This is a genomic window from Sulfurovum zhangzhouensis (assembly GCF_030347965.1).
Classification (GTDB): Bacteria; Campylobacterota; Campylobacteria; order Campylobacterales; family Sulfurovaceae; genus Sulfurovum; species Sulfurovum zhangzhouensis.
Genome location: NZ_JAQIBD010000005.1, coordinates 57672 through 109267, shown reverse-complemented (window position 1 = coordinate 109267; position 51596 = coordinate 57672). Strand labels below are relative to the sequence as shown.

Here is a 51596-nt window from a genome sequence, read left to right as displayed (position 1 = left end):
AGAGAGTGAGAATTTAAGTTGAGCCAAATCTTTATAATCAATGAAGTCAATTTTTGCTTCACAGTATTTACAGTATCTTTTTTTGAATTTTCTTCTTTCTGCCATAGTTATGTTCTCCTAAAACGGTATTTCATCTTCACTGATGTCTATTTCTGGGATGGTATGATTTGACTGTTGCTGTGGTGCACTCTGTGGTTGAGAGGGTGCATTGTATGACGGCTCAGGTTGTGCATAGTTATCTGTAGGCATTGCATTTTGGTATGAACCTTCACTGCCTATTTCATCTTTGCTGCCAAGCATCTGCAAGTTCTCTACCGTGATAGAGTGTTTGCTTCTTTTGCTGCCGTCTTGTGCTGTCCACTGATCAAGTGTCAGTCTACCATCTACTAAAACTTTGCTTCCCTTACGTAAGTACTGGTTTGCTATCTCAGCAGTTCTTCCAAAGAAAGTAAGATCAATGAACATTACCTCTTCTTTTTGTTCACCTGTTTGAGATTTGAACCTTCTACTGGTTGCGATCGCAGTTTTTCCGATAGCACTTCCGCCTTGTGTATAACGGATCTCAATATCTCTAGCCAGGTTTCCTGCCAAAATAACTTTATTGTACATAGGGTTGCTCCTAGTTATGTGCGTGTGGCTTACGCTTCTTTAGCTACGCTTTTGTTCGCTGATTCAACAAGTTTGTTGAATTGTGCCATCTCTCTGTTGTTTGTATATTTTACTGTGAGGAACTTGATCACGTCTTCGTTGATTCTAAGGTTTCTCTCTAGCTCTGTGATAACAGAACCTTCAGCTTTAAAGTAAACAACAGTGTAGTAACCTCTGTCACTTTTCTGAACTTGGTAAGCAAGTTTTTTCATACCCATATCATCAGTTGCAAGAATCTCTGCACCTTCTTTAGTAAGTACATCTTTAATCTTAGCAACTTGTGCTGCTGTCTCTTCTTCTGTTAGCGTAGGTTTTACTACGAAGAGTGTTTCATAACAATTCATGTCTTTCCTTTTGGTTTAATAGCCCATATATTCAGATACGCTATTTTCACAATAGCTTGGTTATTAAAGTATCTGTCCAAAAAATGAGCAGGAATTTTGGAAGCGATATTTTACTATATATTATCTTAGAGGAATATTTATCAAAATGATGATGACTTACGGGAGAAAAGAGACTTTACAGGTATCCCTGTATCTTGATCAGCATACTGTAAAGCAGGACCTCTTTTTGTGTCGCAGGTGCTTTTTTCATCTCTATTTCACTTTCAAGCAAATGTTCAAAGATCTTGAGTAATGCAGCTGATTTGACACGTAAAGCCAAAGAAGCTTTTTGTTCTTCAATATTCTTAGGCAGTTTGTATCCAAGGATTGCAGCAGAGTCTACCTGCCCATGAAGTTTGATATACGCATGGAAGAGGAAGATCTGATTTACAAAGTACTGAGTTGCACGCAAGATAGATGCCTCATCCTCTCCAAGTTCCAGCAGCTTTGTAATCGTATCGGTGATCGGTTTTTTTTGGAACAGGTCGATAAGCAGTTGTTCGATCGCCAATGGTGCAGTGGAGTAAACCAGTCTATCGATATCTTTGCTGGTAATTTTACTGTCCAGAATGGCAAGCTTCTCAAGCTCATTGGCACAGAGTGCCAAATTATTGTTGAGAACAAGCATAAGGTGTTGCAGGGCATAGTGATCGATATCCAGTCCTACCTGCTGTGCTTTTTGCTGAAGTGTTGCAACTCCTTCTCGGATATTGGGCTCAAAAAAACGTACCCAGACTCCGCCGCTTTTATCAGTGAAAGATGCTTGCATACTTTTGGCATCACTTGCTGCCCCGCCATACCCATAGATAAAGTAGTTGTCATCATTCTTATTGGCAAGTTCTACCAGAATATCGAGCTCTTTTTTAGGGATCTTTTTATCTCTTTTTGTGACTACAAGGTTTGTACCTCCAAAGAGAGAACTTTGCGATAAAAATGCCTTTGCCTGATCAAAATCCCACTCATCATGATAGAGTAAAAGCATACTCTCTTTGGCATCAAGTTTTTTGATATAGTAGTTTATGTAGTAGTCAATAAGATAGTCATTTTCTCCGTAAAACAGTACGGCTTTCGGTAGCGAACTTTGCAGACGCTGATTGAAATCTTTTTGATACATTAAGCAAGCTCCATCTTATCACGACTGAGTTTTTCCACAAATTCACACTGGATAAAGGCTTGCGGGATGCTGACATCACTGATACGTACTTTAACGCGGTCAAAGAGCATGACTTGATCGGCTCTGAGATGTACAACAATTCCCTGAATATCAGCATGGAGTACAGCTTTGGCATCACCACTCTCTTCGATCTCGACTACTTCGGCTCCAAATACTTCACCCACCTTCGTAGCTGCCCATCTGGCAAATTTACGGTCTCTGAAGTCCCACTCTGATTTGACTTCTTTGCGTTCGAGTTCACTGACTCTCGCACAAAGCGATTCGATATTTCTTAGCAAATACTCCATCTCCTGCTCGTCATCTTGCAATTGGGCTTTGATCATACGGTGCAGGATGAGATCTGAGTAACGTCGTATCGGGGAGGTGAAGTGGCTATAGTACCTATATCCCAGACCGAAGTGTCCGACATTGTGCGCCGCATAGCTTGCCTGACGTAAAGATTTGATCAGCATGGCATCCACTTCGGCGCTCAGTCCCATTTTTTCAGCCTCTTTTTGGATCGCACGGATCAGTGAAGGGGAGTCTTCATACTCCTCTACATAAAGCCCCACAGATGCCAGTTGAACAAGCAGCTCTTCAAGTTTGGAGAGTTGAGGCGGTTCGTGGATACGGAAGATACCCAATTGATCCTCTTCATCTCCGGCAAATCTTTTTGCCGCAGCCTGGTTTGCAAGGAGCATACATTCTTCGATAAGAGAATGCGAAGGTGTACCTGTTTCTATCTGAGTATTTACTAAGAGATGTTCTGCATCGATTGAGAGCTTGATCTCTTCGCTTCTGAAGTCAAACCCTTCTTTGAGACGTGCATTGCGCAGTCTTAAGGTAATTTTTTGCAGAGGTAGAAGCCATGTAAGCAGTCTTTCCACAGTACCCTCTGCATTACGGCCGTCTGTAGCGATGATCTCATCGACCTGGTCGTAGTTAAAACGGTGTTTTGAGTGGATGATCGCTTCGAAGAATTCTTCGTTCAGGGGTTTTAGGCTATTTCTGTCAAGTTCGATCTTGGAGACAAAAGCCAGACGGTCTACTCTAGGTTTTAATGAACAGATATTTTCACTCAGTTCACGTGGGAGCATTGGAAAAGATTTATGCGGGAAGTAGGTTGTAAAACCACGCTTTTTAGCCTCTTTATCAATATGGGTGAAGTAAGGAACATAGTGGCTTACATCAGCGATCGCAACATAAAGTGTATAGTTTTTCAGATCAAAGTAGATCGCATCATCAAAATCTTTTGCAGTAACTGGGTCAATCGTACAGAAGTCAAGATGTGTAAGGTCTACACGGTCAGGGTGTTCACTTCTGGTCACTTCACTTTCTACTTCGATGGCTTCAGTCACACATGCTTCAGGAAATGCATCTTCACGTTCATAGAGTGCCAGTGAAATCTTCTCATCGACTTTAGGATCATCTAAAGTACCAAAGATCTCCATTACATTATCCGTATCTATATCGACCTTCAGTACCGTACCTAGTTTGAAGGCTTTGAGATCCATACCTTCCATTTTTGCATAGGTTGGCTCATTGGTACGGATATCCAGGATCATAAAGTTGCCTGATTCATCTCTATGCGTATAAGCAATGGTAAAGAGGTGGGCTTTATCAATGACCATCAATACTTTGCCGCTCGGACGGCCGCGTCTGGCAATAATACGTTTGACCACAACGGTATCACCGTGTCTTGCGTCACCTAGAAAATCAGGTTCAACAAGCAAATCACGTTGTTCTTTGAACTCTGCTTCAACATATCCGCGCCCATCTTTCCCCATATAAAGGCGTCCGGCACGGTAAAGCGAGCCCAGTTTCCACAGGCCGTTTACCTCTTCGATAGCTCCGGCTTTCTGTAGAGCTTGAAAGGTATTTTGGTTCTCCTGCTCGATATCTGAAGCAAGACAACCGTTCATAAGTTGTATGGCAAATGGTGAGGACAAAGAAACCCCTTCTTTTTTAACTAATTATAGCACCTTAGTACTTCAATTGCTCCAGTCTATCGATTCTGTCCTGGGTAGTCGGGTGGGTACGGAAAAGATTTTGTAATGAGAAATCCTTACCTGTAAACGGGTTGATGATAAACATATGCGCTGTCTGCGGATCAGCGTCATGCATCGCAATACCTCTGGCATAGTTATCCAGTTTTGCCAGACCGCTTTGGAGCCATTCCGGATGTCCTGTCATGCGTGCAGCACCTTCATCCGCCATAAATTCTCTGCTTCTACTCACTGTCATTTGTATGATGGTCGCGGCAAGAGGCATGATGATCATCAATGCGATCATAACGATAGGGTTGGCAGGTCTGTCGCGGTCACCGCCTCCAAAGAACATTCCGAAGTTTGCCAGCATGCTGATGGCACCGGCAATGGTTGCTGCTACTGTACCGATAAGCATATCATAGTGTTTGATATGGCTAAGCTCATGAGCGATCACCGCTTCTACTTCGTTCTCATCAAGTAAATTGAGCAGTCCCTCTGTCACTGCTACCGCAGCATTTTCATAGTTACGACCCGTAGCAAAAGCATTGGGCTGCTGATCAGGGATGATGTAGAGTGCCGGCATTGGAAGTCCTGCACGGTTCGTCAGTCTTGTGACGATCTTATAGAGTCCCGGTGCGTTGTTGTGATCTACCGGGATTGCATGATAGTGTTTTAGTACCTGTTTGTCACTGTAGTAATACGCATAGAAGTTCATCCCCGCAGCGATCAAAAAAGCAATGATCATCCCACCGCGTCCTCCGATCATCCCTCCAAACCAGATAAATAGCAGGGTAAGCCCTACCATTAAGGCATAGGTTTTAAATTGTTCCATTAATAGTTTATTCCTTCTATTGAAAGTTTATAGTTTTTATAATTATAATATAAGATGAGAGTAAATCGAAAGTAAATACTTTTGTAATCCAATACATTGTCTTGGATTAATCAAATATTTTAGATGTCGTATATCTTGTCCTTCGAAAAACAGTTTTTTTATTATCAGTACATCTTAATTTAGTATAGTGTGATATTATTTCCTTGAATAAATAAAAATATATTAAGCAATATTAATAATTTTTATAATATTTATACATAAAAGTATAAAAAATTAAAATAGGAAAGCGAATAGTATGAAAAAATATGACAAAACAGTACTTATTGTAATGTTTTTTCTTTTATTGATATTGTTGTCTTCAAGTCTTTTCTTTTTTAACCGTTCAGAAGATGACAGGATCGCAGAACTAAGTGACAACATCATCAATGAATTTCGCTCGGCACTTTCAAATGAAATGGCAGAGCTATTGTCTTTCTCTCTAGCCTTGGCAGAGAATGGAGACTTGAAAGAAGCATTGAAAAAAGATGATGAAACAGAAGGATATCAAATACTTCGTGATATCACTGAACGTTTTAAAAAACATACCCACATGAAGTCTCTTCGCGTACAGGTTCTTACACCTGAATTTTATATTTTTGCGAGGAGCTGGAGTGAGGGATTTGAAGGGATGCCTATCTGGTGGTTCAGAGAAGATCTTGAAACACTCAAGAACAATAAACAGCCTAAAGTGGGGATGGAAACGGGACGTCTACTTACATTTAAATCCACTATACCTATTCGGAGCCAAAAAACACTGTTGGGATATTTGGAAGTTATCCGGTTTGTAGACGAGTTTTCTGTAAAACTACATACCAAAGGTATTGAACTGTTCGCCTTGATGGATGAGGTCTATCTGGAACAGGCATCACTCATGAGAAATTTTCCAAGACTATTTGGTAGAGTCATTGCAAACCAAAACTATAATAGTTCATTGAGACGTCATTTGGAAAATATTGACACACACAAGCTTTTTGAGAAACAGTTTTTAATGGACAATGACAGACTTTTATTGTGGGAGCCGATGTACAATGGGGAAGGTGATGAGATAGGAGGGTATTTGCTTGTTCTTTCTGATGAGTCATTGAAAAACTATGAAACTGACTCACATGATTTTTTATTTTTCAGGCAGTTTTCCCAGGAAGATATCAATCGTGCCTTTGAGCTTAAAGGACAAAACTTTGGCAGTTTTAAAAGCGGTTATGACCGTGACCTTGTAGGTTTACTTCCTAAACTGCATGAAGAAGATAAACGTGAATTGGAGCAAGAAGCAAGAGAGATTCTAAACCTTTATGATAAAAATGAGTTGATAGATATCATACTTGAAAACAAGTATAAGGAAAAGAAAACAGGAGTGATAGAATGAGAATATTGATCTTGGAAGATGAAAAAGTGCTGGCTATGAGCATTAAAGAGTTTTTGGAGGATTCAGGCTATGAAGTCGCGTGCTACTCTAGCTCTGAAGATGCTTATGACGCTGTATTTGAAAAACCGTTTGACCTTCTTTTGCTGGATGTAAAAGTACTTGGAGACAAAAACGGCTTTGAGATGCTTCAGGAACTACGTAAAGAAGGTTTTAAGATACCGGCTATTTTTATCACCTCTTTAACAGACGTTGAGGATCTGACATATGGGTACAAATGCGGTGCCTGTGATTATATACGTAAGCCTTTCGATCTCATCGAACTGAAACTCCGTATTGAACAGGTGATTAGGGCACATTGCTTTATCTCAGAAGAAGATAAGATCACACTTCCTTATGGATATAGTTATGATGTCAAAAAAATGAAGTTGGAACGGGAGGGGAAAACGATTCAACTTGCAAAGACAGAAGCAAAGATCATGGAACTTCTAGTCAAATATCGTGGAAGTGTGGTAACTTATCAGATGTTTTGGGAAGAGATATGGGGTGAATGGATTGATCCTTCCAATATCCGTGTTCAGGTAGGAAATCTGAGAAAAAGACTTGATCATGATTTGATCAAAAACATCCGTGGCGTAGGATACAGCATTGATCTTTGATGTCAGAAAGTTTTCTCGGAGATATGCGATTATTTATACGGCGATGATCGCTGCGGTACTTATCATTCCACTGATTACTTATATTGTTTTTCTTTTACAGATTGATGAAGCAAAAGCAGAACTTTCTTTGGAAAAGCAGGCTAAAAAGATCATTATCTCCATGCAGCACTATAAGAATAGCGATCAGATCTATCATTTTCCGCGTTATCAGGAATACACTGCTGCACTCTATGATGAGAACTTCAAGAGTATATTCAGCACATTGCAGTTTGAACCCCGTACTTTTACGGAAGGATTTCATCATCAAAAAACGAATTACTATTATATCTATGAATTTGCCGATGATTATTACTTCGGTGCAACCTACCTCCTTGTATCAAAGAAACATACACATAATAAAATCTACTTTTTTGCATTCAGTGTGATGGCAGCGGTTATCGTTGTACTCTTTATATTTTCATTGTTATTACTGAAAAATTTCTCTGCTCCGTTTGAAACGATGAATACCCATCTGGATAACTTTATCAAGGATTCGATGCATGAGATCAATACGCCACTCAGTATTATCAATCTCAATGCCGATCTGTTTGGAGCGAAATACGGTGAAAATAAATATTTATGGAGAATCAAAGCTGCTTCCAAAACACTCGCTACGATATACAGTGATATGGACTACCTGGTAAAACAGGGGCGGGTGCAACATAAAATCAAAGAGATAGATTTCGGTGAATTCGTTCAAAACAGGGTCGACTATTTCCAGGTAGTTGCGAACATGAAGAATATTAAACTCAAAACAGATATCACTCCCGGCATTATCTATCACTTCTCAACAACGAAACTGCAACGTATCGTAGATAACACTATTTCCAATGCTATCAAATACAGCCATGATAATGATGAGGTAGAGATCATTGTCAAAGAAAGTGATGAATCCATTGAATTTACCGTCAAAGATCATGGTGTAGGAATAGCAAATACTGATAAGATATTCTCCCGTTACTATAGGGAAAATGATGCAAAAGGCGGATTTGGTATCGGACTCAATATCGTAAAACAGATCATTGATGAGGAGGGAGTTACACTTCAGGTCTCATCAAAGATCAATAATGGCGCTATTTTCTCTTATAAATTCTACAAACAGAAATAATTTTTCATAATTTATAAATATTTATATTTTTTTTACACTTCTTTGTTAAGATGCTTCCTGAACTAAATAATTAAAGGAGTGTCAATGCAAAGAAAAGTCAAATATTTAACATGCTCAGCACTGTTAATGACAGCATTAACTACTGTGTATGCAGCGGATTTGACAAAGTCGTATGAGATGCCTGATGCAGCAAAGATCATTGAAAAAGATCTTTTGAAAGCAGCTACAACTTATACGTTGCCTAAATCATGCAATCTTAATGATCAAGAGTCGATTGCTAGAGGGAAATACATATTTCATAACCTAAATGGAGAGAAAGCCAAAGCCACACCTCCTAAAGGACTTGTAAAGTTTACAGAAAAGAATGGTAAAAAAGAGCCAAAACAGTTCGGTAACTGTGTTGCTTGTCACAATATTGAAGGTGCAGTAGGCGGCGGGAATATCGGACCTGATCTTTCAAACTATAAAACACTATTTGTCGATACACAGATCAGAGATACTGCATTTGTTTACCAGAAGATCGCTGATCCTAGAATCGATAATCCAACTACCCATATGACAGTGAATCTTACTACTGGTCTTTTCAATGAACAAGAGATCTGTGATCTTACCGCATATGTTATGTCTAAAAAATAGAAGAAAAAAGGAATTATAAAAATGAAAAGAAGAAGTTTTCTAAAAGGTTTGTGTGCGGTATCTGCCGTAACAGCGACGATGACACCTTCACTCTTGAGTGCAGAAGAAAAGAAGAAAATTCAAAGTCCAAATGCTATGGATTACAAAACGGCAGTTGATACGATCACTGGAGGAAAAGGTGCTACTGAAAGTCCAAAAGTCTCTTTAACAGTTCCGGAGATTGCAGAGAACGGTGCTGTTGTACCGGTAAAAGTTGATGTAGACCATCCGATGGAAGAAAACAACTATGTGAAAGCGATCCATGTACTTGCTAAAGAGAATAGCAATTCAAGAACAGCGGACGTTATGCTTACACCTCTAAATGGAAAGGGATTTTTTGCAACACGTGTAAAATTGGCAAAGACACAAGAAGTGGTAGCACTTGTAGAGTTAAGTGACGGTAGTTTCATTAGTGCTGCTAAGAGCGTTAAAGTAACGATCGGTGGATGTGGTTGATCCAATAAGATAGACGAAAGATAATAGAAAAATATAAAAGGATAAAAAATGGCAGAAGAAAAAAGACGATCAATGATCAAAATAAAACCAAAAAAGTATAGCGTCGGTGACATTATTAATGTCGATTTTATCATCATTCACCCAATGGATACGGGAATGCAAAAAGATAAGAAAACAGGAAATATCATTCCTGCAAAATATATCGACAATATCACTTTCTTTTTGGATGGAAAACCTTTCACTTCAATGAAAGTATGGGAAACTGTATCAACAAATCCTTATTTTTCAGTGAATCTGAAAGTACCGGGAGAAGGAAAGATCACAGTAGAGTATACAGACAATACAGGTGAAAAAGGCAGTCAGAGTAAAAAACTTCAACCGAAAGGATAAGAGATGAAAAGAGTAGTATTATCTGTGGCTCTTGCATTGACAATGGCAACTGCTGGTGAGCAGTTTGCTATGAGTGATGCTGATAGAGCTATGTATGAGGAGATGCTTGAAAATAATCCGGCAGACATCTTTGTAGCAGAAGGCGGAGAGATCTTTGAAGAAAAATTAGGCGGTGAAGCAGCACTGGCAAAGTTCCTTGAAATAAAAGAGAATGAATTACCAAAATATATCGCAACTTTTCCAAGATATATAGAAAAGCTTGGAAATGTTGTTGGTGTTGACCAAGTGCTTCAAGCTATGATGGCAGAGCAGGGAAAAGAACAGATCAAACTTAAAGATCCAAAAATGTTTTCTATGCTTGCTTATGTGAAGTCATTGGCGAATGAAGAGCAGTTCAATATCGATATCAATGCAAATGAGCATATGAAAGCTTCTTATGCGCTTGGTGAGAAGACATTTATGACTCCTAGAGGCGGAAGAGGATTATCTTGTAACAGCTGCCATAGCAAAGATATCGTAGGTATGGTACTTAGAACACAGCCGCTTCCTGATCTTGGTGAAGCAGGTGCAGGTGCGACATGGCCGGCATACCGTATGACGAAATCAAGCTTAAGAACATTGCAAAGAAGATTCCAAGGATGTATGGAGAATGCACTTCTGGCTGTTATCCCAATGGGTTCAAAAGAGATGGTTGGATTGGAACTTTATGTATCAAAATTGGCTCAGGATAAGCAAAAAGCGATTGCTATCCCAGGGTTAAAAAGATAAAGGAAATTTTATGGATATTAATAGACGAGACTTTCTTCAAATTGCTGCGGCATTAGGACTTCTGGGGGTAACCGGGGGGACTAATCTGTTTGCAGGTGAAGCTGGGAAAGAGCGTATTAAAAATATGACCTTTTCAGATATCGTCTCTTTTGAAGCTAAAGGAAAGGCAACGTTGCTGCACATTTGTGATTTGCATGCCCACCTAAAGCCACTATACTGGAGAGAACCTTCTACACTGATCTCTGCAGATAATCTAGTGGGAACACCTGGTTTCATTTGTGGTGAGACGTTTGAGAAGTATTACGGTATTGAGCCGGGTACGCTTGATCAGTACTTTGATACGCATAGTAATTTTGAAGAGTTAGCTAAAAAGTTTGGAAAAATGGGCGGTATCGCTCATATGAAAACCGTGGTAGACCATGTGAGAAAAGAAAGAGGCAAAGAGAATGTGCTTCTACTTGACAGTGGTGATACATGGCAGGGAACGGCAGTAGCATTAAAAACAAATGGTGAAGCAATCGTAGATGCGCAGAATTACCTTGGTGTAGACGTGATGGTCGGTCACTGGGAATTTACTTACGGTAAAGAGCGTGTAGCTGAGCTGATTGAGATGCTTAATGCGGAATTCATCTCTCAAAACGTGATCGACAATGATCCTTTCTCTGAGAATTTTGAAGAGCTGATCTTCCCTCCATATACGATCAAAGAGATCGGTGGAGCAAAGATAGGTATCATTGGACAGTCATTCCCGTTCACTTCAACTGCAAACCCGAAACGTTTCACGGAAGGTTGGAGTTTTGCTCTGCGCCATGAGACGCTTCAAGAGTATGTAAATGAACTAAGAAATGAGAAAAATGTAGATGCTGTAGTGGTATTGAGCCATGATGGATTCTCTGTAGACCAGGAACTTGCTAAAAAGGTGAACGGAGTTGACTTTATCCTGAGTGGACATACACATGATCCTAGCCCGGAACCTATCATTATCAATAACACTGTGATCCTCATTGCGGGTAGTCACGGAAAATATGTAGGACGTCTTGATATAGAGGTAAAAGATAAAAAAGTAGTAGATTACAACTTCAAGTTGATCCCGGTTGCTTCAAACATTATCCCGGCGGATAAGGAAGGTGAAGCGTTGGTTGAAAAGTGGTACAAACCGTACAACGATGAACTCAATGAAGTATTGGGTACGACGAAAGGGATTCTCTATAAGAGAGATACATTCTATTCGACTTTTGATGCTTTGATCGGTCAAGCGATCCAGGAGAAGATGAAAAGTGATATCGTCTTTACTCCGGGATACCGATGGGGAACTACTTTGCTTCCAGGTGACAAGATCCTTAAAGACAATGTCTATGAGATGACAGCGATCACTTATCCGGAAGTGTATACCTTTGATCTGAAAGGTTCTGCGATCGCAAAACTGATGGAGGATATTGCAGATAATGTTTTCAACGCAAATCCACTTCTTCAGCAAGGTGGGGATATGAGCCGTTTGACAGGTGCAAGCTACTCTATCAAGATCTCTGCAGAGTCAGGTAAAAGGGTTTCTGATTTTATGATCGGCGGCAAACCGCTTGATCCGAATAAAACATACCGTGTTTCTTCATGGGGTGGAAACCTTCAAAATGCAGGAGAAAATCTAGCGAAAGAGACACCGGCAGTATATGAGGTGGTGAGTGACTATATCAGAAAGCAAAAAGTGGTTGATATCAGTATGGAATCTAACGTAAAAATATTGGATTATTCATGTGGATGTCCGAAAAAAGGTGCCAAGTGTTAATTTGACATCAAACCCCGTGCCTCGTCTCTATCCATGTTGTCTCTTCTGTCCAAAAAAAGCACTGAAGAGCCGGGGCACCATTGAGGTGTAATCTTTTGATTACAAATCGTAGTATAGCAGATAATTGAACAAGCTATCACATAAAGAACGAGGAGTAGTGAATGAAAAAAATAGGGATGAGTATTTTAGCGGCAACAGCATTGGCATCTACAGCAGTAATGGCTGGAGGTGATCTAGAACCGGCAAAAGCTGAAGTATCAGCTAAGAAAGGTGAGGTTGTAAAAAGAAAGCTGAAAGGAAATATGGTTGTCGAGTACAATGTATTGCCAGGTAGTACAGACAGTCTAACAGGTATGTTCCAAGACGGTATCTTCTATGGGCGTCTAAGATCTAATAGCTTCTACTGGGATTGGGATCATGAGACTTGGGATGATGTCACAAAAAAAGGAAACCTTGATAACAAAAACATGGGTGTAGGTGGAAGTTTGATCTTCAAATCAGCTGCATTGAACGGTTTTAGTTTCACTGCGGGATACTATGGATCGTTGAACCCGGGTTTCTGGAGAATGGATGTTGATGAGATCGGAGGAGCAAAAGCCGGTAAAGATACTTTTAGTAGATATGACGTTTTAAAAGGCGGAAGCTACGATGGCGGTATGCATGTTCTAGGTGAAGCTTATTTAGAATATAACAACAATACGTTTGATGTTAAAGCAGGGCGTCAGCTATTTGAGTCTGTCTTTACAGCTTCAAATGATACGAAAATGATCCCTAATACATTTGACGGGGTAAGTGTTGAAGCAAAAGTTGCTAAGAAAACTACGGCTAGAGTTGCTTATTTTGCACAGCAAAAGTTAAGAGACCATACTGGTGCTCATGATGTTGTAACATTCAAAGATGAAAATGGCGAAAGCTGGAATAATAACGATGATGCAGCAGTACATAAGGGACTCAGTTATGCTAACTTCGTAGCAGCAGGTGAAGATCCGGATCATGAACTTATAGTTGCAGATATCAACACTAAAGCTATCCCTAACTTGAATGCTACACTTTCTTTCTTAAGTGTACCGGGTGTAGTTAATGATATCGTGGCAGAAGCGCACTATACAGTAGGGTTGGATAATGGATGGTCAATTGTACCTGGATTCAGATATTTCCACCAAATGGATAATGGTGGTGGTGATGTTGCAGGTTATACCAACCTTTCAGGTAAAGCTGCTACAGGTTATGATGCAGGTGTAGCTGATTCATTGGATAGTAGTCTTTTTGCTGCAAGAATCGATGTGAATATGCCGGATAAAAAAGGACTATTTAGATTCGGTTACTCTGACGTGGCTGATAAAGCAGATATCGTAGCACCGTGGAGAGGTTTCCCTACAGGTGGATTTACAAGAGCAATGGCACAGTATAACTGGTTTGCAAATACCAGATCATATATGGCGAGAGCAGCTTATAAGTTCACTCCGCAATTTGAAGCAAGTTTGAGATATGCTATTCAAGACTTTGATGATGCAAAAACGAATGTGCAAGCAGACAGCAATGTATGGCACTTGGATACAGTGTATAAATTTACTAAAAACTTCTATATGAAAACGCGTGTAGGTTTGGTAGATTGTGACACTGGTAGTTCAGGTAAAGCTGATACATCGTACAATGAGTATCGTTTAGAGTTTAACTACCTATTCTAGGAGAGAAATATGAGAGGATTAGGACTGCTTTTTTTGACTTTGGTATCGCTTGAGGCATTTGATTATCAATTGTCTCCTGTAAAAGTAACGGAGGATATCTATTGCTTTTGGGGGAAACCTGAGATGATTACCAAAGAAAATGGTGGGAACATGGTCAATTCCTGTTTTGTAAAAACAGAAGATAGCTATGTTGTTATCGATAGCGGTCCAACTTACTCTTATGCCAAGCAGGCATATGAAGCGATGCAAAAAGTCGCTTCACTGCCTGTAAACTATGTGATCACTACACATGCACATGATGATCATTGGTTAGGAAACAGTTTTTATAAACAACAAGGTGCTTTACTCATAGGCCCAAGGGAGTATGAGCAGAGTATCGCTGGAAAAACGTACAGCATCAAGCCCGAAGAGACACGTATTTCGCAGATCGTTTCTAAAGATGCTTATGAAGGTACACAGATTGTCGCCCTTGATAAGGTAGTGGATCAAAATTTATCCCGATTTAAAGTGGGTGACATTGATTTTGTGTTAAAGCAGCTGGTACCTAAAGCCCATACAATAAGTGACTTGATCGTTTATTTACCGCAAAAAAAAGCAATCTTTACCGGTGATTTGGTCTTCAATGACAGGCTGACATCAATGCGGGATGGTTCAATAATCGGTAACTTAAAAGCCATAGAGATCATTGATGAATTTGATGCAGATACGATCATTACTGGACACGGTACACGGACCGATAAACATGCAACTGAGTACCAGAAGGCTTATCAAAGTCAAATGAAAGAAAAAATCCTTGAAGCAATCGATGAAGGGGTAGGCCTGGAAAATATCACTAAAGTCGTTCCTATGGAAAAGTATAAAAATGACGCGATGTATGAAGAACTCCATAAAAGAAATGTACTTGATGCTTACTCAGAGCTTGAAATGTATGAGGGCGAGGAAGAGTAGTATGCTAAAAGTGTTGGGTTCTTTTCTACTCATATCGTCGCTGATGTATGGAGTGGAGGGTAAGAGTGTTTATGATAGGAAATGTGCTTCTTGTCATGAACTCTATATCCCTTTTAGTACATTGGAAAAAAACTTTAATGAGTTTGATAACAAGATGCTTCATCTTAAAGCTCCGACGATCAATCAAATAGTCTATAGGCTTAAAGCCCGTATAGGAGACCCTAGCGGGGATGAGGATATGCACCGGATGGAGATAGAGAGTTTTTTAGAGGATTATTTAAATAATCCCGATAAAGACAAAAGTGTATGTCTTCCTGAGATCTTAAAATATTTCGAAACGATGCCTAGTATGAAAGGGCAGTTAAATGAAGAAGAGTTTGAATCGATCGTATCTTTTTTGTATGATTATGATCCGAAAAACTATCAGAGTACATTCCTGAAATATTATACGTTCGAAGAAGCTTCGATAGAGGCTTTGGCACAGAATAAGTTGATCATGATCTTTTACACGGCAGAGCATTGCCGCTACTGTAAAAAGATGGAGAGAGAGGTGTTAAGTGATTCTGATGTTATTGCTGCGCTTCAGAAAGAGTTTGTCTCTGTAAAGATAGATGTGGATAAAGATAAAAATCCTATAGATTTCAATCCTACAATGACACCCACTTTCCTCTTTTTATCTCCGACACAGGAACAGGTCTACCGTGTGCCTGGATCATGGATCAAAGAGGACTATTTGGAGATACTCAGGGAAGCTAAAGAAAAATATAACCAATATCAAAAAAAAGGAGCACAGTAATGAAAAAGATATGGATAATACTGTTATTTTCTATCAGCTTTTTGATCTCTGACACAGAGTTTGCAGATCCCAAACCGAGTCTCGAAAATCCAAGACAGTTTGTTTTCCCTATTACCAGTGATGATGAGTATGAGATATCACATGTACTTTCATCAGCAAGCAATGTCATGAAATTTTACGGTCCGGAGAAATGTGAAGTAGCAATTGTTTGCTACTCAAAAGGGATCAAGGCAGTCATGAAGGATGCGAACTTTTTTGACAAGACGCTTCAGCCACGGCTGAAATCTCTTATGACCTATGATGTTGAGTTCATAGCATGTGGTAATACGATGAAAACGTACAATATCGATAAAAAAGAGTTGCTTGATGGTGTAGATGTGGTTACAGCAGGTATTGTTGAACTGATAGAACGTCAAGTAGGCGGCTGGATATATATCCGTCCATAACAATTATTTAAAGACAAAGGAAAAATATGAAAAATTTACTAAAAAAATTACTGGCCCTGGTGGTGGTAGGAACAATGGGGTTTGCTCAGGATATTCAGGTATTCACAGCAGATAACAGCGACGGAAAAATTACACCTAAGACGATAGAAGAGGCATTCTTGAAAGTCGGCTTTTTTGTAGCAGAAAACAGGGACATGAACATCCCGTTTAAAAAACAGTTTAATGAGAGCTCATTTGATGTCTATAATCTTTTTACATTCTATAGTAAACCAGATACATTGACTTTGGTTAAAGAACATTCTGAGATCGGTCTTTTTGCACCGCTTAGTATGTCGATCTATACTAAAAAAGGTGAAAAAACCATCTCTGTTTCTACACTTACTACTGAATCATTAGCAACGATCCTTGGTATCCCTAAAGATGATAAAACGCTTCTTAAGATAGGTAATATGGTAAAAGAAGCATTAAAAACTGCGATGCCAAACGGTCAGTTTGTGAAGCTACCGTATGAAACGAAGGCAATTGTAGGTGAGCGTGTTACACGTTTTGAGATGGATATGGAAGCTGACAGCTGGGAAGATACAAAAGATGAGTTTCAAATGTCATTTGAGGGTGAACTCTCTCCAAACGGATTTGTTATGGCAGGATTCAGTGATCTAAACTATGACTTTGAAGAGAATAACTATGAAGGATATAACTTTTACGATGTTTATTCGATCTGTAAACTGCCTGTGATCTATACCGTGGCAAAAGTGAGACCAGAAGCAGGAGCATTCGCACCTTGTTCACTTTATCTCTATAAGAAAAAAGATGAAAACAAAATGCATGTGGCTTTCCCTTCTGTTTACAACTGGATCAGTGCAATGGCAATTGATGATAAAGCATCTTTGGAAGTGCTTGATGATGCACAGAAAAGGATGGAAAAGATCCTTTCAGGACTGATGGAATAGTATGATGAAACATCTATTGAGAAGTTTTCTTCTGCTACTTGTTTTTCCTTTTCTTCTTTTGGGAGCAGAGGAAAATGCAGTTGAAAAAAAGATTGTGTATGACTTAAAGTCAGGAGATATCAGTGTTATAGAGACTAACCTGATCTCGGCTATTGCAAATAATTCAATCTATTATGAAAATCACTTTGAAGAACTGAAAGTCAAGGTAGTAATACATGGCGACAGCTATAAATTTTTTGTACAGAACAGTGATGATCTAAAAATGAAAGAGATCGGTAAAAGATTAAAAGCATTATATGATAACTATGATGTAACATTTGAAATGTGCAGCGTAGGCATGAAAAAAAGAAATATATCTGAAAAGAGTTTGTATCCATTCGTGAAGGTTGTTCCTAACTCAACTATCGCCTTGATCGATGCACAAAATGACGGATATGCGTATCTCCCGCTACACTAAGCTGTAGTTACTTTAGAGGTTATAGTTTAGGCTTTAACCTCTGCATTTATATGACCCCATTTGATAAATTATTCATTTTTTATAAACACAGAAGCTTTACCGTTTTGGCTATAATAAAGTATGCAAAAGATCATTTTATTTTTGACCATTTTAAGTATAAGCGTATCGGCTGACTATCAAGCAAATATCTCAAAAATCACACCCGAAGTAAAACAGCGCATGATCAATGGAAACTCTTATAAAGAGGGTTGCCCTGTAGGTATTGCCGATCTTCGTTATCTGCGTATGAAGTATAAGAACTTTAGTGGTCAGGAGCAGTGGGGAGAACTCATTGTTCATAAAGATGTGGCAGATGAGGTTGTGAAAATATTTAAAGTGCTGTACGAACTTGACTATCCTATCTATCAAATGAGACTGGTGAGTGATTACAAGGGGAGTGACTGGCAGTCTATCGAAGCAGATAACACTTCTGCATTTAACTGCCGCAAAGCCACTGGAAGCAAGAGCTGGTCGAAACACAGCTACGGCAAAGCAATCGATATTAATCCAATAGAAAACCCTTATATTTCCCGAAGCGGGCATATAAGTCACAAAGCGTCATTAGTGTATAAAAAAAGAGTACATAAAAATGATACGGCAGCAGATAAAACTGTATTGCTATCCAAGGATAAAGCTGTGATGCTATTTAAAAAACATGGCTGGCAGTGGGGCGGTGATTGGATCGGGGTGAAGGATTATCAGCATTTTTCTAAGTGAACTTGTCCCTATGATAAAACTCTTCTCAAAGTGGTATATTCTACATTATTGATAGAAGTTTTAATCTTCAACTTCAGAAGTAGAGAGAAGCCAATTATCCATGATTTGCTATTATTAACCTTTTCAGCTATAATGGTTATATTCAAAGATGATTTAGAGTTTCATCTTAGGCTCGACTTTTATTGCTTACACTTAGTTTACAGTATTATCCTTCCAAAGAACACTCCACATTATATTTTGAGCATTTTAGTAATAAAATGTATAAACAACAAAAGGAATTGCAATGGCAACTCAAGTAAATGGAACTGTAAAATGGTTCAACAGTGAAAAAGGTTTCGGTTTTATCGAACAAGAAAATGGTGGGGATGATGTATTTGTACACTACCGTCAAATCAATAGTAGCGGTTACGGTCGTGTTTCTCTTAATGAAGGTCAAAAAGTAACTTTTGAGATCGGTAAAGGTGAAAAAGGCTTACAAGCTGAAAACGTTACTGCTCTTTAAGAGCATTTATGGGCAGAGTAATCTGTCCGTATTTTAAACAGTTATATAAAGAGACTAATGGGTCTTTTTACAAATTGCTTAAAGGATACGTATGAAAAGTAGAGAAGCTGTTCTTGAAGCGTTACGTGAAGGTAAAAATCTCATCAGTAGTATCACAGGGTTACAATACACTCTTATTAATAACGTATTACATCTGCGTAATAGTGAAGGAGGGGATTGGAAGCAAAGTGAACTTGGTTTTCATAATCCCCCATCTTGGCTCAATCTCAAAATAATAGAAGAGAATCCATAAATTTATAGGATTCTTCTGAATCATTTTTTAAAAACTTTACCTTGTCCCCACCTTCTCATTAATAGGAACGAAGTGAATGAAACTTTATTTCTTAAACACATTCCCCAGCATCCCTTTAATAGCTCCCTGAAGATCGGCTGGATAGATCACGAACTTGGCATTCTCACTCTTGCTCATCTCATGGAGCGTATTGATATATCGGTCTCCAAGCAGGAACATGGCCGGAAGTTCGTTATCCTTGATATTTTGGGTGATGATGTTGATCGCTTCACCTGAGGCATTGGCCAGAGCGATCTGTGCCTGGGCCTCTCTTTTGGCTGCTTCGAGTTTCCCGTCTGCTTCAAGGATGGCAGCATTTTTTTTACCTTCTGCAGTCGTTTCTATCGCTCTTCTTTCACGTTCAGCTGCTGCTTGTCTCTCCATGGAAGCCTGCATAGAAGTACTTGGATTGATATCCTGTATCTCTACAGACTTGACTGTGACACCCCAGTCTGCTACATCATCAATGATGGAGTCTTTGAGTTTTGTCTTGATCTGTTCACGATTGGAGAGTGCATCATCCAGGTTCATCTCACCCAGTATAGAACGCAGGGTGGTCATCACAAGCTGTTGAATCGCTATCCTAAAATCCTCGATACCGTATATCGCATCACGTGGGTTGGTGACACGTGCAAAGGTAACGGCATTGGTGTGGATGACGGCATTGTCTTTAGTGATGACCTCCTGTTCAGGGATATCAAGGATGAGGTCCCGGGTGGAGACACGTTCACGGATCGATTCAATATAAGGGATGATGATATTGAGTCCAGGAGTGAGGGTACGGCTGAACTTTCCCAGTCTCTCCACAACCCATTCTTCACCCTGTGGTACGATATTGATACCTTTATAGAGTGTAACGATAACTAAAACAGCGAGGATAATCAGTATATTGAGTGCTTCCATATTCTTCTCCTTTAAAGACTTTAAACAGGTTCAACTTCTATAAGCTGTCCATTGATCTGTACGATCTTGACACGTATATCTTTGGCGATCTTGACTTTGGCTGTAGCATGCCATGTGGTATTGCCGAGTACGGGTGAATCAAATTTGACTTTGCCTCTACTATGAGGTTCTATCTCTTCAAGTACGCTTCCCAAGGTGTCAAGCCGGTAATTGGACTGACCACTATCAGTTTGGGGCGGTTCTCGAAACCACTTGAACCATGCAGCAATAGAAAGTAAAGAAAGGATGATCCAGATAAGTAGTTCTGTATTGAAACTAGTACCAAAGAGTAAATCTATTACACCTACGAGTATTGCGGCAACGCCAAGTCCCAGTATGAAGAATGTTCCCAAATTCATTTCGATGATCAAGAGAATAATTCCAAGTATGATCCAGTGCCACCAGAGCATGGAGTCGTTTAAAAATGCGATCATTATCCACTCCTTTAAGCATCAATTATAGCATAATAGCATTAGCCGGAGAGAGATGATTTTTTCAAAAATATTATTGATAAGGGGATGCTCATAGGCTAGAAAAATATTGGTGTTTGAGTCACATAGCATATGAGTATATAGAGTGATAATAGAGTAATTCTGCTCTTTAAAATATCAATTGATTAAAAAATAATCTATTTATTGAATTATGAGCTGGACATTTGAGTCTATAATGATAAAAAATTACAATGAAATAAAAATATTTTATGACAAGGGGATATCTTGTGAATGCGAAAGAAAAAAGTTTGAATAGACTCTATAAAGCAAGAGTTGCTCACCTGAAGTGGGTCAATACCATTAAACTGCTTGTCTCAGGTTTGAACGTGGATAAGAGTCATTTAACTCTTCCTATCATCCAAGATTCAGAAGTTGGTAAATGGTACTACAATGAGGCAATTCAGTTTTCACAGTTTAGAAGTCAGAGTGTTCTTTCGGAGATGGAGATACTTTTGGAGTCAATGTTCAATATCTATGCAAAAATTTATGAGATATATTTTACGCAGAAGCAGAGTACGTTAAAAAGTATTTTGGGAATGAAAAACAACACACTCAATAGACATGAAATAGAACTGGCTGGACGATACTATGAAGATATCGTAAAAATTTCTGATGAGTTTAAAAGCAAACTTCACACATTAGAGAGACAGATGATGGCAATGCAAGAGAATGAGCATGCCTTGGTGAGCCATTTTGAGGAAGAAGAAGAGATAGTGACAGTAGTATCGAAAAAAAAGGTTCAAGTTGCCGAAGAGGAGAGTAACTACTCCTATGGACCTCGTTCACGATAGGATGTAAATTACTTTAGTGTGTCAATAACTTTTTGAAGCTCATCGGCTAACGGAGCTTTAAATGTATAAGTTTTACCATTAAGCGTAAATGAAACTAAATTTGCATGTAAAAAGAGTCTCGTAGAGTGGTGATGTTTCGCAAAATACCGGTTTTGTTTCTCATCTCCATAGCGATCATCACCGATGATCGGATGGTCAATATAAGCAAGCTGTGTTCGTATCTGATGCATGCGGCCAGTGAGTATCTGTACATTCATAAGGGTGGCATCTTTATAATGTCTGAGGGGAGTGAAAATACTTGTTGATTCTTTACCCTCTTCACTGACCTGGACCTTTTTACTTCTATCTTGTTGTCTTTCCAGTTTATGTGTAATTTTCTTTTGTCCGCCTTGCCATACTCCAGCAACCAGTGCAGTGTAGTGTTTTTCGATCTGGTGGGCTTCTCTGAGCATGGTATGGAGTTCCTGAAGCATTTTTCTGCTTTTTGCGACTAGCAGCACTCCGCTTGTTTCCATATCGAGTCTATGAGCCAGTTCGAGGTAAGTTAGATCGGAACGTAACTGCCGAAGTATCTCTATGAGACCGAGTTCTGAATGACTTCCTCCATGTACGGCAAGCCCTGAGGGTTTGTTAAGTAAGATGAGCTCTTCATCTTCAAAATAGATTGCTTTTTCAATAAGTTTTAGCAGATGATCCGGTACTTTTGAAAGCGGCTTTTTTTCTTCTAGTGTGACAGGCGGAATACGTACGATATCATTTAGCTGCAGCTTGTACTCAGTCTTGATGCGCTTTTTGTTTACCCTTACTTCACCTTTGCGTATGATACGGTATATACGTGATTTGGGGATGCCTTTGAGGTGTCGCAGCAGGAAGTTGTCGATACGTTGTCCTGCTTCATTTTCGGTGATGGTATGGAGGGTTACTTTAGTATGTTGCATAAAGCAAATTATAGCTAAACTGGGGTTATAAGCTACATTTAGATATAATCGCGAAAATTTTTTAGCTAAATTAATGAAGGATTTAACAATGGCAGAACAATTAAATGTTTACTATGACAAAGATTGTGATCTTAGTATCATCAAGTCTAAAACTGTTGCAATGATCGGTTTCGGATCTCAAGGACACGCACATGCTGAGAACCTAAGAGACTCTGGTGTAGAAGTAGTAATCGGTCTTAGAAAAGGCGGAAGCTCTTGGGATAAAGCTGCTGCAAAAGGTTTTGAAGTACTTACAGTAGAAGAGGCATCTGCTAAAGGTGATGTTGTTATGATCCTTCTTCCGGATGAAAACCAAAAAGAGATCTATGAAGCACAGATCGAGCCAAACCTAAAAGAAGGTGCGACTATTGCATTCGGTCACGGGTTTGCGATCCATTACGGACGTATCCAGCCAAGAGCTGACATCAACGTAATGATGGTTGCTCCAAAAGCACCTGGACACACTGTAAGAAGCGAGTTTGTAAGAGGTGGTGGTATTCCTGACCTTATCGCTATCGGTCAGAACCCAAGCGGTAACACAAAAGATGTAGCACTTTCATATGCTTCAGCGATCGGTGGTGGTAGAACAGGTATCATCGAAACTACATTCAAAGATGAGACTGAGACTGACCTTTTCGGTGAGCAAGCAGTTCTTTGTGGTGGTGTATCTGCACTTATCCAAGCTGGTTTTGAAACACTTACAGAAGCTGGTTATCCAGCAGAAATGGCATATTTTGAGTGTCTACACGAGATGAAACTTATCGTTGATTTGATCTTCGAAGGTGGTATCGCAGACATGAGATATTCTATCTCTAACACAGCTGAGTACGGTGATATGGTATCTGGACCAAGAATCATCAACGAAGAGTCTAAAAAAGCAATGAGACAAGTGCTTAAAGAGATCCAAAACGGACAATTTGCTAAAGACTTCGTGCTTGAAGGGCAAGCAGGTTACCCAAGAATGAATGCTGAGAGAAACAACCTTAAAGCACACCCTGTAGAAGTAACAGGTGCAAGACTTCGTGCAATGATGCCTTGGATTAAGGCGAACAAGATCGTAGATCAAGAGACTAACTAATTTTTTTAGTTATCTTTCTGCGTCTTTGAAGGAGCGGTTCAGTCACGTACTGAATGCACGCTCCTTTACCACAACCTTTAAATCTACAGCAATCTAACTAAAAACCCTGAGTATGTCTGTATCTATACTATTATTTCAATAATCTACAAAAGTTTTTCATTTCTACCCAATTTTCATAATTTGCTTTGTATTTGTCCCCAGATATCGGCAATTAGTTCTTTTTCGATAAAATAATCAAAAATAGATACAATTGGAAAAATATGGCCAAAGAGAGAAAGCGTAGATCAGCAACTGTAAAATCTACGACAAAAAAAGCACCAACCAAACGTAGTAAATCCAGCCGGAAAAAAGGTACGTTAAAAAAGGATTTTACGATCTTTACGACAGTGATAGTAATGATCGCTATGGTAGTACTCGGATATTATATCGGGAGAGGTGAAGCTGGTGTTCAACCCAATCCCAACAGTATACTGCTAAAGAGCAGTTCAGATAACAAAGCACTTTTTGAAAGTTTGGAAAAAGTAAAAAATGAGAGAGCGCTCAGAGAGCAAAAAAGACAAGATGAGCTTGAGTTAAAACTACAAATACAAAGAGAAGCAGAGCAGAAAAAGGCTGCTTTGGAAGCTCAAAAGGAAGAAGAAAAACAAAAACTTCTTGAAAAGAGTAAAAGTGTTCCTTATCCTGGTGATATGGTGCATTATAATGAAATGATGGCTTCATCAAAAAGTGAGAAGCCTAAACTTGTGATCATTATCGATGATGTTTCTTCCAGGTCACAACTCGAGCATATCCAAGCAGTGAATTTGAAGCTTACACCCTCTATATTCCCGCCATATAAACTTTCCCCATCAAATAATAAATTGGCCGAAGGCTTAAAGCATTATATGATCCATTTACCTATGCAGTCAGGAAAAGCATATGACAAACAGGAAAAAACACTGATGGTCACAGATACACCGGAGATGATAGAATCCAGGGTTAAAGAACTGAGGAGACTTTTCCCTACGGCAAGATTTGTGAACAATCATACAGGCTCAGTGTTTACCAGTAACTATCTTGCGATGGACAGACTTTATCAGGCACTTTATCAGGAAGGATTTGTATTTATTGACAGTCGTACGATTTCTGCTACTAAAGTACCCCAGATCAGTAGAAAACATTCGCAACTCTATATGGCACGTGATGTATTTATAGATAATAAACAGACTGTCGATTCTATCCATAAACAGTTAAAACTTGCAGTGAATATAGCAAAAAAGAGAGGATATACGATCGTTATAGGACATCCACATAAAGTGACACTGGAAGCACTTTCAAGTGCAACAGAGATGTTGAAGGATGTAGAAACAGTATATATTGATGAACTTTATCAACTAAAGGTGAAAAGATGAGAGGTATTATCATAGCCGTATTGATAGGCTTGGTATCTTTCGGTCTCTCTTCATGGATATTTACATTTCAGCATAGTCTTCTGATCGCACTGATCGCATTTTTGGTGACACTTTGGACGAATGAAGCCTTACCGCTTGGGGCCGTATCCTTATTGCCGATCATCTTATTCCCTGTATTTGGTATCCTTGATGTAAATGAAGTAACGCCCAACTACTCCAAATCCATTATATTCCTTTTTTTAGGCGGATTTTTGCTGGCTATTGCGCTGGAGAAAATCAACCTGCACAAATATTTCTCTGCAAAGCTTTTAAGTTTTTTTCCTAAAACCCCAAGAGGTATTATCTATGCATTGTCGATCACTTCAGCAATGCTCAGCGGTATACTCTCCAATACAACCGTTACACTCATGTTGATGCCTATTGCATTTTTTTTGAGTGAGAATATCAAATTGAAAGTTCGTTTTTTGCTGGCTACGGCATATGGTGCAAGTATAGGGGGAATCATTACGCCTATTGGTACAGCACCCAACTTGATCCTTCTTGGCTTCTTGGAAGGACATAATTTACCTATTTTGGCTTTTGGAGAGTGGATGTTTATGATGATCCCGGTTGTTGCAACTATGCTACTGATCATCCCTTGGATACTTGCATTTGGAGTTGTACATGAATCAGTAACACACATGAAGCATGATATTCCTCCACTCAATAGAGAACAAAGAAGACTTTACTGGATCCTGGGAATCCTTGCCTTTATTCTGATTGCAAATACTTTTCTGAAAGAGATAGTAGGTTTTGCACTGGATGAGAAGCTTTTGTTACTGGGATTTGGTCTTTTGATGTTCGTACCGCGTATCGGATTTTTGGAATGGAAGGATACGCGTTCTTTACCCTATGAGATCATTTTTTTGTTTGGTGCCGGTTTTTCAATCGCTACAGCATTTTCAAACACCGGGTTGGCTGCAGAGATCGCAAACAAACTGGAGTTCATCTCATCAATCCCTCTATTTTGGATGTTTTTGATTGTTGCATTTGTAGTCACATTTTCGACAGAGGTGACAAGCAATACTGCACTTGCTTCCATTGCTATCCCGATCTTTTATGAATTTGCTAAAGTTATGCCACAAAATGAGGGAACACTGCTTTTGATGGTGGCAACAATTGCAGCAAGTTTTGCATTTATGCTTCCTATTGCTACGCCTCCAAATGCGATTGTAATGAGTTGTCGAGTGATTCATATCAAACAGATGGCTACCATCGGAGTTAAACTCAATTTGATTGGGATCACGGTACTTTCAGTGATCGCCTATACGATTTGGAGAGTGATACTTTAGTATGATAGGTATGAAACTTTCGGATATTGCTTTTAAAATATGACATTATGAAAGATTTTTTCAGTAAGATGTTTTTGCTTTGTTATCATCCGTAAAAAAGGGTTGGTATGAGCCAGAGAATTACAGAGCATCTTCCAGAATTAGAAGCGATGAAAAAGTATCCTGATTCATTGTTTTTCAAAGGAAACTTATCACTTTTGCTTCGGCCGAAAGTCTCTATCGTCGGTACAAGAAATCCTTCTGTGTATACCAAAAATTTTACCTATACACTAGCCAAAACATTAGCAAAAAGAGGTATATGTGTCGTAAGCGGTGCAGCGATGGGTGTCGATACGATAGCACATAAAGGAGCAGGTGAGGAAAATACGATTGCAGTGGCAGCCAACGGACTTGATATCCATTATCCTGCCATAAATAGAGAACTTATCCAGAAGATTGAGTCAAAGGGCTTGGTACTCAGTCAGTTCAATGACGGGTTTAAAGCAACAGCATGGAGCTTTGTGGTACGTAATGAACTGGTTGTTGCATTAGGAGATATACTGATCGTTACTGAAGCTGATTTGGATAGCGGTTCTATGCGCTCTGTTGAGTATGCCCTTAAGATGGGTAAAGAGATCTATGTATCTCCTCATAGACTTGATGAAAGTCCGGGTACAAATACCCTGCTGGCAGAAGGTAAGGCCAAACCGATCTATGATATAGAGGCTTTTGCTTCACGATTTGGAATGAAAGCAAGCGAAGAAGTACCTAAAGATGATTTTTTCTATTTTTGTCAAACCTTACCGACGTTCGATGCTACTTTAGAACGATTTGGGGATAAGGTATATGAAGCAGAGCTGGAAGGAATTATCACGATACAAAATGGTATCGTGATGTTGGAGTAATCTATGAGATTACTTTGAGAGTTGTGCAATAAGGTTTTCAAGATAATCCTGAGGGATCATCCCTACCTGTACGAATTGTACATCACCTTTTGTGTCCATAGCTACCATAAAAGGTATACTTCCGCTCCATTCAGCACGTGCCGCAATGTAGTTGACCAATATTCTTGCATTTTGTTCTGTAGTGACAGTATAGTTGATCCCTTTTTCGAATACAAAGTCTTTCAGTGCCTCTTCGTTCATTCCTTGTACTTCAACCGATACGATCGCTAGTTTATCTTTATACTTTGTTTGAAGGTCAATAAGGTGAGGGATAGATTTGAGACATGGAGGACATCTGTGTCCAAAAAACTCAAGAAAAACCACCTTTCCTTTCAGTGATGGGATATCCAATCCCAGTTCAGAACCTTTGATCTGTATGGTTGTACCATTGATATCTTTGAAAGAGAGATCAGGTTGTTCTTCAGCATATAAATATGCTCCTAGCGAAACAATAATAAAAAACAGAGTGAGTATTTTTTTCATCTATGATACCTTTGTGATAAATTAATGCGCACATTATACTGAAAGTATATGTAATAAATGTGAAGCGGTGAATTATCTAAAGTATATATTGGGGGAAATCTATCAATAAAGAGCAACTATGGAAGGGATTGTTATTTTAAGGGAAAAGTTTGAAATGTTTATAAGGAGGTATGAAATCTACAAGGGAGTTAAGATTTATACAGCCCATAATTGCTCTTGTAATCAAATGATACACAGTTAAGGTAAACCGAACACTAATCATAGAAGGAGTAAGATAATAAAATAAATCATACAAAAAGGAGATAGAATGGATCCGGTAGAAAAAGATATCCAAGCAAGAAAAAATGAGATCATTTCAGAGGTAAAAGCAGTTTTTAAAACAAATATGAAGTTCACCGATTGGGATGTACCTGAAGCAGATGACAGACTTGCAGCTGAGCTGATCATCCAGGTTATGCAAGAAGCACTCGATATGCTGAAAGGTGAAGTAGAGGAAGGTACATACGACACTTATTGACCCTTTACCAGTAGTGATAATAGTACGGAATGAAGCCCAGTTGTACTATAATGGGCTTTTCAAGTGAAGGAAGGGTTCGTATGGTTAAAAAAGTTTGGGTTGTGTTCATTATTTTACTAGCATGGATTGGAAGTTCAGCAGATGAAATAAAAGAAAAAAAGCTTTCCGGAATGGTCGGACAGATGTTAATGGTAGGGTTTCACGGTACGTCTGCCCCTAAAGACTCACAGATATGCCAAGATATCAGAAGGTACAATCTGGGTGGGGTGATTCTCTTTGATTTTAATCCTGTAGATAAGAACAAACCAAAAAATATCGCAAACAGGAAACAACTAGCTAAACTTACAAAAGAGCTTCAAGCCTGCTCCAATGACGGTAAACTATTGATCGCTGTAGATCAAGAGGGAGGACGTGTACAGCGTTTGAAGAGTATATATGGATTTTACGGTCAATACCCCAAAGCTGCAGATGTCAGTAAAATGGACAAATCACAAGTCGAAAGTACCTATAGAAAGATGGCACATGAGCTTAAAAGTGTGGGGATAAATTTTGATCTTGCTCCTGTAGCTGACCTTTCAATCAATCCTCAAAATCATGTGATCTACGGTTTGGGAAGAAGTTTTGGTAAAGATCCCAAAAAGGTTGCGGCATTCTCTTCAACTTTCATCGATGCGATGCATCAGTACGGTGTTTTGACCTCATTAAAGCACTTTCCGGGTCATGGTTCTTCGCTTGGAGATACGCATAAAGGATTTGTAGATGTGACCAATCTATGGCGGCCTGAAGAAATGGAGCCGTATAGACTTCTGGCAGATAAAGCGGATACAGTGATGGTCGCACATGTATTTAATAAAAAACTGGATAGTCAGTACCCTGCAAGTCTCTCCTTTGAAACAGTGACTAAAAAGCTTCGATGGCATTTGGGATATCACGGTGTCGTGATCACTGATGATCTCCAGATGGGAGCGATCTCAAAAAAATACGGGTTGAAAAATACTTTGAAGCTAGCGATCAATGCCGGCAATGATATCTTGCTTTTTGGTAACCAGCTTGATCCTGTAAAGACGGTGAGCACAAGAGAACTGGTCGATACTGTGATGGCTCTTGTAAAGAGTGGAGAGATCAAAGAAGATAGTCTTATCAAAGCCTATGCGAGGATACAAAAACTCAAAGAGAGATTATAACCTAACATACCGGCCAGTAAGTGAACATTGGTATAAAATGCGATACGTTGAAAATGGAGCATAGAGATGAAAAGCATCGATAAGAATGTGGTAATGCTTGGATGGGTGAGCTATTTTACTGATATGGCAACAGCGATGATACAGCCTATTCTTCCGCTTTTTATCGTGTTGATACTGCATGAAGGTATGGATAAACTTGGGTTTATTGTCGCAGTTGCAACATTTGTCTCTTATGCAATGCGACTGATTTCAGGCTATCTTAGTGACCGTTATGGGATCGTCAAACCTTTTGTTGTAGCAGGGTATGGACTCTCTACATTGACCAAACCGTTAATAGGATTTACCACAAACTATCAGCAGATTACGGTACTTCAATCATTGGAACGCCTAGGAAAGGGACTAAGATCAGCACCTAAAGACCTGATGATCGCAGCTTATAGCAAAAAAAATGCTTCTGGCAAGACCTTTGGATTTCACAAGATGCTTGATATCGCCGGGGAACTTAGTGGAACATTGATTCTTTTTGCTTTGCTTGCTTTATTTGGTCAAAGCGAGAGCGTGATGAGAAATATTTTTTATGCCACACTTATCCCTGGGATGATAGGTCTGGTACTTATGATCTTTTTTGTACGTGATACTCCTAAACCCTCTCAACATGTGAGTTTGAAGTTTACTTTCAGTGAGAAAGATAAGCAGACAATTAAAGCACTATTCGTCTATTTCTTTTTTGTATTTTTCATGTTCTCAAATGCTTTTTTTACCGTTCAGGCAAAGGAGATCGGCATTGCAACGGCACTTATACCCCTTCTTTTTGTTGTTTCTACAGGGATACAGACGGCTACAAGCTATATCATAGGGAGCTGGATTGACAAGGTCGGTGTAAAACGTATCATGATGTTTGCTTATCTTAGCGGTGTGATCTCGCAAATTTTATTGTATCTTCAAAATCCGCTTTCAACCTGGTTTGCCTTTGCATTTATGGGGCTCTTTACTGTTGCCTCACTCAATGCCAACCGTGCTTATATTGCCGATACGGCTCAGAACAAAGGTTCAGTCTATGGGGTATTTTATGCCGGTGTGGCACTCTTTGGAGCTGTTGGTGCATATATAGGTGGAGTGATCTGGGAGTACTTTGGGATGCATACTGCTTTAGGATATTCTCTTACAGGAACGTTAGTGATGTTGGTGCTTTTTGGATTAGCTGTTAGGAATGGTAAATAGACAATAAAAGAAAAAAGTTAAATCTTATATTTCTCTTTGCGTTCATCTGTATATGACCACCATACTTTCGGTTCGCCGCCATTCATAAAATCAATGATAGACATAAAGGTATCAAGTACACAAGGGTCTTGCCTCTTGCCCGTCATTTCACAGAGCTTTTGATATAGCTTGTGCGGGTCTTTCCCTTCGAGTTTTTCAGGGATGTCTATACCTATAAGCTTCAGATCATTTGCTAATGATCTGCCGATATTGGGAAGATCAGTGAGTTCTCTGGTTGTCTCTCTTACAACTTTTTTGGGATTCACTGAACATCTCTTTTAGATACTATCTGTATGCCGGCTGCTGCAAGTACCAATCCGCCTAGAATCATTCCTGTAACCACAAAAAAATGTTGTACTCCAAAGTAATCCACTGCAGGATGAAAGACGATAGGTGAGAAGAACTGTCCCATAAAAAGAGAGCTTGTCAGGTAGCCTGAAGACTTGACACGCTTGCTTTCATGGGCAAGATGTAGCATCCAAGCCGTGATATTGGTCATCAACAATCCCCCGCCAAATCCAAGAATAGGTGAAGTGAAAAAGAATAGATAGACGTTATGTACATTACCGATGAGAAGAAAACCTACAGCAACGATAGTCATACCGATCATATAGATACGTTTAAAATCATAAGACTTCTTAAAACGTGAGAAACTGATCGCTCCGAGTGCATTGAAGATAAATGCCATCGCGATGATCATCCCTGTGAGTTTCCCGTCTGCTCCAAAATGATTCATCATCAAAAACGGCATTTGTGTCGGGAGGATATAAAAAATAAGCATCAATATAAAAGCAAGCAGGTAGATCTTAAAGAGTTTTGGATGAACACTCTGCTCATCTCCTAAAACATGGTAATGGGACGGTTCTTTGATATACAAAAAAACTAGCGGTAAAAAGAGTACTCCCACCAGGTATATGCCAAAAGTATAGCGCCAGTCGATATCACTGAGTATACCACCTGCAAGTAAAAAAAGAAGTCCCCCTACCGAAGTAAATGCACTTTGAAGACCCATGTAACGGTGTCGCTCTTCGGCTTGGAAATAATCCCCTACCAGAGAGGTAGTAAGGATCATCAGCACGGCAATCGCAATCCCAAGTGAGAAACGTGACAAAAGCAAAGAATAGATATCAGGGAGATAGAGCCCCGCACTTCCTGCTAGAGAAAAGAAGAGCAAAGCTGCCATTAGCGCATGTGTACGTTTGAAGCGATGCAGCAGATGTCCCAAAAAAGGAGCCAGGATTGCGATCGCCAATGAAGGCAAAGTGAGCATCATTCTGGAAAGAAATTCAATCTGCGCGATATCAGGAAAATGGTCTTTGAGATGAGGCAGTGAGGTAACGATGGCAACGTTGGACATCATGGTTGTCATAGAGAGCAGTAACAGAGTGAATTTTGTACTGTTTGCAATAGACACAAAGACTCCTTAGGTGGTATATTTCTTGGATTGACATTATAACGAAGCTCTGTTAGAATAATGTAAACAGTGCCGTATATAGTGACACAGATATCCACAAGGTTGCCGAATGGAAGAGATGCAAAAGATCATTAACTATCAAAAAAATACGCTTAAATGGCGCTTATGGACGATATTTTTCATTGGTGTGATACTCATAGCCGTTTATCTCTTTTTTACACGAGGTTCACAGGGGATGGAGTATCGTTATGTCACAGAAACATTGAAAAAAAGTGATCTTTCTCTTACCGTGTCAGCCAGCGGGTATATACAGCCACTGGAAAGTGTAGATGTGGGTACCGAGGTTTCGGGAACTATTGAAAAGGTATATGTAGATTATAATGACGAGGTAAAAAAAGGACAACTGTTGGCAAGTCTGGATACGACCAAGTATCAAAGTGCCTACGATAAAGCCAAAGCCGCACTTCAAATATCCAAGGCGGCTTTGGAGAGTGCCCAGGCACAATACTATGAATCTGACACAACGGTAGAGCGATATAAAAAACTTAAAATATCTTCCAATGGGACTTTACCTACTCAGAGTGACTGGGACAGAGAGTGGGCAAATTATCTTTTGACTAAAGCACAAATCGCTAATGCCCAAGCACAGATAGAACAAGCTACCCACGCTTTGAAAGCTGCACAGTATGATCTGGAACGCACGAAAATCTATTCGCCTATTGATGGAACTATTTTGGTAAGAAATGTCGATCCGGGACAAACCGTGGCAGCGACATTTCAAACCCCCGTACTGTTTAGTATCGCAAAAGATCTAAGAAAGATGGAACTACAGATCAGTATCGATGAAGCTGATATCGGGAAGATCAAAGCCGGGCAAAAAGCCAGTTTCAGTGTGGATGCATATCCTGATATCAACTTTAGCGCAACGATCCGCCAGGTAAGAATCAATTCAGAAGTGCTTGAAAGTGTCGTTACCTATAAAGCAATTATGGAAGTGGACAATAAGGATCTATTGCTTAAACCGGGAATGAGTGTGGATGCAGATATCGTAACCAAAACGCTCAAAGATGCTTTTGTGGTCAAACGGGCTGCTTTGCTTTTTATTCCTGTCAAGCCGCAATCAAGATCCTTTTTCGGTGGTGAAAGAGATGAAAAGATAGTGGTTGATCCAACGCCCCATGTCTGGATACTTGAGGGCAGTATGCCTAAAAAAGTCTATGTCAAAGTAATGGGGAATAACGGTCCTTTAAGTGCAATAGAGACAAATGAACTTCAAGAAGGGCAGAAGATCATCATCAACCAGGAAAAAGCAAAATGATCTCACTGAGAAATATCAGTAAAGTCTACGGAAGCGGTGATGCTGCAACAACCGTACTGCATGATATCAATTTAGAGATAGAGGAGGGTGAATTTGTCGCTATAATGGGGCCTAGCGGAAGCGGGAAATCAACACTCCTAAACATTCTGGGTACTTTGGATGTCCCAAGCAGCGGAGAGTATATTTTCTTAGATACCCAGATCGGTTCATTAAGCTCTGATCAGCGGGCACTCTTTAGAAGATATATTTTGGGATTTATATTTCAGGGATACAATCTTCTAAAAAAAACAAATTCGCTTGAGAATGTAGAAATGCCCTTGATCTACCAGGGGATCGACAGTAAAGAACGCAAGCGTATGGCAGCGGAAGCACTGAAGGATGTAGGACTGGAAGACAGGCTCTATTATGACCCCGGTCAGCTTTCCGGAGGACAGCAGCAGCGTGTTGCAATCGCCAGGGCTATGGTAACTCGTCCCAAGATACTGATCGCTGATGAGCCTACGGGTAATCTGGATACTAAACGCGGTCATGAGATCATGGAGTTGATCAGAACTTTTAACCAACAGGGTATCACTGTGATCATGGTGACACATGAAGATGATATTGCAGCCTATGCTTCAAGGACGATCTATCTGAGAGACGGTGTGATCGAAAAAGAGGTTAAGCATGTTTCGTAATGCATTTTTACAGGCATTGCGTGAGATCAGACGAAATCTTATGCGTTCTTTGCTTACTGCGGTGGGTATCGTTATCGGCATTGCTTCGGTAATAGCGATGGTCAATATAGGTAAAGGTGCCAGTCAATCAATCACCCAGAGCGTAGAACAGTTAGGTAGCAATACACTCTATATCATGCCCGGACAGCGTAGAGGTCCTGGGAGCAGAGGTGCAGTAGAAAAACCTTTTAAAAAGAAGGACCTTGAAACACTTCGATCATCTATCTATGCACTCAATGCCATTTCACCTGTAGAGTCGGGTTCCATGACAGTGGTCTATAAAGAACAAAATTACCGTACCAACATCAGGGGTGTGGAAAATGAGTATTTTCAGATTCAAAACTGGAAGATGCAGGCAGGAAGGGAATTTGAACAAAATGAACTTAGAAGAGGTCAGAATGTATGTATCTTGGGACAGACTGTCATAGATAATCTCTCTGCAACCCCCAAATCTATGATAGGTCAAAAAATACGTTTGAAAAACTTTTCATGTAGCGTGATAGGCGTCCTTGAGATTAAAGGTGCAAATACATTTGGACACGATCAAGATGATGTGGTATTAGTACCCTTTACTTTGTTCCAACGGCGTATAGGGGGAAGTGACAATATACACCTTATGATGGCAGAAGTAAAGGAAAACGTTCCTTTGGAGGAAGCAAGAGTACAGATCGAAAGGGTGTTAAGGGAACGTAGGCACATTGAAAAGAATGAAGAGGATGATTTTCAGGTTCGAAGTATGACGGCCCTTCTCGATACGATTTCTCAGGTTACAACGGTACTGACTGTGATGTTGGGAGCAGTAGCTGCGATTTCTCTAGTTGTCGGGGGGATAGGGATCATGAACATTATGTTGGTTTCTGTGACAGAACGTACGCGTGAGATCGGTATCCGTATGGCTGTGGGAGCTATGGCAAAAGATATTTTGATACAGTTTCTTATCGAGTCTATCGTACTTTCCGGTCTGGGAGGTGTTGTGGGGATACTCTCAGGTATGCTGATCACTTTCGGTGTGGCAAAATGGCTTGATATTGTACTTGTCATCGATCCGTCCATTACGGTGATCGCATTGATCTTTTCGATGTTGATCGGAATTATTTTTGGGATCATTCCTGCCCGAAAAGCAGCCCAGATGAATCCTATTGATGCATTGCGTTATGAATGATCGAGGTTATACTCCCAGGTATCTCTCTAAAATAATCTTTGCTGCCATTGAATCAAGACGACCGTCTCTTTTATGCCTGAAGTCACCTTTCGTCATCTCTTTGGCTTCAAAGCTGGATCCCTGTTCATCCTGGTAATCTATCTGGATATTCAGATCAAGCAAAGAGACAAAGTGTTTGATCCGGCGTTCCATCTCTTCTTCTGCTGAACCGCCTTTTGGAAGGCCCACGATCAGTTTTTCTATCTCCCACTCTTCTAAAAAGTGTTTGATATCCTTTGCAGCTTGGTTACGGTTTTTTCTTAGGATCGCCTCTTGCGGCAAAACGATCTTACCATCCAGGCAGATCGCTACACCGATACGTTTAAGTCCTACATCTATACTGGCTAATTTCATAGGAGAAATTATACCCAAAGCTTTTATGAAACTGTGTCACCTGTATGGCATGGGATCAAAACCGTAATAACGATAGTTTGCAGGCATATAGAATTGTTGGCCGAAAATTCCTTTGCCTTTAACACGGTCATAGTAACTATACCATCGGTCATAACGGTAAAACTCGCCTTCAAAATAAAATCCGTGACGGTTAAAGTATCCATAGTGATAACCAAATCTATCATAAAAGGATGCTCTATCATACAGGTATGCAAGTTCCCATCCGCGTTTGCTATAAGGGTACCCGCGTTGTTTGAATGTATATGAAGAAAAAGGTAGTATGGCTCTATGTTTATGTTGTTCTTGATAACGCTGCCGATATAAAAATTCTTTTTGATTTCTAAAATCTTTTTTAATGGTCTGATGTTTCCCCATTTTTCTATCCAGACTTTGTATGCGATGTTGGTCCATAGGTGCTTCATTATCGATATTTGCCGTATGACCAAACTCTTTTGCCTGTAAAACTGTACTGATTGTCAGTGTTGCGATAAGCATAAACCATATAAAGCGGTACTTTTTCATAAATAGTCCTTTCTAAGTAAGATGAGTACATCATAAGATAAGTTTGTGGAAATATTGTGTTATAGAATAAATATTGGTTTAAAGATATGGCTATATAAATCTGCTTATGATAGAATACCTGAAAGGAGTTTTAAATGGGAAGATTTATTTGGTTACTCGGTAGTGTAGCAATATCATTCCTGGAAGCAGCAGAGAAAGATAACAGCTTTGAAACAGTGAGTATTTGGACAGTGATTTTAATCGTAGCACTTGTAGCGACGGGAATACTTTTTTTTGCTTCTAGACAAATAGCAAAGCTTCGCAAGTTCCATGAGAATATGTTAGCCAAACAGCTTGAAATGGAAGAGAAACAAAATCAGATTCTTACGAATATGAGTGAAAACATTCATGACGCTGCGCAACAAGCGCTGAAAAAAAGTCAAGCAATCATTGAAAACAATATCAGCTCATCTCTGGAAAAAGAGCAGTTGATGGGTGATATAGAAGATCAACTCTTAGGGGTTACTAACGATTTGATCTATTTTTTACGCCTCAAGTCCAAAAAAATTGAGATTAATAATAAACCTTTCAATTTTAACAATGTTCTGAATGAGGTATCTGGATTGCTTGGTACGAAGCATGCAGGTAAGGAAATAGAACTGATATTTGATGTGAATAACAATGTTCCACGTCATTTGATAGGTGACTCTTTGTATATTGGCCGTATTTTAACCAATCTGTTTGAGTATATGTTCTCTAATCTCACTGATGAAGAGCTGAAACTTGAAGTCTCCATGTTCAACAACTATGAGGATATGATAGATCTTCAGTTCAGATTGAGAGATACCGGACCGGGTATCCCTGCAGGTGAATCAGAGTCCCTCTTTGTTCCATATTATAATGAAGAAGAGGGGACATATGTAAGACTGGGGCTTTTTATCGCCAAATCACTAGCTGAACTTATGGGCGGTTCTCTTCATGTGGAGAGCTTGGCAGGTAAGGGGACGACATTTATCCTTGATCTTCCAATGAAGCTTGTAGACCCGGAAAATAGAAGAAGATACCGTTTGCCGGATAAATCACTGATTGAAAAGAAAGTCTTAATTGTTGATTCCAACTTTAACTCCGCACTGGCAATCAAAAAAATGTTTGCTTACTTTAGACATGATGTAAGAGTGATCAAAAAAGAGGATTTTGAATACGCTATGCCAAAGATGAATGATTATGATATTATCATACTCAAAGAGTCGCTCTTTAGTGGCAACGTTCTTAGGCATCTGCAAGAGATCAAAGAAGACAACAACGAGGTAAAAATCATTGCCCTTAATAATCTCTTAAATATTAAAGAGAGTGTTTACCATGATGGATTGATCGATGCACATCTCTTTAAACCGGTTAACCAGGAGAGGGTATTTGAACTGATCATCAGCCTTTATGATATGGGGGTATCCAAGGTACTTCTTGAAGATCATATCGGTGAAGAGGAAGGTGAACATTTACCAAAAGCAAAAGTATACAAATCTGATATAGTAGAAGCTAAAGGGATTACCCAGGAGAGCTTTGCTGAGTTTGCGGGTAAACAAGTTTTGATTGTAGATGACAACCTTATCAACCAGAAGGTTCTTACAAATCTATTCTCTAATTCTGGCATCAAAATTTCACTTGCATGTGACGGTCAGCAGGCTGTCGAGATAGTTAAGTCAGGAAAAGTGAAATTTGATTTTATCTTGATGGATATCAATATGCCTGTGATGGATGGATTTAGTGCTACACAGGTGATACGTGCAGAGAGAAAATTTGATGCCGTTCCGATCGTAGCCTTCACAGCATTGATCCTGGAGAGTGAAAAGCAGAAAATGTTTAGCTGCGGGGTCAATGCATTTTTAGCTAAACCACTGAATGTAGGTAAACTCTATCAGGCAATGTCTATGTTTATTTCTAACAAGGCGATAGAAGAGGCTAAAGACGAAGAGAAAAAAGAAAGAGAAGCAGTCTTTGAGGGATTGAATATAGAAAAAGGTATCACACATACAAATAGTAATGAAGCGCTTTATATAGAACTTATCAGAGAATTCGTCGAAGCGTATGGGGAGAGTGATAAAACATTTGAGAAGCTGGTGCATGAGAAACGTTATGAACAGATTAAAATGCTCTGTGTTGATATGCGCGGTCTTTCAGGTACAATTGGTGCAGCAGGTCTTCATGATCTTGTCAATGAGGTTTACAAGTATATTCTTTTCAACAAACAGGATCTGCTTCCAGGTTATGTTGAAAAGTATGCCAAAGAGCTTTCAAAAGTAAAACGTGCAATTGAAGCATATCTCTTTACAAAAGACATGATGGAGTGATCAGGAGATCAGTCCATCCACGTATAACCATCTTCCTTCACGCTTTAGAAAACGGCTTTTCTCTATCAGTGGTCCGCTGGAGAGAGAAGCTTCAAAAGCAACATAGGCCTCTTCTTCTCCATCGACAAACTCTATGATTTTTAATCCCAGGAACTCTGTATGTTTACTAAAAAGGTCAATATCATTTTTCCATGATTTACGATCTAAAGTATAGTCAGGATTTTCCGGATGAGTAGTTTTGATGATATAGTCAGCATCACCTGTGGCAAAAGCACTATAGCGTGATTTCATCAAACTCAAAGCATCTTGCGCAAGTGCTCCTTTATGATAGATTGCACAACACTTTTTATATTTTTTCTGACTTCCGCACGGGCAAGGAATATTGGGTGAAACTTTTGCCATTTTAATACTTAATGGGGAACGGCTTTTTTAGGAAGTTTCATCCCTGTTTTCCATGGTGTGGTGTAGCGTGTACTTGTCACTTGCATTTTTTCAAGCGGTGCATCACAGGTCATATAGAGTTTTGTCTCATCTTCACTAAGATAACGTTTACATAACTTCATACGCTTTAGGTACCTCGGTTCTTCACTAAATTGTGTAACAGTGACTTTACGATCTTTACTGCTTGCATGTGCAAACCAGCCATCCCCCAGATAGATACCTACATGTGAAATGTATTTACTTCGTTTATTGGTTGAACCAAAGAAGATAAGGTCGCCTTCTTGCAGATCTTTGAACGGTATGGTTTTCCCTACTTTTGCCTGTTCTCTTGCGACACGCGGGATTTCAACTCCCATTTGACCATAGATATTGTAGGTAAGACCTGAACAATCAAATGCATCAGGTCCTTCTTCAGCCCATACATACGGTTTATCAAGATAGAATCCTAACAGGGTCTGGATATTGTAACGATTTGGTTTACAAGTGACTTCAGGTTTGATGATATCGTAGTTGGGGTATGTGTAGGGTTTTTTCTGCGCACATCCAGCCAACAAGAGCATTGTAAAAAGTAGTGTTGAAAACTGTTTCATTTTACACCTCTATAAAATTAACATTGCATCCCCATATGAGAAAAATCTATATTTCTTCTCTACTGCCTCTTTATACAATTGTAACGTTTTTTCTCTTCCAATAAAAGATGAAACAAGCATAATGAGTGTACTTTTAGGTAAATGGAAGTTTGTAAGCAGATGTGTAACACGTTGCGGTGGGTTGTGGGGGTTTAGGAAAAGATCACATTCTCCTTCTTTTTTACCGGTGCGTACATAATACTCCACCGTACGTGTTACTGTGGTACCTATTGCCAGAATAGGTCTATCGCTATCTAGTACTTTGGCTGCTTCATCACTGATATAAAAGAACTCTGAGTGCATTGGATGATCGAGGATATTATCACTCTCAACAGGTTTAAATGTGCCTGCACCTACATGCAGTGTGATTTTATGTGTTTTATGCCTAATTCGCATCTTTTCAAAGAGTTCAGGGGTAAAGTGTAGAGATGCCGTAGGGGCTGCAACTGCACCGGCATGCTGTGCAAAGAGGGTCTGATAATCTCTCTCATCATCTTTGTTGTCTTCACGTTGCATGTAAGGTGGTAGAGGCAGGTGTCCGATTTTATCAAGAAGCATGACAAGCTCTTCAAAACGAAGAGGGGACTGATCTTGTGTAAACGTGACCGTACGGCTTCCATCGTCGTGGAGCTCCTCAACCGTTGCAACCAATCCTTCTTCAAAGTACAGTTTCATCCCTATCGTTATTTTTCCGCGGATCAATACTAAAGACCGGTAAGCATCGAGTGATTTGTTGAAGAGGAGTTCTACTTTACCTCCACCCTGTCCACCTATCTTCTCCTTATGCCCAAAAATACGTGCTTTGATTACACGGGTATCATTCAAAAACACATCGCACTCGTTTGGTACGTACTCTAAAAGATGTGCAAATGTGGTATGGGTGATAGTGTCGCTTTTACGGTCATAGACTAGAAGCTTGGCACTATCTCTTGGATAGACTGGCGTAGAGGCTATGAGCTCCGTTGGGAGTTCATAGTCATAATTTTCGGTAATGAGTTCAGCTGACGTTGCCAAGGTTTAACTATCCTTAGCTTCTATCACTTCTTCCTCATCTTCATCCTCTTTATACGGGTTGACCATACGTACGATAAGAATAGAGATACCATAAAGAAGGATAAGCGGGAATGCCATCAGAAGTTGTGTGAGTACATCCGGCGGGGTAAGAAGGGCTGCGAGTACAAAGATGATAAGGATTGCGTATTTGAAAAAGTCTTTGAGTGATTTGTCTGTTACAAGACCCAGCAATGCCAGGAAGTAGGCAAATACAGGCAGCTCAAATGCAATACCGAATCCCATCATAATTTTGGCAAAGAATCCAACATAATCCTCAATATTGATCAGTGGTGTATAAAGGAATGAACCAAAGGTGATCAGGAATTGGAATCCAAACGGAGTAACTACGTAGTAGGCAAAGAGCACACCGATAAAGAACATGATCGACCCGCCTACGACAAACGGAATGATCATCTTCTTCTCATTGGCATAGAGTCCTGGAGAGACAAAGAGCCAAAGCTGATAAAGTATAAACGGCAGCGCACCAAGCAGTGCGGCAAAGAAAGAGACCTTAAGTGCTACAAAGAAAACCCCTCCGATCTGGTGTGTTGTTACCATACCTTCAAAAGTCTTCTTGGAAGCATTTTCTACTGAGTGGTTAACATCATCCAAAAGGGTGATGAGTTTGGATGTTGCTTCAGCTGTTGTTTTAGCTGAAGTAGCTGCCTCTTTAAGGAGTGAAGCAAGTTCAGGGTTGCTTTGCTTGACTGCAACATCAGAAGCCTGGCTTAGATTATCGTGAAGCTTCTGTGCTGATTGAGAGGCTTCATATGCATAAGACTGGGCACTGTTTGACTGATATTCCGGTTTTTTTACAGTTATTTCAGTAGTATTTTCATCTTGTTGTATCTTCCAGTGTGCCGTACCTTTATTTTCAATGATCAGACCTACTTGCGTAAGTGCATCGTTGAGCGGCTGCGTCACCCAGGCAAGAATGTACTGGTGGAAAGTAAATGCGATCGCAAACATAATAAAAACCGAGATAACAGAAAGCCCGAGGCGTTTTCGGAGTTCAACTAAATGAGGACGAAGATCTTCAAACATTAAGCATCCTCGCTTTTATTGTCTTTCTCTTCAACTTCAGAACCTTTAGGTGTTCTATCTGCCTGTGCATAAGGGTCCGGTTTTTTCTTTGGTTTTGTTTTGATCTGGCTATGTTCTTGTTTTGGTTCTACCTGTGTAGCGATTGTTTCATCACTCTTTGAAGCAGCGTTCTTTGCTTGTTCTTCAACTTGTTGCCTATGTTTTTGTGCAGCTGTCATATCTGATGAGTCTTTACCGGCACTAAAATCACTGTCAAGATCATCCAGATTCAGGTTTTTAAAACCTTTGAGTTCATCTGAAACATCCGTAAGCTGCTTTTTGTAATTCATCGCTTCTTCTTTGAGATCAGCGATCTTGATCTCTTCTTCGAGTGAACTTTTTGCTTCACCTACAGTCTGTTTTACACTTTTGATAAATTTTGCTATTTCCACCATCGCTTGAGGTAGCTTGTCTGGCCCCAAAAAGAGGATAGCAACGATAGCGATAAGGACTAACTCAGTAAATCCGATTCCAAACATAAAATGCCTTCTTATTTAATTGCTGTATTTTAACCAATTATCCTAAAATATAGAGTGCCAATTCATCACTCAAAAAGTAATTTTCATTGAAGTAACGCGACCCTTCTTTGCGTAACTTATTTTCCTCTACAAGGGTATTTGCTTTTGTTTTCATCGATTCATTCAATATGTTGCTCTCTATACCGATGTTGCTTCGCAACCCCAGGAAAAGCCTTTCAGTGAGCAGATCATCAGAATTTAGTGCTTCTTCAATGATCTTTAAAGGGTCGCTGATATAGGCTTGAATATCATTTTGCGGATAAAAGCGGCGTTCTTTGAGAAAACCTACTGCCCCTGCCCCTGCACCGATATAGTCTTTGAGTTCCCAGTAACCTTTGTTATGTTTGCTTTGATAATGTCCAAAGTTTGAGATCTCATAATGCTCAAAACCTCGTTTTCTGATCTCATCGGCAACATAAAAAGCCAGTAATTCATTCTCTTGTCTGACCTCAGGTGTTTGTGTGAACTTGGTGCCGTCTTCGATCGTAAGTTCATAAGCTGAGATATGATCGATAGGTAGTTCGAAGGCTTGATCTATATCTGAGTGAAGCAATGTTTTCGTATCGTTTCGGTAATTGTAGATCAGATCAAGTGAGATATGCTCGATCCCCGCATCATGTGCCCGGATGATAGCCTCTTTTGCCTGTATTGGGTTATGCGCACGGCCCAATGCCTCAAGTTTTTTTTCATCGAAGCTTTGTACGCCAAAGCTGATGCGGTTGACTCCCAGTGCTTTCATCCCTTCTATCCATGAAGTTGTAGCGGAATTGGGATTGGCTTCAGTAGTGATCTCAGCATCTTGTTGCAAATAAGGCTTCAACAATGCAAAGATCGGTTCATAGAGTTTAGGTGCAACGGTAGAAGGCGTACCGCCACCTATGAAGAGTGTTTCGATTGAACCTTTTTTTACTTCAAAGCGTTCGAGTTCAAATTCCAGTTGTCTTTTAAGGGCTTGCATATATGCTTTACGCGTATCAAATTTATCCACGTAGGAGTTGAAACTACAGTAGTGACATTTGGAGTCACAGTAGGGGATATGAAGATAAGCAAGCAAATTTACACCTTTTGGAGTCTTTTCAAAACTGAATATAACTCTATTTTAGATAAAATTTTATCAGAAAAAATTACTTTAGTTAAGTTGTGGAAGAGAAGATGCAAACAAAAAAGCGTTATCGCCCAAATGTTGCAGCAGTCATACTCTCCTCAAATTATCCAGATAAGTGCGAATTTTTTATCGCACATCGAAGTGATGTCAAAAATGTTTGGCAATTTCCCCAGGGAGGTATCGATGACGGAGAGACACCGTATGAAGCCTTACATAGGGAGTTACTTGAAGAGATAGGGTGTGCAGAAGTTGAGGTATTGGGAGAGTTTCCCGAGTGGATTACCTATGACTTCCCGGGTTCAGCGAGAAGCAGTAAAATCTACCCATATGACGGACAGACCCAGAAATATTTTTTGGTGCGTCTGAAAGAAGGTGCAACAATCGATCTGAATGCATATGATATCCCGGAGTTTGAAGAGTATGACTTTGTTGCGTATGAAGATGTATTTAAGAAAGTGACCTATTTTAAACGTAAAGTCTATCGCAAAGTGATCGACTACTTTAAAGATGAAGGTTTAATTTAAAATTTGAAAAAAGGTAAAAGATGTTAATCGTCCATAAGTATGGTGGAACTAGTGTAGGCGGTTTGGACCGTATTGAAAATGTTGCGTCCCGTGTAATTAAGGCACGTGAAGAAGGACATGATCTTGTAGTAGTTGTCTCGGCAATGAGCGGTGAGACCAACAAGCTTGTAGGATATGCAGAACACTTCAGCAGCAATCCTGCTAAAAAAGAGATGGATATGCTGTTAAGTTCAGGAGAGAGAGTGACTGCGGCACTTCTTTCGATAGCTCTTCAGTCTAAAGGTTATGATTCTGTTGCAATGACGGGAAGGCAGGCTGGGATCGTGACTGATGATGTCCACACCTACGCACGTATTGAAGAGATCGACCCTAAGCCGATGAAAGATGCGATTGCTGAAGGAAAGATCGTGATCGTTGCAGGGTTCCAAGGGATCACGAAAGAAGGTAATGTATCAACACTCGGGCGTGGAGGATCAGATCTTTCAGCAGTAGCGATTGCCGGAGCGATCGGTGCGGACCAGTGTGAGATCTATTCGGATGTGGATGGTATCTATACTACAGATCCGCGTATAGAACCAAGAGCTAAAAAGCTTGATACGATCTCTTATGATGAGATGCTTGAGATGTCAAGTCTCGGTGCGAAGGTTCTACAGAACCGTTCGGTTGAATTGGCAAAAAAATTACATGTCAAACTTTATGCAAAAAGCAGTTTTAGTGACAATGAAGGTACATTGATAACAGAGGAGAGTGAAAATATGGAAGCAGTTTTGGTAAGCGGTGTTGTATTGGATAGAAATCAGGCTAGAGTTACACTTAGGGGAGTGTCAGATAAGCCTGGAATTGCAGCAGAGATTTTTACAATGCTTGCAAATAACAACATTAACGTTGATATGATCATTCAAAACATGGCTACAGCTGATGGTGAGACAAACCTTGGATTTACTGTGCCGCAAAGTGAACTTGAGAATGCAAAGTCAGTGATCGAAAAATTTGATCATGATATCAAAGGGATGGACTTTGATGAGAAGATATGTAAAGTGTCTGTAGTAGGTGTAGGAATGAAGTCTCACTCTGGTGTTGCGGCTAAAGCATTTTCGACATTGGCACAGAACAATATCAATATCCAGATGATCTCAACATCTGAGATCAAGATCTCTATGGTTATTGATGAAAAGTACGGTGAGCTTGCGATCCGTGCACTTCATGAAGCTTACGAGTTAGATAAGTAATCCCGTGCAGCAGCTCTTAAAGTGGACACTGGACACAATTCGTGAGAAAGAAAGTGCTTTCTCGTGGATGGAAGAGCACCGTTTTGCATGGGCACCTCTTGTCAACAGTGCTGTCTCTCAAATATTAGAGGGTAAAACGGTATTGGTGATGACAGATGAGTCACGCCAATGGTTCGGTAAGTATATACTTCAAAAGGTCAATGATCTTGAAAAACACCGTCCTCTTCTACCCTTTTATACATTAGGCGGATGTTTCCCTAATCTGCATACGGTGAAGTCAAAAGAAGATATTCAACTGCTTGAAGATATGTTGGATATCTCTTATCCAAACGGCTATTATATCTGGTATATTGGAAAAGGTGATCATGCTGCTACCAAGATTGCATTTAGAAATGATGACAATTTTTTGTGGTTGATGGATGAAGAAGCTCAAAACAGTTTTCATCTTCGTAGTTCCGATCCGCTTTTAGATATTAAACTTCTGCAGCTTTATAGACTTTTTGATGAGACATTATCTGCAGCACTATTTGGCGATTTAGACTTAGAGTTATGAGCAGACTAGAACTTACTAGCCAAGTAGTGATCAGTTCACAGATTGAAGAGACGATTAAAGCACTTGAAGCACTGCAAAGTAACGAACGTATCATCAAGATCGTAAAAGAAGATAATTTCTTGGTCGAAGATGCTGCACTGGCTATAGAAAAAGCCTATCTTGCAAGTGAAGAGACTACTGTGATCATCCTTGCTGCACGTATTTTTAGTCCCATAGTACAAAATAAACTACTCAAAGTCATTGAAGAGCCTCCACCTAATAAAGAGTTCATTTTAATCACACCAAGCAAAGCTACCATACTTGCTACGATACGTTCACGACTTCCGATACAGGTACTCAGTGATGCAGCTGCAAATGAGGAGTTGGGACTGGATATCTCCCAGCTTTCTTTAGAAACTGTCTATACATTTGTACAGGAGCATAAGCGTACAGCCGCTGCAGAGATGAAAAGGATCGTAGAGGAGATCTCCAAAGAAGCGATGCATTCAGGAAAGTTCAACCTTGATGAAAAAACGCTAAACCTCTTTTCCAATGCCTTTATGGCGCTAGATATGGGTTCACCCCCGACCTTTGTGCTCAATACACTACTTTTGAAGCTACTGGCAAAGAAAAAGCGGTAAAATAGTTTTATATTTTTTTGAAATGCCATGTACTTAAGTACGTGGTGTTGTTATTCTCTTCATTTTTTTAAAAAAAACGAAGCAAAAAATCGTCATGGCTCTCGAATCGCTTTGCTTGCAAGGTCGTTCGCCATGATAAAGCACACTTCGTGTGATTTATGGAGGTTAGGTAGTATGAATATCTATAAACTAGGTGAAATTACAGATAAAGAAGCTGCCCTGAATAAGCTCGGCGTAGAGAGCGGGGGTATCTCTATCATGGCTAAGAAGATGGAGTTGATGTACTTCTATATCAAGGATCTCAAGGCCCCTGCCGCAAATATATTAAAGCAGGATGCATTGAGTATCGGAGCTGAGTTGGCAGTTCCGGGGGGCGTGATACTTTGTGACAAACCAACCTATGACTGTATTTTGATTGGAACAAAAAAGCATATCGAGATACTCTCGCGCAAAGAACTCGCACAGCCTTTTGGACTCAAGGCATTGGCAGGTGAATTAAAAAAGTTTCTTTCCTCCAACAGTTTTCCGACACGCATTATGGGGATCATTAATGCCAATGATGACAGTTTTTTCGAGGGAAGCAGATTTGTTGCCGGGGATGCAGTAACCCAGTGTGAAAAGATGATAGCGGACGGTGCAAGCATCATCGATATAGGTGCAGTCTCTTCCAGACCAGGCGCAAAGGAAGTAAGTGGAGAGGAAGAGCTCGAACGCATCAAACCGATATGTGATGCGATACATGATCAAAAGCTTTATGAAAAAGCGCTTTTTAGTATAGATAGCTATACACCAAGTGTTGTAGAATATTCACTGCGAAGTGGATTTGGCCTTATCAATGATATTACCGGTGCAGCTGATGAAAAGATTATTGAACTTGCGCTCCAATACAATGCCAAGCTTTGTATAATGCATATGCAGGGTACGCCCGTAAGTATGCAGAAAGATCCGCACTATGAAGATGTTACTGCTGAAGTGAGCACCTTCTTTGAAGATCGTATTGCTAAATGTGAAGCGATGGGACTCAGCCGTGAGCAGATCATCCTTGATGTAGGTATAGGTTTTGGAAAATCACTTGAACATAACCTCGCACTTTTGAAAAATATGAATCATTTCACTCACTTTGGTTGTGAAGTACTGATAGGGGCAAGCAGAAAATCGATGATCAGTAAGATCATTCCGACACCGACTGAAGAGAGATTACCTGGGACGTTGATACTGCACCTTAAAGCAGTGGAAAATGGTGCAAGTATCGTACGTTGTCATGATGTGGCCGAACACAAACAGGCTTTGGCAGTACAGGAAGCATTGAGATCATGAAAAAAGCTATTTGGGTACTGCTCTTACTAGCTATCAGTGTCGCAGGCGGGACTGGAAGTATCTTATGGTTAAATGACTCAATGACCAATGAAACTTCTTCATATATTTATAATGACCTTTCTAAGATACCGGCAAAAAAGGCTGCATTGGTTCTTGGAACATCGAAATATTTTCATGGCAGGGAAAACTATTTTTATAACTATCGGATAGAAGCAGCCGCAAAGCTTTTTAAAGGTGGCAAGGTTAAGGCGATCGTTATCTCCGGTGATAACGGAAGCAAAACATATGATGAGCCTACAGATATGAAAGAAGATCTTATCAAAGCAGGTGTACCTGAGAAGTATATCACGCTTGATTATGCCGGGTTTCGAACTCTGGATTCGATCGTAAGGGCTGAAGCAATCTTTGATTTGAAAGACTATATTATCGTTTCCCAGAAATTTCATTTGGAGAGAGCTTTATACATTGCAAAAGCCAAAGGACAGAAAGTCATAGGATTTGCCGCAAAAGATTTGAAAAATACCTATGCAGCCCAAAAAATGAAGATAAGGGAATATCTGGCTAGAACCAAAGCATTTTTGGATGTAAATATCTTACATACAGACCCAAAATTTTATGGAAAAAAAGAGAAGGTAACGTATAAACTATGACACAAGAACTATACCAAGAAAAAGTAGCACTTCTTAAAAAATGGGCTCATGCCTATTATGTAGAAGATAATCCTATTGCCAGTGATGAAGAGTATGACAGGCTTTACCATGAAGTGTTGGACTATGAGACGGCACACCCTGATGAAGTAGCTGAGGACTCACCGACAAAGCGTGTCGGCGGCGTAATACGTGATGAATTTAGCAAGGCAAAGCATATCAAACGTATGTGGAGTATGGAGGATGTCTTTAATAACGAAGAGGTGCAAGAGTGGTTAGACCGTGTCGAGAAGAATATAGGAGAGTGTGAGTACTTCTGTGAACCTAAGTTTGACGGGGCAAGTATGAACCTGCTTTATGAAGGAGGAAAACTGATCCGCGCCATTACACGTGGAGATGGTGTGATCGGTGAAGAAGTGACAGATAATGTCCGAACGATCCGTTCCGTACCACTGACGATTGATTATGACGGACTGATAGAGATACGCGGGGAAGTAGTGATCCGTAAAGATGACTTTGAGCAGATCAATGCTGAGCGTTTGGAAGAGGGGGAAAGCCTCTTTGCAAATCCTCGTAATGCAGCAGCAGGAAGTTTAAGACAGCTTGACAGCTCCATCACAGCTAAGCGCAGATTGGTCTTTTATCCTTGGGGCTTGGGAGAGAACACTCTTGCACACCGTAAGTTATCCCAGAAGATGGATTATGTATATTCCCTAGGATTTTTAGAACCGCCTTTTGCACAGGATTGTAAAGGTATCGAAGAGATAGAGGCATTTTATCAGATGTTGATCGCGAAACGTGATGACATACCGATGATGATGGATGGGATGGTACTCAAAGTCGATGAAGTGGATAAGCAAGAAGAGCTTGGTTATACCGTGAAGTTCCCTAAATGGATGTGTGCTTACAAGTTCCCGGCGATCGAGAAGGTGACAAAGATCAATGCCATTACCCTTCAGGTTGGCCGTACAGGTGTGGTCACCCCCGTAGCAGAGATCGAACCGGTCAATATAGAAGGAGCCATGGTCAGCCGTGCTACACTGCATAACTTTGATGAGATCGAGCGTAAAGATATCCATGTCGGTGACAGTGTCATTATTATCCGAAGTGGGGATGTGATCCCGAAGATCATCAAGGTACTTGAAGACCGTAGAGACGGTTCAGAAGTAGCGGTAAACCGTCCGACGGAGTGTCCAACCTGCGGGAGCGAACTGCTTGATGAAGGAGCATTGATCAAATGTCAGAACCTTCACTGCTCCGACCGTGTGATCAACTCTATCATCCACTTTGCACGTAAAGGGTGTATGAATATTGATGGATTGGGAAGCAAGATCGTTGAACTGTTGGTAAAAGAAGGGATCATCAAAGATATCCTTGACCTCTACTTTATCAAATATGAGGATCTGGAACATCTTGAAGGATTCAAAGAAAAACGCATCAACAATCTTTTAGATGCGATCCAGGCGACAAAAGGGGTACCTCTTTACCGCCTGCTCAATGCTATGGGTATAGAGCATATCGGAGAAGTAGCAAGCAAAGCCTTGGCACTCGAGTTTGGACTGGGTATTGTCGATGCTGCATATGATCAGATCATTGTAATAGACGGTATCGGTGAAGAGATGGCCAACTCGGTCTTAGAGTTTATGCGAGTTAACCATGATTTTGTCTTAAAACTTTTTGAGACGATCCAGCCAACAGTGGAAAAGAAGGTCGAAGCAGAAGAAAACCCGTTCAAAGGCAAAACAGTGGTACTCACAGGCACCATGAGTGAAAGCCGAGGTGCTATCAAAGAGATGCTGGAAAATCTTGGTGCAAAAGTAAGCGGTTCTGTGAGCAAGAAGACAGACTTTGTCATATATGGTGAAGAGGCGGGAAGTAAACTCGATAAAGCAGAAAGTCTTGGGGTAGCTACACTCACAGAGGATGAAATGAGAGGAATGTTATAAGTTATGGGTGCTGGAATCACAATAGTATTCTGGATTATTATACTTGTGTTCCTTTCATCGGTTATTGCAATTATGATAAAAAAAGATAGCTATTCCAAAACATTCTTGAGAGTTTTCACTTCTTTAATCGTCTTTATTTTTATATTTGTTGGAATAAATCAACTTGGCTCTCAGTTGATAGGGAAACGTTCAGGCGGATTTTTTGATAGCGGGTATTGTGAAGTACAAAACGGTTATACGATAGAATGGATTGATTCTTTTGATGATGCTGTATTGAAGGATGGAGAAAAGATTTTAGCAACGAATGTCAAATCATTTTCTGAAAAATTTGTTTTTGCATTACAAGATAATCTATTGTTTATCAGGAAGTCCAATGAACCCAAAAATTTGATAATAGATACACAAACAAAGACTTCAATTCCTTTTGATGATTTTGAAACAAAAACCAAAACACTGATTTTTAAAACACCAAAAGAATATCTGGAAGAACAATCAAAGAAACCAGCGAAAATTCTTTTATTCTTTGGAGCGTTTATTATAGCTATTTTGTGTGCTGTTGTTTTCTTTAAAAAATATTCATAATATTAAATCTAATACTTGGATTTTCCACTATAATTGCGAAAAAATTCAGGAATTGTGATGCCTACAACACCAAATACTACACGTTATCTGATTGGTATGATCGTTGCAATGCTGCTATGGGGTATGGCCTGGACGGCAGGAAAGATGGCTGCAGCACATGCGAGTCCTCAGGTAGCGGGTTTTTGGCGTTATGCCATCTCTTTTATAAGCATCCTTCCTGTGATTTGGATGATGAAAATTCCGTATAAGACAGATGCAAAAGGGCTATTTTATATGATTGCTGCGGGGCTTTTGACCGCTGCATTCAACTATCTTTTCTTTGCAGGGCTTGTGCATGGACAGGCAGGATACGGCGGAACGATGGTCACGGCACTCTCTCCGATCATAACTTATTTTATCTCTATTGCATTTTTGGGTGTTGCCGTAGCCTTTTGGCAGATCGCTGCGCTTACTCTAGGGATAGTGGGTGCACTGATACTGCTTAGGGTTCCTTTTGAGGGGTTGGGGTTTTTAAATGTGGAGAGTATCTACTTTTTGGGGTGTGCGGTTGTCTGGGCAGTAGTCACTATCTTTGCGCAAAAAGCATCCAAAAGAGCCCATCCTATGTTTTATACTACAGTAGTTTTTGGTGTAGCGGGACTTACCAATATGCTTCTGGCCCTTCCGTATCATCCATTTGATTTTGATTCCTATGATAGTGTATTTTGGTGGACGATGATTTTTATCGGATTGTTTCCGGGGACATTCAGTACAGCACTGTATTTTATCTCAGCAGGAAAGATAGGCGCACATAATACCGGTGTGTTTATGTTCATTGTTCCGGTCGGGGCTATCGTATCAAGCTGGATCGTTTTTGATGAGCAGATCGCACTATCCACAGTAGTAGGATGTCTGCTTGCGTTTGCTGCAGTTTTACTTTTCAACGTCAAAAGAGG

The 51596-nt window shown here is 39.9% G+C and carries 57 protein-coding genes and 1 pseudogene (1 of these 58 only partly in view); 38 read left to right on the top strand and 20 right to left on the bottom strand.

Going from position 1 to position 51596, the window contains the following annotated elements:
- The 6 genes and pseudogenes from PGH07_RS11210 to htpX all read right to left on the bottom strand — a co-directional run.
- Window positions 1-105, bottom strand: a pseudogene (locus PGH07_RS11210) (30S ribosomal protein S18); the annotation flags it as partial.
- 12 nt (window positions 106-117) lie between these two features.
- Complete coding sequence (gene ssb, locus PGH07_RS11205) at window positions 118-609, bottom strand: single-stranded DNA-binding protein (protein WP_289414593.1); 492 nt, start codon at window positions 607-609, stop codon at window positions 118-120.
- 29 nt (window positions 610-638) lie between these two features.
- Complete coding sequence (gene rpsF, locus PGH07_RS11200) at window positions 639-992, bottom strand: 30S ribosomal protein S6 (protein WP_289414592.1); 354 nt, start codon at window positions 990-992, stop codon at window positions 639-641.
- 175 nt (window positions 993-1167) lie between these two features.
- Complete coding sequence (holA, locus tag PGH07_RS11195) at window positions 1168-2145, bottom strand: DNA polymerase III subunit delta (protein WP_289414591.1); 978 nt, start codon at window positions 2143-2145, stop codon at window positions 1168-1170.
- A complete protein-coding gene (locus PGH07_RS11190; RefSeq protein ID WP_289414590.1) occupies window positions 2145-4133 on the bottom strand; it encodes a VacB/RNase II family 3'-5' exoribonuclease in 1989 nt (662 codons plus the stop codon). The genes holA and PGH07_RS11190 overlap by 1 nt, the downstream gene beginning before the upstream one ends.
- A 34-nt stretch (window positions 4134-4167) precedes the next feature.
- Window positions 4168-5004, bottom strand: coding sequence for a zinc metalloprotease HtpX (htpX, locus tag PGH07_RS11185; RefSeq protein ID WP_289414589.1), 837 nt, complete (start codon window positions 5002-5004; stop codon window positions 4168-4170).
- A gap of 295 nt (window positions 5005-5299) precedes the next feature.
- On the opposite strand from htpX, the gene PGH07_RS11180 reads away from it, so the two are divergent.
- The 17 genes from PGH07_RS11180 (at window position 5300) to PGH07_RS11100 (ending at window position 19116) form a co-directional block, all read left to right on the top strand.
- On the top strand, window positions 5300-6406 hold the full coding sequence (locus PGH07_RS11180) for a hypothetical protein (RefSeq protein WP_289414588.1): 1107 nt from the start codon (window positions 5300-5302) through the stop codon (window positions 6404-6406).
- A complete protein-coding gene (locus tag PGH07_RS11175) occupies window positions 6403-7062 on the top strand; it encodes a response regulator transcription factor (RefSeq protein WP_289414587.1) in 660 nt (219 codons plus the stop codon). The genes PGH07_RS11180 and PGH07_RS11175 overlap by 4 nt, the downstream gene beginning before the upstream one ends.
- On the top strand, window positions 7052-8209 hold the full coding sequence (locus tag PGH07_RS11170) for a sensor histidine kinase (RefSeq protein WP_289414586.1): 1158 nt from the start codon (window positions 7052-7054) through the stop codon (window positions 8207-8209). The genes PGH07_RS11175 and PGH07_RS11170 overlap by 11 nt, the downstream gene beginning before the upstream one ends.
- Window positions 8210-8293: 84 nt before the next feature.
- Window positions 8294-8845 carry a sulfur oxidation c-type cytochrome SoxX gene (gene soxX, locus PGH07_RS11165; protein ID WP_289414585.1) on the top strand — a complete coding sequence of 184 codons (552 nt, stop codon included), beginning with the start codon at window positions 8294-8296 and terminating at the stop codon, window positions 8843-8845.
- Between the two features lie 21 nt (window positions 8846-8866).
- Window positions 8867-9340: a thiosulfate oxidation carrier protein SoxY gene (gene soxY, locus PGH07_RS11160; protein WP_289414583.1), complete on the top strand. Its 474-nt coding sequence runs from the start codon at window positions 8867-8869 to the stop codon at window positions 9338-9340.
- Window positions 9341-9388: 48 nt separating this feature from the next.
- Window positions 9389-9730 (top strand): thiosulfate oxidation carrier complex protein SoxZ, encoded by a 342-nt coding sequence (soxZ, locus tag PGH07_RS11155; protein WP_289414582.1) that lies wholly within the window; start codon window positions 9389-9391, stop codon window positions 9728-9730.
- Window positions 9731-9733: 3 nt separating this feature from the next.
- On the top strand, window positions 9734-10498 hold the full coding sequence (soxA, locus tag PGH07_RS11150) for a sulfur oxidation c-type cytochrome SoxA (RefSeq protein ID WP_289414581.1): 765 nt from the start codon (window positions 9734-9736) through the stop codon (window positions 10496-10498).
- A gap of 10 nt (window positions 10499-10508) precedes the next feature.
- Window positions 10509-12281 carry a thiosulfohydrolase SoxB gene (gene soxB, locus PGH07_RS11145; protein WP_289414580.1) on the top strand — a complete coding sequence of 591 codons (1773 nt, stop codon included), beginning with the start codon at window positions 10509-10511 and terminating at the stop codon, window positions 12279-12281.
- Window positions 12282-12442: 161 nt separating this feature from the next.
- Window positions 12443-13969, top strand: coding sequence for a hypothetical protein (locus PGH07_RS11140; protein WP_289414579.1), 1527 nt, complete (start codon window positions 12443-12445; stop codon window positions 13967-13969).
- 9 nt (window positions 13970-13978) lie between these two features.
- Window positions 13979-14917 carry an MBL fold metallo-hydrolase gene (locus PGH07_RS11135; protein WP_289414578.1) on the top strand — a complete coding sequence of 313 codons (939 nt, stop codon included), beginning with the start codon at window positions 13979-13981 and terminating at the stop codon, window positions 14915-14917.
- A gap of 1 nt (window position 14918) precedes the next feature.
- Window positions 14919-15713, top strand: coding sequence for a thioredoxin family protein (locus tag PGH07_RS11130; RefSeq protein ID WP_289414577.1), 795 nt, complete (start codon window positions 14919-14921; stop codon window positions 15711-15713).
- A complete protein-coding gene (locus PGH07_RS11125) occupies window positions 15713-16159 on the top strand; it encodes a DsrE family protein (RefSeq protein ID WP_289414575.1) in 447 nt (148 codons plus the stop codon). The genes PGH07_RS11130 and PGH07_RS11125 overlap by 1 nt, the downstream gene beginning before the upstream one ends.
- Before the next feature lie 26 nt (window positions 16160-16185).
- Complete coding sequence (locus PGH07_RS11120) at window positions 16186-17109, top strand: DUF302 domain-containing protein (RefSeq protein WP_289414573.1); 924 nt, start codon at window positions 16186-16188, stop codon at window positions 17107-17109.
- 4 nt (window positions 17110-17113) lie between these two features.
- The gene (locus PGH07_RS11115; protein WP_289414571.1) at window positions 17114-17566 is read left to right on the top strand and encodes a DsrE family protein; all 453 of its coding nucleotides are present in this window, start codon (window positions 17114-17116) and stop codon (window positions 17564-17566) included.
- A 120-nt stretch (window positions 17567-17686) separates the two neighbouring features.
- The gene (locus PGH07_RS11110; RefSeq protein ID WP_289414570.1) at window positions 17687-18322 is read left to right on the top strand and encodes a M15 family metallopeptidase; all 636 of its coding nucleotides are present in this window, start codon (window positions 17687-17689) and stop codon (window positions 18320-18322) included.
- Between the two features lie 283 nt (window positions 18323-18605).
- Window positions 18606-18824: a cold-shock protein gene (locus tag PGH07_RS11105; RefSeq protein ID WP_289414569.1), complete on the top strand. Its 219-nt coding sequence runs from the start codon at window positions 18606-18608 to the stop codon at window positions 18822-18824.
- Window positions 18825-18915: 91 nt separating this feature from the next.
- Window positions 18916-19116 (top strand): hypothetical protein, encoded by a 201-nt coding sequence (locus PGH07_RS11100; RefSeq protein WP_289414567.1) that lies wholly within the window; start codon window positions 18916-18918, stop codon window positions 19114-19116.
- Window positions 19117-19200: 84 nt separating this feature from the next.
- Here the strand turns inward: PGH07_RS11100 and PGH07_RS11095 are convergent, their stop codons facing one another.
- Window positions 19201-20058, bottom strand: a complete 858-nt coding sequence (locus PGH07_RS11095; RefSeq protein WP_289414566.1) for an SPFH domain-containing protein — start codon at window positions 20056-20058, stop codon at window positions 19201-19203.
- 20 nt (window positions 20059-20078) lie between these two features.
- Complete coding sequence (locus tag PGH07_RS11090; RefSeq protein ID WP_289414565.1) at window positions 20079-20531, bottom strand: NfeD family protein; 453 nt, start codon at window positions 20529-20531, stop codon at window positions 20079-20081.
- A 284-nt stretch (window positions 20532-20815) separates the two neighbouring features.
- On the opposite strand from PGH07_RS11090, the gene PGH07_RS11085 reads away from it, so the two are divergent.
- On the top strand, window positions 20816-21379 hold the full coding sequence (locus tag PGH07_RS11085) for a hypothetical protein (RefSeq protein ID WP_289414564.1): 564 nt from the start codon (window positions 20816-20818) through the stop codon (window positions 21377-21379).
- Between the two features lie 8 nt (window positions 21380-21387).
- On the opposite strand, the gene PGH07_RS11080 is transcribed toward PGH07_RS11085, so the two are convergent.
- Window positions 21388-22317 carry an RluA family pseudouridine synthase gene (locus PGH07_RS11080; protein ID WP_289414563.1) on the bottom strand — a complete coding sequence of 310 codons (930 nt, stop codon included), beginning with the start codon at window positions 22315-22317 and terminating at the stop codon, window positions 21388-21390.
- 88 nt (window positions 22318-22405) lie between these two features.
- Between PGH07_RS11080 and ilvC the strand changes: the two genes are divergently transcribed.
- The 4 genes from ilvC (at window position 22406) to PGH07_RS11060 (ending at window position 27040) form a co-directional block, all read left to right on the top strand.
- Entirely contained in the window at window positions 22406-23434 is a 1029-nt protein-coding gene (gene ilvC / locus PGH07_RS11075) for a ketol-acid reductoisomerase (RefSeq protein ID WP_289414562.1), read from the top strand.
- 260 nt (window positions 23435-23694) lie between these two features.
- Window positions 23695-24825 carry a divergent polysaccharide deacetylase family protein gene (locus PGH07_RS11070; protein ID WP_289414560.1) on the top strand — a complete coding sequence of 377 codons (1131 nt, stop codon included), beginning with the start codon at window positions 23695-23697 and terminating at the stop codon, window positions 24823-24825.
- On the top strand, window positions 24822-26156 hold the full coding sequence (locus PGH07_RS11065) for an SLC13 family permease (RefSeq protein WP_289414559.1): 1335 nt from the start codon (window positions 24822-24824) through the stop codon (window positions 26154-26156). Before PGH07_RS11070 ends, PGH07_RS11065 begins: the two co-directional genes overlap by 4 nt.
- A gap of 107 nt (window positions 26157-26263) precedes the next feature.
- Entirely contained in the window at window positions 26264-27040 is a 777-nt protein-coding gene (locus PGH07_RS11060) for a DNA-processing protein DprA (RefSeq protein ID WP_289414558.1), read from the top strand.
- Between the two features lie 9 nt (window positions 27041-27049).
- Here the strand turns inward: PGH07_RS11060 and PGH07_RS11055 are convergent, their stop codons facing one another.
- Window positions 27050-27562: a TlpA family protein disulfide reductase gene (locus PGH07_RS11055; RefSeq protein WP_289414557.1), complete on the bottom strand. Its 513-nt coding sequence runs from the start codon at window positions 27560-27562 to the stop codon at window positions 27050-27052.
- Window positions 27563-27869: 307 nt separating this feature from the next.
- On the opposite strand from PGH07_RS11055, the gene PGH07_RS11050 reads away from it, so the two are divergent.
- The 3 genes from PGH07_RS11050 to PGH07_RS11040 all read left to right on the top strand — a co-directional run bounded on the left by PGH07_RS11050 (window position 27870) and on the right by PGH07_RS11040 (window position 30484).
- Window positions 27870-28079 carry a hypothetical protein gene (locus PGH07_RS11050; protein ID WP_289414556.1) on the top strand — a complete coding sequence of 70 codons (210 nt, stop codon included), beginning with the start codon at window positions 27870-27872 and terminating at the stop codon, window positions 28077-28079.
- 80 nt (window positions 28080-28159) lie between these two features.
- Window positions 28160-29263 (top strand): glycoside hydrolase family 3 N-terminal domain-containing protein, encoded by a 1104-nt coding sequence (locus PGH07_RS11045; protein WP_289414555.1) that lies wholly within the window; start codon window positions 28160-28162, stop codon window positions 29261-29263.
- Window positions 29264-29329: 66 nt separating this feature from the next.
- The gene (locus PGH07_RS11040; protein WP_289414554.1) at window positions 29330-30484 is read left to right on the top strand and encodes an MFS transporter; all 1155 of its coding nucleotides are present in this window, start codon (window positions 29330-29332) and stop codon (window positions 30482-30484) included.
- 17 nt (window positions 30485-30501) lie between these two features.
- On the opposite strand, the gene PGH07_RS11035 is transcribed toward PGH07_RS11040, so the two are convergent.
- On the bottom strand, window positions 30502-30789 hold the full coding sequence (locus PGH07_RS11035) for a helix-hairpin-helix domain-containing protein (RefSeq protein ID WP_289414552.1): 288 nt from the start codon (window positions 30787-30789) through the stop codon (window positions 30502-30504).
- A complete protein-coding gene (locus tag PGH07_RS11030) occupies window positions 30786-31937 on the bottom strand; it encodes an MFS transporter (protein ID WP_289414551.1) in 1152 nt (383 codons plus the stop codon). Before PGH07_RS11030 ends, PGH07_RS11035 begins: the two co-directional genes overlap by 4 nt.
- Window positions 31938-32046: 109 nt before the next feature.
- Between PGH07_RS11030 and PGH07_RS11025 the strand changes: the two genes are divergently transcribed.
- From PGH07_RS11025 to PGH07_RS11015, 3 genes are read left to right on the top strand one after another with little or no spacing between them, the layout of a single operon-like run.
- On the top strand, window positions 32047-33255 hold the full coding sequence (locus PGH07_RS11025) for an efflux RND transporter periplasmic adaptor subunit (protein ID WP_289414550.1): 1209 nt from the start codon (window positions 32047-32049) through the stop codon (window positions 33253-33255).
- Window positions 33252-33932 carry an ABC transporter ATP-binding protein gene (locus PGH07_RS11020; RefSeq protein WP_289414549.1) on the top strand — a complete coding sequence of 227 codons (681 nt, stop codon included), beginning with the start codon at window positions 33252-33254 and terminating at the stop codon, window positions 33930-33932. The genes PGH07_RS11025 and PGH07_RS11020 overlap by 4 nt, the downstream gene beginning before the upstream one ends.
- Window positions 33922-35133 carry an ABC transporter permease gene (locus PGH07_RS11015; RefSeq protein WP_289414548.1) on the top strand — a complete coding sequence of 404 codons (1212 nt, stop codon included), beginning with the start codon at window positions 33922-33924 and terminating at the stop codon, window positions 35131-35133. The genes PGH07_RS11020 and PGH07_RS11015 overlap by 11 nt, the downstream gene beginning before the upstream one ends.
- Before the next feature lie 6 nt (window positions 35134-35139).
- Here the strand turns inward: PGH07_RS11015 and ruvX are convergent, their stop codons facing one another.
- Together ruvX and PGH07_RS11005 are read right to left on the bottom strand one after the other, a co-directional pair.
- On the bottom strand, window positions 35140-35526 hold the full coding sequence (gene ruvX, locus PGH07_RS11010; protein WP_289414547.1) for a Holliday junction resolvase RuvX: 387 nt from the start codon (window positions 35524-35526) through the stop codon (window positions 35140-35142).
- Window positions 35527-35562: 36 nt separating this feature from the next.
- The gene (locus tag PGH07_RS11005) at window positions 35563-36087 is read right to left on the bottom strand and encodes a hypothetical protein (protein ID WP_289414546.1); all 525 of its coding nucleotides are present in this window, start codon (window positions 36085-36087) and stop codon (window positions 35563-35565) included.
- 134 nt (window positions 36088-36221) lie between these two features.
- On the opposite strand from PGH07_RS11005, the gene PGH07_RS11000 reads away from it, so the two are divergent.
- Complete coding sequence (locus tag PGH07_RS11000; RefSeq protein WP_289414545.1) at window positions 36222-38414, top strand: response regulator; 2193 nt, start codon at window positions 36222-36224, stop codon at window positions 38412-38414.
- Here PGH07_RS11000 and PGH07_RS10995 read toward each other — a convergent pair whose 3' ends face one another.
- Genes PGH07_RS10995 through hemW form a run of 6 tightly spaced genes read right to left on the bottom strand, consistent with a single transcriptional unit; the run spans window position 38415 to window position 43192 of the window.
- On the bottom strand, window positions 38415-38816 hold the full coding sequence (locus tag PGH07_RS10995; RefSeq protein ID WP_289414544.1) for a YchJ family protein: 402 nt from the start codon (window positions 38814-38816) through the stop codon (window positions 38415-38417). It abuts the gene before it with no gap.
- A gap of 8 nt (window positions 38817-38824) precedes the next feature.
- A complete protein-coding gene (locus PGH07_RS10990) occupies window positions 38825-39445 on the bottom strand; it encodes a C40 family peptidase (protein WP_289414543.1) in 621 nt (206 codons plus the stop codon).
- A gap of 9 nt (window positions 39446-39454) precedes the next feature.
- Window positions 39455-40498 carry a tRNA preQ1(34) S-adenosylmethionine ribosyltransferase-isomerase QueA gene (gene queA / locus PGH07_RS10985; RefSeq protein WP_289414542.1) on the bottom strand — a complete coding sequence of 348 codons (1044 nt, stop codon included), beginning with the start codon at window positions 40496-40498 and terminating at the stop codon, window positions 39455-39457.
- A gap of 3 nt (window positions 40499-40501) precedes the next feature.
- Window positions 40502-41581 (bottom strand): twin-arginine translocase subunit TatC, encoded by a 1080-nt coding sequence (gene tatC / locus PGH07_RS10980; protein WP_289414541.1) that lies wholly within the window; start codon window positions 41579-41581, stop codon window positions 40502-40504.
- A complete protein-coding gene (gene tatB, locus PGH07_RS10975) occupies window positions 41581-42099 on the bottom strand; it encodes a Sec-independent protein translocase protein TatB (RefSeq protein ID WP_289414540.1) in 519 nt (172 codons plus the stop codon). Before tatB ends, tatC begins: the two co-directional genes overlap by 1 nt.
- A gap of 37 nt (window positions 42100-42136) precedes the next feature.
- Window positions 42137-43192 (bottom strand): radical SAM family heme chaperone HemW, encoded by a 1056-nt coding sequence (gene hemW, locus PGH07_RS10970; protein WP_289414539.1) that lies wholly within the window; start codon window positions 43190-43192, stop codon window positions 42137-42139.
- Between the two features lie 98 nt (window positions 43193-43290).
- Here hemW and PGH07_RS10965 point away from each other — a divergent pair, with 98 nt between their 5' ends.
- From PGH07_RS10965 to PGH07_RS10925, 9 genes are all read left to right on the top strand, one after another.
- Window positions 43291-43767, top strand: a complete 477-nt coding sequence (locus PGH07_RS10965; RefSeq protein ID WP_289414538.1) for an RNA pyrophosphohydrolase — start codon at window positions 43291-43293, stop codon at window positions 43765-43767.
- Between the two features lie 20 nt (window positions 43768-43787).
- Window positions 43788-44996 carry an aspartate kinase gene (locus PGH07_RS10960; protein ID WP_289414537.1) on the top strand — a complete coding sequence of 403 codons (1209 nt, stop codon included), beginning with the start codon at window positions 43788-43790 and terminating at the stop codon, window positions 44994-44996.
- Between the two features lie 4 nt (window positions 44997-45000).
- A complete protein-coding gene (locus PGH07_RS10955; RefSeq protein ID WP_289414536.1) occupies window positions 45001-45549 on the top strand; it encodes a HobA family DNA replication regulator in 549 nt (182 codons plus the stop codon).
- Window positions 45546-46169 carry a DNA polymerase III subunit delta' gene (locus tag PGH07_RS10950; RefSeq protein WP_289414535.1) on the top strand — a complete coding sequence of 208 codons (624 nt, stop codon included), beginning with the start codon at window positions 45546-45548 and terminating at the stop codon, window positions 46167-46169. The genes PGH07_RS10955 and PGH07_RS10950 overlap by 4 nt, the downstream gene beginning before the upstream one ends.
- 174 nt (window positions 46170-46343) lie before the next feature.
- Window positions 46344-47486 (top strand): dihydropteroate synthase, encoded by a 1143-nt coding sequence (gene folP, locus PGH07_RS10945; protein WP_289414534.1) that lies wholly within the window; start codon window positions 46344-46346, stop codon window positions 47484-47486.
- Window positions 47483-48136, top strand: a complete 654-nt coding sequence (locus tag PGH07_RS10940; RefSeq protein ID WP_289414533.1) for a SanA/YdcF family protein — start codon at window positions 47483-47485, stop codon at window positions 48134-48136. Before folP ends, PGH07_RS10940 begins: the two co-directional genes overlap by 4 nt.
- Window positions 48133-50079, top strand: coding sequence for an NAD-dependent DNA ligase LigA (ligA, locus tag PGH07_RS10935; protein WP_289414532.1), 1947 nt, complete (start codon window positions 48133-48135; stop codon window positions 50077-50079). The genes PGH07_RS10940 and ligA overlap by 4 nt, the downstream gene beginning before the upstream one ends.
- 3 nt (window positions 50080-50082) lie before the next feature.
- Window positions 50083-50661 carry a hypothetical protein gene (locus tag PGH07_RS10930; RefSeq protein WP_289414531.1) on the top strand — a complete coding sequence of 193 codons (579 nt, stop codon included), beginning with the start codon at window positions 50083-50085 and terminating at the stop codon, window positions 50659-50661.
- A gap of 57 nt (window positions 50662-50718) precedes the next feature.
- Window positions 50719-51596 carry the 5' portion of a DMT family transporter gene (locus tag PGH07_RS10925; protein ID WP_289414530.1) on the top strand. Its footprint extends 4 nt past the window's final position, so the window shows 878 of its 882 coding nt (coding positions 1-878); the start codon lies at window positions 50719-50721; its stop codon lies off the right edge, out of view.

What these genes read in the sequence shown, in the direction of transcription:
- ssb (WP_289414593.1), bottom strand. Translation starts at nt 609, where the DNA reads ATGTACAATAAAGTTATTTTGGCAGGAAACCTGGCTAGAGATATTGAG.
- rpsF (WP_289414592.1), bottom strand. Translation starts at nt 992, where the DNA reads ATGAATTGTTATGAAACACTCTTCGTAGTAAAACCTACGCTAACAGAA.
- holA (WP_289414591.1), bottom strand. Translation starts at nt 2,145, where the DNA reads ATGTATCAAAAAGATTTCAATCAGCGTCTGCAAAGTTCGCTACCGAAA.
- htpX (WP_289414589.1), bottom strand. Translation starts at nt 5,004, where the DNA reads ATGGAACAATTTAAAACCTATGCCTTAATGGTAGGGCTTACCCTGCTA.
- PGH07_RS11180 (WP_289414588.1), top strand. Translation starts at nt 5,300, where the DNA reads ATGAAAAAATATGACAAAACAGTACTTATTGTAATGTTTTTTCTTTTA.
- PGH07_RS11175 (WP_289414587.1), top strand. Translation starts at nt 6,403, where the DNA reads ATGAGAATATTGATCTTGGAAGATGAAAAAGTGCTGGCTATGAGCATT.
- soxX (WP_289414585.1), top strand. Translation starts at nt 8,294, where the DNA reads ATGCAAAGAAAAGTCAAATATTTAACATGCTCAGCACTGTTAATGACA.
- soxY (WP_289414583.1), top strand. Translation starts at nt 8,867, where the DNA reads ATGAAAAGAAGAAGTTTTCTAAAAGGTTTGTGTGCGGTATCTGCCGTA.
- soxZ (WP_289414582.1), top strand. Translation starts at nt 9,389, where the DNA reads ATGGCAGAAGAAAAAAGACGATCAATGATCAAAATAAAACCAAAAAAG.
- soxA (WP_289414581.1), top strand. Translation starts at nt 9,734, where the DNA reads ATGAAAAGAGTAGTATTATCTGTGGCTCTTGCATTGACAATGGCAACT.
- soxB (WP_289414580.1), top strand. Translation starts at nt 10,509, where the DNA reads ATGGATATTAATAGACGAGACTTTCTTCAAATTGCTGCGGCATTAGGA.
- PGH07_RS11140 (WP_289414579.1), top strand. Translation starts at nt 12,443, where the DNA reads ATGAAAAAAATAGGGATGAGTATTTTAGCGGCAACAGCATTGGCATCT.
- PGH07_RS11135 (WP_289414578.1), top strand. Translation starts at nt 13,979, where the DNA reads ATGAGAGGATTAGGACTGCTTTTTTTGACTTTGGTATCGCTTGAGGCA.
- PGH07_RS11130 (WP_289414577.1), top strand. Translation starts at nt 14,919, where the DNA reads ATGCTAAAAGTGTTGGGTTCTTTTCTACTCATATCGTCGCTGATGTAT.
- PGH07_RS11125 (WP_289414575.1), top strand. Translation starts at nt 15,713, where the DNA reads ATGAAAAAGATATGGATAATACTGTTATTTTCTATCAGCTTTTTGATC.
- PGH07_RS11120 (WP_289414573.1), top strand. Translation starts at nt 16,186, where the DNA reads ATGAAAAATTTACTAAAAAAATTACTGGCCCTGGTGGTGGTAGGAACA.
- PGH07_RS11115 (WP_289414571.1), top strand. Translation starts at nt 17,114, where the DNA reads ATGAAACATCTATTGAGAAGTTTTCTTCTGCTACTTGTTTTTCCTTTT.
- PGH07_RS11110 (WP_289414570.1), top strand. Translation starts at nt 17,687, where the DNA reads ATGCAAAAGATCATTTTATTTTTGACCATTTTAAGTATAAGCGTATCG.
- PGH07_RS11105 (WP_289414569.1), top strand. Translation starts at nt 18,606, where the DNA reads ATGGCAACTCAAGTAAATGGAACTGTAAAATGGTTCAACAGTGAAAAA.
- PGH07_RS11100 (WP_289414567.1), top strand. Translation starts at nt 18,916, where the DNA reads ATGAAAAGTAGAGAAGCTGTTCTTGAAGCGTTACGTGAAGGTAAAAAT.
- PGH07_RS11095 (WP_289414566.1), bottom strand. Translation starts at nt 20,058, where the DNA reads ATGGAAGCACTCAATATACTGATTATCCTCGCTGTTTTAGTTATCGTT.
- PGH07_RS11090 (WP_289414565.1), bottom strand. Translation starts at nt 20,531, where the DNA reads ATGATCGCATTTTTAAACGACTCCATGCTCTGGTGGCACTGGATCATA.
- PGH07_RS11080 (WP_289414563.1), bottom strand. Translation starts at nt 22,317, where the DNA reads ATGCAACATACTAAAGTAACCCTCCATACCATCACCGAAAATGAAGCA.
- ilvC (WP_289414562.1), top strand. Translation starts at nt 22,406, where the DNA reads ATGGCAGAACAATTAAATGTTTACTATGACAAAGATTGTGATCTTAGT.
- PGH07_RS11070 (WP_289414560.1), top strand. Translation starts at nt 23,695, where the DNA reads ATGGCCAAAGAGAGAAAGCGTAGATCAGCAACTGTAAAATCTACGACA.
- PGH07_RS11065 (WP_289414559.1), top strand. Translation starts at nt 24,822, where the DNA reads ATGAGAGGTATTATCATAGCCGTATTGATAGGCTTGGTATCTTTCGGT.
- PGH07_RS11060 (WP_289414558.1), top strand. Translation starts at nt 26,264, where the DNA reads ATGAGCCAGAGAATTACAGAGCATCTTCCAGAATTAGAAGCGATGAAA.
- PGH07_RS11055 (WP_289414557.1), bottom strand. Translation starts at nt 27,562, where the DNA reads ATGAAAAAAATACTCACTCTGTTTTTTATTATTGTTTCGCTAGGAGCA.
- PGH07_RS11050 (WP_289414556.1), top strand. Translation starts at nt 27,870, where the DNA reads ATGGATCCGGTAGAAAAAGATATCCAAGCAAGAAAAAATGAGATCATT.
- PGH07_RS11045 (WP_289414555.1), top strand. Translation starts at nt 28,160, where the DNA reads ATGGTTAAAAAAGTTTGGGTTGTGTTCATTATTTTACTAGCATGGATT.
- PGH07_RS11040 (WP_289414554.1), top strand. Translation starts at nt 29,330, where the DNA reads ATGAAAAGCATCGATAAGAATGTGGTAATGCTTGGATGGGTGAGCTAT.
- PGH07_RS11025 (WP_289414550.1), top strand. Translation starts at nt 32,047, where the DNA reads ATGGAAGAGATGCAAAAGATCATTAACTATCAAAAAAATACGCTTAAA.
- PGH07_RS11020 (WP_289414549.1), top strand. Translation starts at nt 33,252, where the DNA reads ATGATCTCACTGAGAAATATCAGTAAAGTCTACGGAAGCGGTGATGCT.
- PGH07_RS11015 (WP_289414548.1), top strand. Translation starts at nt 33,922, where the DNA reads ATGTTTCGTAATGCATTTTTACAGGCATTGCGTGAGATCAGACGAAAT.
- ruvX (WP_289414547.1), bottom strand. Translation starts at nt 35,526, where the DNA reads ATGAAATTAGCCAGTATAGATGTAGGACTTAAACGTATCGGTGTAGCG.
- PGH07_RS11005 (WP_289414546.1), bottom strand. Translation starts at nt 36,087, where the DNA reads ATGAAAAAGTACCGCTTTATATGGTTTATGCTTATCGCAACACTGACA.
- PGH07_RS11000 (WP_289414545.1), top strand. Translation starts at nt 36,222, where the DNA reads ATGGGAAGATTTATTTGGTTACTCGGTAGTGTAGCAATATCATTCCTG.
- PGH07_RS10995 (WP_289414544.1), bottom strand. Translation starts at nt 38,816, where the DNA reads ATGGCAAAAGTTTCACCCAATATTCCTTGCCCGTGCGGAAGTCAGAAA.
- PGH07_RS10990 (WP_289414543.1), bottom strand. Translation starts at nt 39,445, where the DNA reads ATGAAACAGTTTTCAACACTACTTTTTACAATGCTCTTGTTGGCTGGA.
- tatC (WP_289414541.1), bottom strand. Translation starts at nt 41,581, where the DNA reads ATGTTTGAAGATCTTCGTCCTCATTTAGTTGAACTCCGAAAACGCCTC.
- tatB (WP_289414540.1), bottom strand. Translation starts at nt 42,099, where the DNA reads ATGTTTGGAATCGGATTTACTGAGTTAGTCCTTATCGCTATCGTTGCT.
- PGH07_RS10965 (WP_289414538.1), top strand. Translation starts at nt 43,291, where the DNA reads ATGCAAACAAAAAAGCGTTATCGCCCAAATGTTGCAGCAGTCATACTC.
- PGH07_RS10960 (WP_289414537.1), top strand. Translation starts at nt 43,788, where the DNA reads ATGTTAATCGTCCATAAGTATGGTGGAACTAGTGTAGGCGGTTTGGAC.
- PGH07_RS10950 (WP_289414535.1), top strand. Translation starts at nt 45,546, where the DNA reads ATGAGCAGACTAGAACTTACTAGCCAAGTAGTGATCAGTTCACAGATT.
- folP (WP_289414534.1), top strand. Translation starts at nt 46,344, where the DNA reads ATGAATATCTATAAACTAGGTGAAATTACAGATAAAGAAGCTGCCCTG.
- PGH07_RS10940 (WP_289414533.1), top strand. Translation starts at nt 47,483, where the DNA reads ATGAAAAAAGCTATTTGGGTACTGCTCTTACTAGCTATCAGTGTCGCA.
- ligA (WP_289414532.1), top strand. Translation starts at nt 48,133, where the DNA reads ATGACACAAGAACTATACCAAGAAAAAGTAGCACTTCTTAAAAAATGG.
- PGH07_RS10930 (WP_289414531.1), top strand. Translation starts at nt 50,083, where the DNA reads ATGGGTGCTGGAATCACAATAGTATTCTGGATTATTATACTTGTGTTC.